Here is a 57,671-nt window from a genome sequence, read left to right on the forward strand (position 1 = left end):
TTACATGATGTTAAACTATGTTACAGTTTCTCGGAAGCGCGGAATTCATCAGGCGGACGCCATGGGCTAGCGAGTCGATCTTTCACTCGGCGATTGACTGAGTGCCGCCCGAGCGCACCGGGCCGGCCCCTGGTGGGCCGACGGCAGACGCACGCGAGAATCGGATGCACTGGTCTCGCCAAAGACGGTCGCCAAATCGGATCCCCAGACCGAAAATCTCTCTCGCGGCGGGGCGACCCGATGACCGCCGGACGGGCCTCGGCGGCCACTCACGGGGCGGGGTTTTCGGTTCTCCCTGCGACCTCGCCGCCATCGGGCCACCGTGCGGCCAAAGATCTCCGACGAGGGCCTACGGTCCTGGCCTCGGCGAGAGAGGTCCGCGGTGGCGCATAGGAACAGGCGCGCGAATCGCGGCCTACCGCTATAGGTAAACGGTTACCGAACGCACGACGTCGGGTGGTCAGCGCGCCGACCGATGCATACCTTCAGAAGGGTGGCATACAGCGTCAGGGATCTGCATCCCAGGCCCTCCGTGACACCGAACTTTCAGATCTGTAGACACTGTGAACAACTGGTCAAGTACCAATCAGTCCACATTGTGGACAGAAGGCACCTAAAGTGTGTGCACATTGACGGACCTTCTACACTAGGATATGCGGAAGCCGCATCCTGGAGTCTCCAAGGCTGCCATGTCGGTGAGAATGGCGACGGGTACTTCCATGATGAATGATCTAGATGCAAAGGAGCTCCAATGCTGCTTCGCGTCCTCGGTCCAGTGGAAGTCGTCGCACATGGGCGAGCGCTCAAGGTAGGGGGCCCACGGCGGCAGGCCATGCTCGCCATGCTGGGGCTGAACGCCAATCAGGTGACAACCTCCGAACAATTGATAGACGCTTTCTGGGCGGATGATCCGCCGCCGTCGGCGCGGGGGCAGGTCCAGGTGTGCGTCTACCAATTGCGCAAGCTCTTCGCCGAGGGGGGCCACCCGGAGGTGATCACGACCCAGAGCGTCGGCTACGTCCTGCGGCTGCCGGAGGACGGCATGGACAGCCAGTTGTTCGCCGCCGCGATGAAGCTCGCCAAGAAGCAGGCCGACGCGGGGCAGCACGAGGAGGCCGTCCAGAGCCTGCGGGGCGGGCTGGAGCTGTGGCGCGGCCCCGCGCTGGCCGGGCTGGAGAGCGCGGTGCTGCGGCGGGCCGCGGCGGCGCTGGACGAGCAGCGCATGGTGGCCATCGGCGAGCGGACGCGGCTCCAGTTGCTGCTGGGCCAGCACGAAGAGCTCATCGCCGAGCTGGTGATGCTCGTGGACGAGCACCCGCTGCGCGAGCAACTGTACGGCTACCTGATGCAGGCGCTCTACCGGTCGGGCAGGCAGGCCGAGGCGCTGGAGGTCTACCAGCGGGCCAGGACCACGCTGGTGGAGGAGATCGGGGTCGAGCCCGGCCAGGAGTTGCAGGATCTCCATCAGTCGATCCTGAACCGCGACGCCGCGCACGAGCGCCTGGCCGTCCCGCCGCGCGTGGACCCGGCGACGGCGGCCCGGCCGCACCGCACGGAACCCAGCGAGGCTCCCCGATGGTCGCCGCCCCGGCAGCTCCCCGCCAGCACTCCCGACTTCACCGGTCGCACGGCGGAGGTGCCCGAGATCAAGGCGCTGCTCGTGGAGGGAACCGAGTCCGGCTACGCCATGCCGATCGTGGGGATCTCCGGCAGGGGCGGGGTGGGCAAGTCCGCCCTGGCGGTCCGGGCGGCGCACGAGCTGCACGACGCGTTCTGCGACGGCGCGCTCTACGCCGAGTTCCAGGGCCCGCCGGACGACGCGCGGACCGCCTCGCAACTGGCCAGGTTCCTGCGCGCGCTCGGCGTGCCCGGGAACGTGATCCCCGACACCCTGGACGAGCGGGTCGATCTCTACCGCACCAGCCTGGCCACCAGGCGCATACTCGTGGTCCTCGACGACGTCAGCGACGAGTCGCAGGTACGGCCGCTGCTGCCGGGCAGCCCGACCTGCGGGGTGATCGTGACCAGCAGGCGCGAGCTGAACGGCCTGCCGGGGGTCCATCACATCAATCTGGAGACCTTCGCGCCGGAGGACTCGCGGGAGATGCTCAGCAGGATCCTCGGCGCCAACCGGGTCACGGCCGAGAACGAGGCGGTCGTGGAGCTCAACCGGCTGTGCGACGGGCTGCCGCTGGCCCTGCGCATCGCCGCCGCGCGGCTGTCGTCGCGCAAGCGGTGGCCGATCAGCCACCTGGTGGAGCGGCTGCGGGACGAGGTGGGCCGGCTCGACGAGCTGGAGCATCGCGGCTGGGAGTTGCGCTCCAGCTTCGACCTGACGTACAAGAGCCTCGATGAGCCCGCGCAGCGGCTCTTCCGGCTGTTGTCGATCGTCCAGGCCCCCGACGTCCCCTCCTGGACGGCCGCCGCGCTGCTGAACACGGGCCTCGCGGAGGCGGAGGGAGTGCTGGAACAGCTCGTAGACGCCAGGGTGCTCGAAGAGGTCGAGTACTCCGGCACGCTCAACCCGCGCTACCGCCTGCACGCGCTGCTCAGGGTCTACGCGCACGAGCAGGTCATGGCGGACGAGTCCGAGCAGGCACGGGACGACGCGCTGCGGCGCGTGTTCGGCATGTGGCTCTCGCTCGCGAGGACCGCCCACCACATGGAGTACGGCGGCGACTTCACGGTGATCCACGGCGTCGCCCCGCACTGGCAGCCTCCCGCCGTGGACCTGAACGCCATCGTCGTGCGCGCGATGGACTGGTGGGAGGGCGAGCGGGCGAGTCTGGTGGCCGCGGTCCAGCAGGCGGCCGACAACGGCCTCGACGAGTACAGCTGGGATCTGGCCCTCACCTGCGTCACCCTGTTCGAGGCCAAGGCGTACTTCGACGACTGGCGGCTGGTCTCGCGGGCCGCGTACGACGCCGCGGAGAAGGCGGGGAACCGGATCGGCCTCGCGGCCATGCACTACTCGCTTGGCACGCTCCTGATGTTCCAGGGACGGCTCGGCCCGGCAGAGGAGCACTACCGGTCCGCGATGGAGCTGTTCGCGGAGGCGGGCAACGAGCACGGGTACGCGCTGGTGCTGCGCAACCACGCCAACATCGACGGCCTCCGCGGCGACCACGACGAGATGATCGCCAAGTACGAGAGAGCGCTCACTCTCCTGGAACGCGTCGGCGACAAGGTCGGCACGGCGCACATCATGCGCTCCCAGGCCAAGCACTGGCTCCCCCTCGGTGAGACGGCCCGCGCCTACGACCTGCTGAACCGGGCGCTGGACATCTGCGGCACGGTGCGTTGCGTCCGGGTCGAGGCGCAGATCCGGCACACGTTCGCCGAGTTGCAGATCCTCCTTGGCGACCTGGACGAGGCGCGGCAGGAGCTGCACAGGGTGCTGCGGATCGTCCGCGACAGGGGCGACCGGCTCGGTGAGGTGCACGCGCTGTACAGCCTGAGCGTGGTCCAGCAGCGTGAGGGACGGCTGGACAACGCGGGGAGCACCATGGCCTACGTGATCGAGCTGGCCCGTACGACGGGCGAGCGGATGATCGAGGGCAGGGCCGTCTTCGCGCTGAGCGAGATCGCCCTCATGCGGGGCAACGTGGCGCTGGCCGTCAAGCACGCCGGCAAGGCGAGCGAGATCTTCCGGGAGCTGGGCTCCTCGGTGTGGGTGGCCAAGGCGGCGGCGCTGCTGTCCGACATCCAGGCCGCCAAGGGCGACTCGGCCCTGCCTTCCGCCGAGCCGCACGAAACGCCGCATGAAACGCCGCATGAAACAAGGTCCGTGCTCCGCGCCGAAGCGGCGAGGAGCACGGACCTCGTGGAGTAGCGCTCGGCTTACCAGTGAGTGTCGTCGGCCGCGACCCGGGTGCCCGACCAGTGAGTGTCATCGGCCACGACCTGACCGCCCGACCAGTGAGTGTCGTCAGCCACGACCTGGCCACCGGACCAGTGAGTGTCTCCGGCCACGACCTGGCCGCCGGACCAGTGGGTGTCGGCCTGGGCGGCCGTACCGAGGGCGAGCATTCCGCTGAGGCAGAGGCCGGTGAGAATCGTCAGGTCAAAGGCGCGGGATGCGGTCATTTGAGTCACCCTCTGTGAGCCGATCGCTTTCTGATGACTTGATAAAACCAACGGCGGCTTCTCGTTCCTCTTGTCCTCGCTTCGTGCTCGCCGCCGACCGCGGAAAGCGACGCAGAAGCGAAGGAGAAGCGGTCTGAGCCGCGCCGACGGCTCGGCTCACCGGAAAAGGGGCGTGAGCAGCGCGGTCACCTCGTCGAATGTGCCGGCGATCCACGTCGGGCCGGCCGCCCGTAGCTCCGGCAGGCTGTGGACACCGTAGGTGACGGCGATCGAGCGCATCCCGCACGCCTTCGCCATCAGCAGGTCGTGCGTCGTGTCGCCGACCATCACCGCCCGCTCGGCGGGCAGCGCGCACGCCGTAAGGACGGCGTGGCCGGACTCCGGGTGCGGCTTGGGATGGGTCACCTGGTCGGCGCCGACGACCACGCGGAAGAGGTCCCGGATGCCCGCCGCCGAGAGCAGCGCGTCCGCGCTCGCGTAGTGCTTGCTCGTGGCGACGGCGAGGGCCGCCCCCCGCTCGCTCAGGGCGGTGAGCCCGTCTCTGGCGCCGGGGAACAGCAACTCCGCCGCGCGGGGCAGGATGTGCTCGCGGAAGTGCGCCTGATAGCGGCGCACCCCCTCCCCCGTCCTCGGGTCGTCGGCGGCCACGCCCAGCAGTTTGCCGACGGCCTGTTCCAGCGGGAGCCCGATGGTCGCCCGGATCTCCGCGGGGGCGGGAAGTTCGGTGCCGAAGGCGGCCAACGCGGCGGTGAAGCTCTCCACGATGGCGCGTGGCGTGTCGACGATGGTGCCGTCCAGATCGAAGACCGCGACACCGGGGGTCGGTAAGGTCGTCATGCCCGTTTCCTCAGGTCCGTGTCCTCATGTGGGTGTCCTCCGTCAGGGCCGGTTGCGGGCGTGGGCGGCGGCCAGGCGTCCGCCGACCTCGGCGGTGGAGATGAGGACCGCCATGTTGGCCTCGGCGGTACGGCCGCCGGTGGCCTTGTCGACGGCGCGCATCAGGTACTTCGTGAGGCCCTGGCCGGCGACGCCGTCCCGCTTCGCCTGCGCGATCGCCTCGTCGATGGCGGTTTCGGCGGTGGCCGCGTCGACGGCGTCCTCCGCGCGCGGGGGTACGGCGATGACCACGCCGCCGGGCTGCCCGGTGGCCCGGTGAGCGGCGACGATCCGCGCGATCAGGTCCTCGTCGTCCACGCGATGGGGGGATCTGATGCCACTGGAGGCGCAGTAGAACGCGGGGAAGTCATCCGAGCCGTAGGAGATGACCGGCACGCACTGGGTCTCCAGGTACTCCATGGTCAGTTTGAGGTCGAGGATCATCTTCGCCCCCGCGCACACCACGGCGACCTTCGAGCGGGTGAGCTGAATGAGGTCGGAGGAAATGTCCATCGATGTTTCCGCGCCCCGGTGAACGCCGCCGAGCCCGGCGGAACAGAAGAAGGGAATGCCCGCCAGTTCGGCCGCGACCAGGGAGGAGGCGACGGTGGTGGCGCCTGATCCGCCTTGCGCGAGCACCACGGGCAGGTCGCGGCTGGACACCTTCGGAATGCCGGGCATGGATGCGAATCGCTCGATGTCGCGCTCGCTCATGCCCACCCGTATCGTGCCGTTCTCGACACAGATCGTGGCGGGTACTGAACCACCTTTCCGGACGGCCGCTTCGACCTTCAGTGCAGTTTCCACATTGTGCGGATATTTCAGGCCGTGGGTAATGACGTTTGACTCCAGCGCGACGACGGGACCGCCCTCGCGAAGGGTTTCCAGAACCTCGTCCTCATACGCGATCGGGATCGTGTGCATGTCAGCCCTCACAGTCCTCGTGTCGCTTCCATCCGAGACCGGATCCTCGCCGCGAGCTCGCCGACCCCAGCCGTCCTGAGCACGGTGTAATGGTCGCCCTCCAGCTCGACGACCTCTGGCGGAAGCCGGTAATACCCCGTACTTTCCTCGATAAACGAGTAATCATCGCCGCGCGCCTTGAATATGGTTATCGGCGCCTCGATCGTGCGTTCCCTGAGTTCGACGAAGCTGTACTCGAAGTCGTAGCTCGCGGCGACCACCCTGGCGATTCTGGAAATCGTCTCGGAATCGAGGGCGGGCATCAGATCGTGGATGAATCCGACGAACGACCGCTCGTCCCGCGTCTTTTCCAGACATTCGCCGAGCGCTGCGCCTTCGAGGGTCCCGGCGAACACGGAGAAAAGAATGGCGACATACTCGGGATTGGCGTACGACGCCACCCGTCCCCATTCGCCCTTGTACTCGATCGGCACCGTCGGGTTGCCCGGGCAGACGAGAAGCAGATTCGCGACCTTCTCACCGAGTTGTTCGAGTCGCCAGGCGACCTCGAACGCCACTCGCGCGCCGAACGAATATCCCAGCAGCGTGTACGGGCCGGACGGCTGAATCCTGCGGATTTCCGTCAGATCGGCCATGGCCATGTCGCGGATCAGCTCGAACGGGGTCTCACCGGCGTTGACGCCGTGCGCCTGGATCCCGTACACGGGCCGGTCCACGCCCATGGTCTGGGCCAGCAGCCGCAGGTTGAGCGGATATCCGCCCAGGCCCGGCCAGCAGAGGACGGGCGTGCCGGGGCCGTCCGCGCTCAGTGGGACGAGACGCGAGGTGTCCGTGACGACGTCGCCGTCGATCCGGGCGGCCAGGTCCGCGAAGACGGGCGACTCGAAGATCGCCTGTTGCGGCAGCACCACGCCGAACTCACGGTTGATCTCGTTGACGAGGGCCAGGGCGTGCATGGAGTTGCCGCCGAAGGTGAAGAAGTCGTCCTGGACCGACACGTCGGCCCGGCTGAGCAGCCGGCCCATGAACTCGGTCAGCCACCGCTCCGTGGGCGTCGCGGGGGCCACGTATGGCGCCGCCTCCTGCGCCTTGACGACCTCGGGCAGCTCCGCCGTGGCCGGCAGGTCGATCTTCCCGTTCGCGGTCAGCGGCAGCCGGCCCACCACGAGGACCTGGGTGGGGATCATGTAGTCCGGCAGCGCCCGCACGAGGTCCTTCCTGATCATCTCCGCCGGGCCCTGGGCGTGCACGGCGTCCTCGTTCATGCCTCGGTGCGCGGCCTGCTCCGCGCTGATGGCGCCGCCGACGAAGTAGTACGACGCCGGTGCCGCAGGAAGGCCCGCTGCGCCGAGGAGGTCGTCCAGGCGCCGGGACGCCGGGAGCGGATCGCCGCTCTCCGACGAGTAGCCCGCGGACATGAAGCCCATGCCGGGCACGCTCTGCAGGTGATGCAGCTTCGCGCCCATCACGATGTAGCGCAGCCACTCCTCCGGCGCGCGGGAGACCGCGGACACGCCGAACGAGGCGCCCTCGTAGGTGCTCTGGTTGATGGCGATGACGTGCCGCTTCTCCACGATGTCGGCGCCGACCCGCACAAGGCGGCCGTCGCGGTACCGGTACAGCCCCGCCTCCAGGCCGGCCACGCGCTCGCCGTGCGCGTGCACGAACAGCTCGACCCGGTCCAGCCACGCCTGGCCGAGATTCTCGACGACGGCGAACGCGCCCAGGTACAGGTCGTCGCCGGCCGCGTCCAACAGGTCCTTGGCCTGCGGCCGGAACCCGGCGGGGATGACGGCCAGGCCGTACTCGGGCAGCAGCTCCTCGAAGGCGCCGATCATGTGGCCGGTCTCCAGCGCGAGGACCTCGGCGATGTTGTTCTTGTAGACCGGCTCGACCGCCCGCTTCTTGCCGAGGAAGTGCAGCCGGAGCCCCGGCCCGCCGAAGTCGCGGGACGCCTCGCCGACCCGGACGAGCGTGTGGTCGACCGGGTGATGGTAGTAGCAGCCCGACAGCCCGAACAGGCCGTCGATCTCGATGTACATCTGGGTCGCGTAGAGGGCCCCGGGCGAGGCGTACAGATACTTGGGGAGCAGCCGCTCGGTGCTGTGGTGGGGCCCGAACCAGCGCAGGATCTCGCCGAACTCGGCGAACGACAGCTCGGTGAGCGTCCGCGAGAGCGCGGGCCTGGCGGGTGCGGCCAGCGCGCCGAGCACGTCGGCCGCCGTGACGGGGCCGCCGCCGAAGGTCCGGTAGGTCTTGCGGGCGAAGGCCGCGCGTTCCTGCCGGTCGGCGGCCGTACCGCCGGGTAACGGGACGACCTGCCGGCCGCGCAGCTCCTCCGGGTCGCGCAGCCCGGGGTTGGAGAGCTGCGCCCGGACCTGGAGCTTGGACGCCTTCGACAGGTGGTGCGCGGCGTCAGAGCGTCCCTGGTCCATCACGGCCGCCGTGCGCTCGTCCAGCTCCACGACCGCGGTGAGGGCCTTGGCGCCGGTGTGCGGGTGGTCGTAGGCGACGACGGCGGCGCGGCGCACCCAGAGGTGCTCCTCGACCCTGCGGGCCACCTCCTCCAGCTCGACCCGGTAGCCGCGGAGCTTGATCTGGTGGTCGGTACGGCCGACGAACTGGATCGTGCCGTCGGAGTTCCACTCGCACAGGTCGCCCGTGCGGTACAGGCGCTCCGTCGGGTTGAACGGGGAGGTGATGAACCTCTTCCGGGTCTCCTCCGGGTCGCCGATGTAGCCGCGGGCGACCTGGACGCCTCCGATGAACAGCTCCCCCGTCTCGCCGATGTCGACGGGCCGCCCGGCGCCGTCGAGGATGTAGCAGGTGACGTTGTCGACCGGAACTCCGATGGGGACCGTGGGAGACAGGCTCTGGGCAGAGGATTCGCCGAGCGTGTCCGGGTCGATCCAGTGCGCGGTAGCGTTGATCGTGGTCTCCGTCGGGCCGTACAGGTTGACGACCGACGCCTCGGGCAGGGCCGCGTGCAGGTCACGCGCGAGGGCCCGGGCGAGCGCCTCCCCGCCGGAGAAGATCTGCCGCAGCGACCGGCAGGTCTCCAGCCGCTCCGTGGCGACCAGCGCCTGCAGCAGGGTCGGCACCGCCTGCAGCGCGGTGACCCGGTGCTCGCGTACGGCGTCGATGATCCCCTCGGGATCGCAGTAGAGCCCCGGCGCGCCCGTCACGACCCTGGCCCCCATGGCGGGCGCCAGGATCTCCCACTGGGCGGCGTCGAAGCTCATGGGCGTCTTCTGCAGGATCGAGACCTGCCGGCCGAGATGCCCGCAACTGGCCAGCCAGCGCAGTTGCGCGACGATGGCGCGGTGCTCGATCATCACGCCCTTCGGCCGGCCGGTGCTGCCCGAGGTGTAGATGACGTACGCGAGGCGGTCACCGCGGATCTCCGGAAGGCGCTCGCCCGGGATTCCCGACATGTCGGCGTCCGTGATGACCGTGACATCGCGCGGCGCGAGCCGCATGGCGCGACCGCGCAGGTGCTCCTGGGTGATGACCACCTTGGTCCCGGAGTTCTCCAGCATGTACGCGAGCCGGTCCTCCGGGTAGTCGGGAGACAGCGGGAGATAGGCCGCTCCGGCGGTGAGGATGCCCCATACGGCGGTCATCAGCTCGGCCGACGGCTCCGCGAACACCCCGACGCAGGTGTCCGGGGCCACGCCGAGCCTGACGAGATGGCCGCCCACCCGATGCGCCGCGTCGCTGAGCTGCGCGAACGTGAGGTCGCCCGTCTGGTGGGTGACCGCCGTGGCGTCGGGCCTGTGCAGGGTCTGGTAGATGAGTTGATCGCGTAGCGACATCCCCTTGAGGAACGCCCCCGCGGTTGACAGTGAAGTGAGCATGCTGAACGCCACCCAATGCAGAATCCGGTGGGGATTTACCGATCACGAGGTTCGGACGGAAGCGGCCGGCGCCCGCGCCTCCGCCCGGCGCCGGGGTTGAGTGAGGATCACGGCGGCGATGACGGCGCCCGCCCCGACCAGTTGGAACGGGCCCAGCGACTGGCCGAGGAAGACGTAACCGAGGACGGTCGCGCACAGCGGTGAGATGAGCGACAGGAACGAGGCGGCGAGCGCCGGAAGCCGGGAGAGCCCGCGGAACCAGAGCACGTAGGCGATCAGCGCGCCGATCAGGCACAGGTAGCCGTACCCGGCGATGTTCCCCCACGTCAACTGGTCGGGCAGCGGCTCGCTGAGCAGGGTGATCGGCAGCAGCACGACACCGCCCACGGTGAGCTGCCAGCCGGTGAAGGTGAGCAGTGAGACGCCTTCCGGACGGCCCCACCGCTTGGTCAGCACGATGCCCGAGGCCATGCACAGCGCGCCGAGGAGCCCCGCCGCGACGCCCACGCCGTCCAGCGCGGCCTGTGGCCGCAGCACGAGCAGGGCGACTCCGCCGGCGCCGAGCACGCAGGCGAGGATGTGCGCGGGCAGGATTCGGTCACCGAGCAGCATCGCCCCGAGCAGCAGCACGATCACCGGCTGGATGGACCCGACCAGCGCGGCCACCCCGCCGGGAAGGTGGTAGGCGGCCACGAACAGGAAGTAGAAGAACGCGCCGATGTTCAGCACGCCGAGTACGGCGGCCCGCCACCACCACGTACCCGTGGGCAGGACCCGGGTGAACATCAGCAGGATCAGGCCGGCGGGGAGCGCCCGGAGCGTGGCCGCCAGCAGCGGGCGGTCCGGAGGCAGGAACTCGGTGGTGACCAGATAGGTCGAGCCCCAGACCGTGGGGGCCAGCGCGGTGAGCGCCGAGGCCGTCGCGACGCGCCGGCCGCTCACCGGCGTGCCCCCGCGTCGGCGGTGCCGAAGAACCGGTCGCCGAAGTCGCCGATGCCGGGAAGCAGGAAGGCGTGCTCGTTGAGCCCCTCCTCGATGGAGCTCGTCACGATCCGCACCCCCGGCCGCTCGGCGTGGACGCGGCGCAGGCCCTCCGGCGACGAAAGGAAATTGATCATGATGACGGCCTCCTCCGGCACGCCGGCCTCGACCAGGACGCCGATGGCCGCGAGCGCGGACCCGGCGGTGGCGAGCATCGGCTCCAGCAGCAGGACGTGCCGGTCGGCGATGTCCGGGGGCAGGTGGGAGTAGTACAGCCGGGGCAGTTTGGTCTGCTTGTCGCGCTGAATGAGGATCTTCCCGATGGGCGCGGCGGGGCAGAGTTCCCGGAACTCCAGCTCCATGGAGTCGCCGGCGCGGATGACGCTCACCGCGCACAACTCAGCGGTGATCTCCAGCCCCTCGTACGTGGCCCCGACGGGCGTGACGACGTCCTTCTTCCCGACCGGCAGAAGGTTCATCGCCGCCTCCATGAGGAGCCGGATCACGCGCCGGGAGTGGAACACGAAGCTCCCGTGGGTGCACGCGCGATCGCGGATGATCGTATGCAGCGCGCGAAGCATGTCGTTTTGCGGCAGAAGATGAACATTGCCATCCATGACGATCCTCGATTTGTTGGCAAATGGATGATCGTGTTCTAATTCTGCCCATTCGAGCAAGCGCCGCTTCTCACCGGCTTCTCACCGCCGGAAAGCGAGCGGAAAGGCGGGAGAAAGCCCTCCGGCCGACAGTGAGATGGTTCGACCACGAAGTCCGACTCGATCTCCAGGTGCGGGAAGACGATGACCTCAACGTTGTGGCTCGACCGTGACGACGTCCAGCGCGCCTACGAGACGTTCGATCCGGTGATGCTGATCGTCGCCGATCTACGGGCACCGAACGGGGGAGAGACACAGCCCGGATCAGCCACCGGGGACGACGTGCTGATCGTTGAGGACGGGGGCGTGAGCTACGCGCTTCCCCTGCACGCCCTCCGCACCGTGTACCGCGCCTGCCTCGCGGCGGCGGTCGTGCGGCGGCTTTCGGCTCCGCGCATCGCCACGGTGGGCTTGGTGGTGCTCAGGAGCTGGGACGCCTCGGCCTACCTGAACGTGTTCGTCAGACGGGTCCCGGAGGTGACACACGTCGCGGTGTGCGCCGGCGAGGGCCAGGCCGACGTGCCGGAACGGATCAGGGACGAGTTGTTCATGGCGGGGGCGACGCTCGCCGCCGAGGAGGACGCCAGGGAGGCGCTGTTCGGCGCGAACCTCGTCGTGGTCGACGGCTTCGAGGACGCGTCGTGGCTGGACCAGGTTTCCGCGGGCACCGTCATCGTCAACGTCAGCGACGACGCCCTGCCCGCCAACGTGGTGAAGGCGCTGACCATGATCTACGGAGTGGCCGGCGCCAACCGGCCCCCCGTCTACCGGCGACACTACGGTCGCGAGATGCCGCGTTTCGGCGACCTCTTCGAGATCCTGCGGTCGGACGAACCGATCGCCAACCGCTCGACCGACGTCTGCGTGATCGACCTCAACGGCGTGGACGCCATCAGCCGCGAGCTGACGCTCCAGATCGGAAAGACGGCCAGAGGCCTCGGACTGGGCCGCTGGACCCACGATGTCTCGCCACCGCGAAACGGGGAGTGACCACCATGCACTGTGACCTCGCACCCTGCGACCGCCCGGTCGCACCGGGATTCCGACTCTGCCTGGCCTGCCGGAACGCGCTGCGCGTCAGTCTGCGCTCCCTGCCGGGGCTCTTCCGTGAGTGCGAGCGGAGGCTGGTCCCCGGCCCCCGCGGCCTGACGCAGCGGCTGAGCCGCCTAAGCAGGCCCTCCGGAATCGTGCTCAACGAGGCGGCCGTGCACGCCCGCGCCGAGATGGAGAGCGTGCTGGCCTCCTGGTGCGCGCTGGTCGCCGAGGAGCGGCGGACCCACGGCCCGGCCGGGCTCGGGGTGCCCGAGCTGACCTCCTACCTGGAACTGCACCTGACCTGGCTGGCCGCCCACCCGGCGGTCGGCGACCTGGTGAGTGAGGTCGCGAACCTGGTGACGCTCGCCAACACGGTGCTGGAGCCCGCCGCCAGCCCGGTGGCGCTCGGCACGTGCAGCCGGCCGGGATGCCCGCGCACCGTCCACCTGCGGCACGACGAGGGGGACCTCGTGCGCTGCACCGCCGGGCACGTGTTCGCGCCGCACGAGTGGCTCGCGCTCAGCCTGCGCACGCGCCGCGCCGAGCCGGAGCCCGCCGTATGAGCACCCGGCGCATGGTCCCCACGGAACTGGCGGCCCTCGCGCTGGGCGTGAAGGAGGCCACCATCAGGAAATGGGTGAGCCGCGGGAAAATCCAAAGGTACGGCTCTCCCGGACGCGCGGAATATGACTTGGATGAGATCCTCCGCCTGGCGGAGAAGAGGAATCAGATCGATTGATCAGGAACCGTTTGATAGGCCCGCTCGACACTGAGTCGAGCGGGCTTCCTGCGTTTACCAGGGCATACGAATATTTCCCGGAAAAATGTGGCGAAAGGGTTGACCCTCGCACCGGGAAAGTGTCACTCTTTTCCGTGTGGAACTCGTGTGCCCGAAACGAGATATGGCCCTCTGGCCTTTCCCCCGCTGAATGCCTTGAATTTCCCGCGCGAAGGAGCGCAGATGGACTCATGGCTGCCCACGTTACGTGACACTCTCGCCGGCATGGCGGCGCATCGGGCGGGGCCGGTCGCGGTCGCGCCGTCCGGGACCCCGATCCTGCTGGCCAACAACGAGTCGCCGCTCGAACCGCTGCCGTCCGTGGCGGCGGTCATCGCCGAGGCGGCCACCCAGATCAACCGATATCCGGACGCCGGCTGCGTAGAGCTCACCGCCGACATCGCCGCGTGGCTCGAAGTGGACCCCGAGCGGGTCGTCGCGGGCTGCGGCTCGGTCGGAGTGCTCCAGATGCTGTTCGAGGCCGTGGGCGAGCCGGGCGCCGACGCCGTCTACGCCTGGCGCTCCTTCGACGCCTATCCGTCGCTGGCCCGGCTCTCCGGCATGCGGCCGGTCACCGTCCCGCTCGCCGACGACCATCACGACCTGGCCGCGATGGCCGCCGCGCTGACGCCGGCCACCCGCGTCGTGATCGTCTGCAACCCCAACAACCCCACGGGCACGACGGTGCGGGGCGAGGAGTTGCGGGACTTCCTCGACCGGGTGCCGCGCGACTGCCTGGTCGTGCTCGACGAGGCCTACCGCGAGTACGTCCGCGACCCCGGCGTGCCGGACGGTCTCGACCTCGCGCGTGACCGGCCCAACGTGGCCGTCGTCCGCACCTTCAGCAAGGCCTTCGGGCTGGCGGGCCTGCGGGTCGGCTATCTCGTGGCGCACCGGGACGTGGCGCGGGAGGTGCGCAAGACCCGCCTGCCGTACTCGGTGAACCACCTGGCACAGGTGGCGGCGCGCGCGTCCCTGCGCGCACAGGACGAGCTGATGGATCGCGTCGAGCGCACCGTCAAGGAGCGCGAACGGGTCAGGACCGCGCTGACCGACCTGGACGTCCCGGTGGCGCCGAGCCAGGCCAACTTCGTCTGGCTGCCGCTGCACGACCGGACGGCGGACTTCGCCGCCGCGTGCGCCGCGGCCGGAGTCAACGTGCGTGCCTATCCCGGCGACGGGGTACGGGTCACGATCGGTCTCCCCGAGGACAACGACGCCTTCCTCGGGGCTGTCTCCCATTGGCGTACTCACGGTGAGGTTGGCGCTGCATGCCCAAGGTGACGTTCTACTTCGACCCGGTCTGCCCCTTCGCGTGGGTCACCTCGCGCTGGATCCTCGAGGTCGAGAAGGTACGCGAGATCGATCTGAGCTTCCGGGTGATGAGCCTGTCGGTGCTCAACGAGGGCCGCGAGATCGACGCGTGGTACCGGGAGTTCTGCGACAACGCCTGGGGCCCGGTACGGGTCTGCGTCGCCGCCGCCCAGAGCGAGGGCAACGCCGTCCTGCGCGACCTGTACACGGCGCTGGGCACCCGGATCCACAACCAGGACAACAACGACTATCCATCGGTCATCGCCGAGGCGCTGGCCGAGCTGGGGCTGCCCGCCGAGCTGGCCTCCGCCGCCGGCTCCGGCGACCACGACGACGCCCTGCGCAAGAGCCACCACCAGGGCATGGAGCCGGTGGGTTACGAGGTCGGCACGCCGACCATCCACTTCGAGGACGGCGACCGCCCGGTGGCCTACTTCGGCCCGGTGCTGACCGCGATTCCCCGAGGTGAGCAGGCCGGCCGTATGTGGGACGCGGTCAAGGAGCTCGCCTCATACGAACGGTTCTTCGAGCTGAAGCGCTCGCGTACCAGCGGGTTCGACTTCAGCTGACCTCTCATCGCCAACCGTGAACAGTGAGGATCGTCATGCCAGCGTCCGAGACTCTCCACGTCTTCCAGTCCACCGTCCAACCCGCTGAGCTGAGCGCGTGGCAGTCGCTGCTGTCCGCGCGCCAGGCCACGTCGGAACTCCTGTGGCTCGGCACCACTCCGGTGATCGTGACCTCGGAGATGGCGGCGATCAACGTGCCGCGGAACCTGCCACGGCCGGTCGCGTCAGTCGTGTGCGACGGCAACGTGCGCCTGAGCAGGCGCGAACTGCGGCCCGAGGGGACCATCGTCACCATCGGGCCCGCCAAGATCGGTGACGGTGGCGTGGCGGTCTTCGCCGGGCCGTGCGCCGTCGAGAGCGGCCCGCAGTTGGAGGCCGTGGCCAGGGCCGTCGCCGAGCACGGCGTGGCCGGGCTGCGCGGCGGCGCCTTCAAGCCGCGGACCTCGCCGTACGCCTTCCAGGGCCTGCGCTGGACGGGGCTGGAGCTGCTTGAGGAGACCAGGCGGGTGACCGGCCTGCCCATCCTCACCGAGGTCGTCGACCCCCGGCACGTCGAGGGGGTCGCCGAGGTGGCCGACGCGCTGCAGATCGGCACCCGCAACATGCAGAACTTCGAGCTGCTGCGCGAGGTCGGCGCGGCCGGCCGTCCGGTCGTGCTCAAGCGCGGCTTCGGCTGCACGGTCGAGGAGACACTGGCCGCCGCCGAGTACATCCTCGCGGCGGGCAACGACCAGGTGATCCTCTGCGAGCGCGGCATCCGCACCTTCGAGCGCGCCACCCGCTTCACGCTGGACATCTCCGCGGTGGCGCTGCTCAAGCAGCGTTCACACCTGCCGGTGATGGTGGACCCGAGCCACTCCACGGGACTGCCGAAGCTGGTGGAGCCGGTGGCGCTGGCGGCCGTGGCCGCGGGCGCCGACGCGCTGCTCATCGACGTGCACACGCAGCCGGGCGAGGCCTTGTGCGACGGCGCGCAGGCACTGCGGGTCTCGCAGTTCCGCGAGGTGATGGGCAGCCTGGAGATGCTCAGCCTCGGGCTCGGCCGCAACGTCAGCGTCGTGATGAACGTGGACGTCAGGGACGCCCCGGTCGCGCAGTCCGCCTGATCCGACCCCGTCATGGGAGGACGTCCATGGGCACGTCCACGCACTGCCCCTACTGCGCCCTCCAATGCGGGATGACGATCAGCGCCACGGCGTCGATCGACGCCGCCGAGGGCGGGGCGCTGTGCCTGAAAGGCTGGACCTCGGCCGACCTGCTCACCTCACCGGCGCGACTGACCACGCCACTGGTTCGCGGCCCCACCGGACTGCGACCGGCGACGTGGGACGAAGCGCTCGACCATGTCGCCACCGGACTCCGGCGGCTGTCGGACAGGCACGGCGCGCAGGCCCTCGGAATCATGGGCGGCGGCGGCCTGACCAACGAGACCGGCTACCTGCTCGGGAAGTTCGCGCGGATCGCGCTCGGCACGCCGATGATCGACTACAACGGTCGCTTCTGCATGTCGTCGGCCGCCGCCGCGATGAACCGCGCGTTCGGAATGGACCGGGGACTGCCGTTCCCGGTCACCGACCTGCGGGACGCCGACGCCATCGTCCTGGTCGGGTCCAACCCGGCGGAGACCATGCCGCCGTTCATGCGCCACGTGGCGGCCTGCGCCGAGTCGGGCGGGCTGATCGTGGCGGACCCGCGCGTCACCCCGACGGCGCGGGCCGCCGCGCTGCACCTGCAGCCCGCGCCGGGCACGGATCTCGCCCTGGCCCTCGGGGTGCTGCACGCCGTGGTGGAGGGCGGCCGTCTGGATCGCGCCTACGTCGAGTCGCGGACGACGGGGTTCGACGCGGTCTGGCGGGTCGCCTCCGCCTGGTGGCCGGAGCGGGTCGAGCGGGTCACGGGCGTGGCCGCCGCCGATCAGCGGCAGGTCGCCGAACGGCTGGCCCGGGCCGGCAACGCCTACATCCTCACCGGCCGGGGCGCCGAGCAGCACAGCAAGGGCGTCGACACGGTCAGCGCCTGGATCCATGTGGCGCTCGCGCTCGGCCTGCCCGGCCGGCCCGGCTCCGGCTTCGGCTGTCTCACCGGGCAGGCCAACGGCCAGGGCGGGCGGGAACACGGCCAGAAGGCCGACCAGTTGCCCGGCTACCGCTCGATCGCCGATCCCCTGGCCCGTGCCCACGTGGCCGCCGTCTGGGGTGTGGACCCGGCTTCCCTACCCGGGCCGGGTCCTTCCGCGTACGAGCTGCTGGACGGTCTGGGCACGCCCGACGGGGTTCGCGCGCTGCTGGTGTTCGGCACCAACCCCGCCGTGTCGGCCCCGAACGCGGCGCACGTCGCCGAACGGCTGGCGGCCACCGACCTCCTCGCCGTCGCCGACGTCGTGCTCTCCGAGACGGCCGCGCTGGCCGACGTCGTGTTCCCGGTGACGCAGTGGGCCGAGGGGACGGGCACCGTGACGAACCTGGAGGGAAGAGTGCTGCTGCGCGGGCATGCGGTCCGGCCCCCTGAGGGGGTTCGCACCGACCTGGACGTGCTCCACGGGCTCGCCACCCGGCTCGGCCAGCCCGGCGAGCGCTTCCCCCGATCTCCGGAGGCGGTGTTCGACGAGCTGCGCCGGGCGAGCCGGGGCGGCAAGGCCGACTACCACGGTGTCACCTACGCGCGGCTGCGCGCCGGGGAACGGCTGCACTGGCCGGTCCCCGAGCCGGATCACCCGGGCACGCCACGGGTGTTCCTGGACGGGTTCGCCCATCCCGACGGCCGCGCCCGCTTCGTACCAGTACGGCACCAGCCCCCCGACGAGCGGGCCGACGCCGAGTATCCGCTGTTCGCCACCACCGGCAGGGTCCTCGCCCAGTACCAGTCGGGCGCGCAGACCCGCCAGGTGGCGCGGCTGATGGCGGTGGCTGGCGAGATGTTCGCCGAGATCCACCCGGCCGTCGCCGCCCGGCACGGGCTGGCCGAGGGCGACCCGGTCCGCGTCGTCTCCAGGCGCGGCGGGGTACTGGCCAAGGTACGGCTCACCCCCGGCATCCGGCCCGACACGGTCTTCCTGCCGTTCCACTTCCCCGGCTCGCACCGGGCCAACCTGGTGACCAATCCGGCGCTGGACCCGCTGAGCCGGATGCCCGAGTTCAAGGTCTGCGCCGTGCGCCTGGAGCGTGTGCCGTGAACCCGCCACGCGAGGTCGTGATCGTCGGCGGCGGGATGGCCGGCATGCGCCTGGCCGAGGAGATCACCGATCGGGACCCGGACGGCTCGCGCTGCCGGGTCACCGTCGTCAGTGAGGAGACCGGCCCCGCCTACAACCGGGTCCTGCTGTCCGGGCTGCTCGCCGGCACCCTGAGCGCGGAATCGCTGATGCTCTACCCGCCCGGCTGGGCCGAGTCGCGCGGCGTCCGCCTGCACGAGGGCGTGGTGGTCACCTCCATCGACACCCGTGGCCGCGCCGTGCACACCTCGCGCCTGCGCGTGCCCTACGACGTGCTCGTCCTCGCGACCGGTGCCGAGCCCCGGCTCCCGCCTGTTGAGGGGCTGACCGGTGAGGACGGCGTACCGGCCGACGGGGTCGTGCCGTTCCGCACGCTCGGCGACTGCCGGCGGATCGCGCACGAGGCGACCCGGCGCGGGGCGCGCGTGGCGATCCTCGGCGGCGGGCTGCTCGGCCTGGAGGCGGCATGCGCCCTGGCCGGGCGCGGCTGCGCCGTCACGGTCGTGCACCCGTCGGCGCACCTGATGGAACGCCACCTCGACCACGAGTCGGGGACCCTGCTGGTCCGGCGGCTCGAAGCGCACGGCATCGGGTTCAGGCTGGGGCGATACGCCTCCCGGTACCTGCCCGACGACGGTCTGAAGCTGGACGACGGCGGTCATGTCGAGGCCACGCTCGTGGTGGTGGCCGCCGGTGTGCGGCCCAGGACGGAGCTCGCGGTCGCGGCGGGGCTGGCCGTCGAGGCCGGGATCGTCGTGGACGACCTGCTGCGCACGAGTGCGCCGGCCGTCCACGCGATCGGCGACGTGGCGCAGCATCCCGGGGCGGTCTCGGGTCTGGTGCAGTCGGCGTGGGAACAGGCCGAGGCACTGGCCGAGCTGCTGACGGGCGGCGACGCGCGCTACGTCGGCACCCCGACGGTGACCCGGCTCAAGGCCCGCGACATCGAACTCGCCGTCGTAGGGGCCTCCACCGCGACCGGTGCCGAGGAACTGCGCTTCTCCGACTCGGCTCGCGGACGGTACGCCAAGCTGCTGGTCGACGGGGACCGCGTCCGTGGCGCGATCATGCTCGGCTTCCCCGACGCCGCCGCCTCCGTCGCCTATCACCACGTGCAGAGCGTGCCCGTCCCGGACGACCGGCTCGCGCTGCTGCTGGGACGGGCGCTTCCCGCCGACGCACCCGCGTCCGGCCCGGCCGTCATGGCCGCGACCGCCACGGTGTGCAGATGCAACCACATCACCAAGGCCGATCTGGTCGACGCCTGGCACGCGGGGGCGGACGACGCGGACGCGCTGATCGAAAGGACGCGGGCCGGTACCGGCTGCGGCTCCTGCCGGCCGGTCGTGCGGAGCTTCGCCGACTGGCTCTCCGATGAGACTTTGGAGTGAGAAATGACCGATCACACCCGGCGGCCCGGCCGCTGGATATCCCACTGGGAGCCCGACGACCCGCACTTCTGGCAGACGACCGGGCGGCGCGTCGCCACCAGGAACCTGCTGTTATCGATCTTCGCGGAAAACCTGGGGTTCTCGGTCTGGGTGCTGATGAGCATCGTCGTGGCCTTCCTCGACGACGCGGGATTCTCCTTCTCCCTCACCCAGATCTTCTGGCTGCTCATCGTGCCCAACCTGGTCGGCGCCGCGCTGCGGGTGCCGTACACCTTCGCCGTGTCGAGGTTCGGCGGGCGGGCCTTCACCGCCTTCAGCGCCGGGGTGCTGCTGATCCCCACCGGGATGCTGGCCGTCGCGGTCACCGACACCGGCACCCCCTACTGGTTCTTCCTGCTCACCGCGGCGGCGATGGGCCTGGGCGGCGGCAACTTCTCCTCCTCCATGGCCAACATCTCCTTCTTCTTCCCCGAGGGCAGGAAGGGCGTCGCCCTGGGGATCAACGCCGCCGCGGGCAACCTCGGCGTCGCGTCCACCCAGCTCATCGTGGTGCTGGTGATCCATCTGGGCACCGGGCTTAACCTGGCGTACGCGGCGCTGATGTGGATGCCGCTGCTGTGCGTGGCCGCGGTGGCCGCGTGGGCGCGGATGGACAGCCTGACCTCGGCCACGCCGGACGGCGTCTCCTACCGCCGCGCCATGCGCAACCGGCAGACGTGGGTGATGTCCTTCCTGTACGTCGGCACGTTCGGCTCGTTCATCGGGTTCTCGTTCGCCTTCCCCGCACTGATCCAATACCAGTTCGGCGGGCAGGTCGCCGTGGCCTTCCTGGGACCGCTGATCGGCTCGCTGTCCCGCCCCGCCGGAGGCTGGTTCGCCGACCGGATCGGTGGGGCCCGCGTCACGCTGTGGACCTTCGCCGGTCTGGCGGTCGGCGTCGGCGGCGTGCTGACCAGCCTGCGCCTGAACGCCTTCTGGCTGTTCTTCGCCTCGTTCGTCGGGCTCTTCGTGCTGTCCGGGGTGGGGAACGGCGCGACGTACCGGATGATCCCCCTGATCTTCTCCGCCCAGGCCCGCGCGAGCGCCCTGGCGGACGGAACCGATCCCGCCCCGCTGCTGACGACCGCCAGGCGCCAGGCCGCGGCGGCGGTGGGGGTCGTGGGCGCGGTCGGGGCCGCCGGCGGCGTCCTGATCAACCTCGCGTTCACCCTGTCCCGTGAGGCCACCGGGACGCTGGACGCCGCGTTCACCGCCTTCCTCGCGATCTACGTCGCCTGCGCCGTCGTCACCTGGTGGTACTACCTGCGGACCGGGTTCGCCGTCCGCAGGTCGCCCAGCCTGGCGCACGCCGACGTCTAGCTCCCCGGGGCCTCCGGTGCCGGTCAGCACTACCGAACGATGGTGATCCGAATGATCAGTACTACGCAGTCCCTCGCCACGCCCCCCGCACCGCCCCCGGCCCTGTCCTACGGCGTCGAGACGGTCGAGGACCTCATCGGCGGGACCCCGCTGCTCCGCCTCAAGCTCGACGGCGTGCCCGCGGACGCCACCGTGCTCGCCAAGCTGGAGGCGGCCAACCCGCTGTCCAGCGTCAAGGACCGCGCCGCGGCGTACATGATCCGGGCCGCCGAGGAGTCCGGCGTACTGGCGCCCGGCGCCACCGTGGTCGAGTCCACCTCGGGCAACACCGGCATCGCGCTGGCGTCGCTGGCCGCCGCCCGGGGTCATCCGTGCGTGATCGTGCTGCCGGAGAACGCGTCGCAGGAGCGGATGCTCACCCTGCGCATGCTGGGCGCCAGGATCGAGCTGACCGATCCCGCCCTGGGCTTCCTGGGCTGCGTGGAACGGGCGGAGGAACTGCACGCCGCCATCCCCGGCTCGTGGTACGCCCGCCAGCACGAGAACCCGGACAACGTACGGGCGCACTACGCGACCACCGGCCCGGAGATCTGGACGGGCACCGGCGGCACCGTGGACGTGCTGATCTGCGGGGTCGGCACCGGTGGCACCCTCACCGGCACGGGCCACTACCTTCGTGAGCGCAACCCTGACCTGCGGATCGTGGCGGTGGAGCCCGCGGGCTCCCCGCTGCTGTCCGGCGGCTCCCCCGGGCCGCACCGCATCCCCGGCCTGAACGGCGGCTTCACCAGCCCCGTCACCGACATCACCTGCATCGACGAGGTGATCACGGTGCCGGACGAGGGCGCGGCGCGGATGACCCGGGCCATCGCCGCCCGCACCGGGCTGCTGGTGGGCATCTCCTCGGGAGCCGCCGCGTACGGCTGCGCCGAACTCGCCCGCCGCCACGACCTGTCCGGCCGGACCATCGTGACGATCTTCCCGGACAGCGGCGAGCGGTATCTGAGCTGGTGGCCGGTCTGATGGGCTACCGGGAGCTGCACCGCACCGTCAAGCTGCGCCTCGGCGTGGGCTTCTGCCAGCGCTTCATGGACATCATGCTGGTCCCGCTGATGGTCATCCACTTCTCCGGGCTGTACGGGCCGGCCCTGGCCGGCCTGATGACCCTGGGGACCGCGGTCGTCGCGATCGGCGGCACCCTGGCCGGCGGGCACCTGGCGGACGTCCACGGCCGCCGCCCGATCCTGCTGCTCGGGGAGCTCGGCGGCGTGCTCTGCTTCGCCGGGCTGGCCCTGGTGAACTCGCCGCTGGGCGGCTCGGGCGTGCTCACGTACGTGCTTTACCTGGGCGCGGCCGGCTGCGCGGCGATCGCCCTGCCGGCCGGCGAGGCGATGATCGCGGACGTCTCCACGCCGGAGAACCGCACCACGGTGTACACGCTCAAGTACTGGTCGATCAACGTGGCCTTCATGCTCGGCTCGCTGACCGGCGGTTTCCTCTACACCGGCTTCTTCTTCCACCTGCTGCTGGCCGGTGTGGCGGTCAACCTCGGCATCTTCCTGGTGACCTGGCTCGCCGTCGGCGAGACCGCGCCCAGCGGCACCGCCGGTGGGCTGGGCGCCATGCTGACCGGCTACGTCTCGGTGGCCCGCGACCAGATCTTCCTCCGGCTGGTGCTGGCCGCGCTGCTGGTCCGGGCGATCGAGGTGCAGATCTCCACCTACATCGCGGTACGGCTGAGCAGCGACTTCACCCCGCAACCGCTGCTGGACGCCGGCCCGTGGCACCTCACCGTGGACGGCGTCAACACGCTGGGCATCCTGCGTGCCGTCAACACCGCCCTGGTCGTCTGCCTCGGCCTGTTCGCGGCCCGCCTGTTCGGCCGGCTGACCGAGGAACGGCGGCTGGTGGTCGGCATCGCGCTGTTCACCGCCGGATACGTGGTCTGGGCGGTCAGCGGGGACGTCTGGGTCCTGATCGGGGCGGCCGTGGTCGTCACCGTGGGAGAGCTGATGAACGCGCCGGTCAAGCAGACCCTGCTGGCCAACCTGGTGCCCGCGTCGGATCGCACCAAGTACATGGCCGCGTACGGCCTGGCCATCCGGCTCGGCCTGGTGGTCGGCTCGGTGTGCGTGTCGCTCGGCTCGGTGCTGCCCTCCTGGGGGATGGCCGCGCTCTACGTGGTGTTCGGGGCCACCGCCGTCCAGTTGTACCGATCGCTCTTCCGGGAGCTGCGCCACCGCACACCAGAGCTGGAAGGAGCGCGGTCCGGTGACTGACAACGCCCGGCTGCTGATGGTGCAGCCGTACAGCCAGTTGGTGGAGAAGGCGGTCGCCGCCGGCTTCACCGTGTACTCCATCTGGGATCCCGCGCTGCAGACGCCCGAGTACCTGCGGGACGTGGCCGCGCACTCCGCCGAGCTGCTGCTGACCGACTTCTCCGACGTGGCGGAGCTGCGGCGGCTGGTCCGAGAGACGGCCGTCGCCCGCGACGTGGCCCACGTGCTGCACCTGGGCAAGGAGCAGACCATGCTGCCGGTCGCCGAGGAGGCGCACACCCTCGGCCTCGCGCCCAACACCCCGGCGGCGATCCGCGCGCTCAACGACAAGGGCGCGACCCGCGAGCTGCTGGCCCGGCACGGTCTGTCGCCGGTTCGGTCCGTCCGGGCCGACACACCCGGCCAGCTGGCCTCCTCGCCGACCGGGTTCGACCTGCCGGTGATCGTCAAGCCCTGCGGCCTGCAGGGCAGCGCCGGCGTACGGCTGCTCCACGCGATGGACGAGCTGGACGGCTGGGCCGCCGAACTTGCGGCCTTCGGCTACCAGGGCCCGGTGCTGGCCGAGGAGTACCTGCGCGGCCCGGAGTTCAGCGTGGAGACGCTGTCCTCCGGCGGACGCCACCAGGTGATCGGCATCACCGCCAAGGAGACGATGCCGCCACCGCTGTTCGTGGAGACCGGGCACGTGTTCCCCGCGCCGCTGCCGGACGCGGACGCGACGGCCGTCGCCGGCCTGGTGACCGCCTTCCTGGACGCGGCCGGGTTCACGTTCGGCCCCGCGCACACCGAGGTCATCCTCACCGGCGACGGTCCCCGGATCGTCGAGTCGCAGGCCCGCCTTGGCGGCGACCGCATCCCGTCGCTGATCAGGGTCGCCACCGGGTTCGACGTCGAGGCGGCGGTCTTCGAGGCCCTGGCCGGACGGCCTGTCGTACCCGGACCGGCGCACGCGACGAGCTGCGTGTCCTTCTTCCAGTTGCCGCCCGGCCCGATCGCGGCGGCCGGCGGGGTGGACCGGATCGCCGGGCTGCCCTTCGTGCACGAGGTGAAGTTCCGCTTCGGGCCCGGTGACGTGCTCCCGGTCACCCGGCACTCGGGCAGCCGGCACGGCTACGTCCTCACCGAGGGGCCGACCCCCGAGGCGGCGCGCGAGCGGGCGGCCGAGGCCAAGGCGCTGCTGTGGGTGGAACCCGAGGGCACGCCGGTGAACGCTGTGCAGCGGGTCGCGCCCGTGGCGCTGGACCCGGCCCGCACCCTGCTGCTGATCGGCCATCTCACCGAGCCGATCCGGCTGGCCAAGTCGCTCGGCCTGAACGTGATCCTCGTCCAGCACAAGGACAAGTTCCAGCCCGAGCAGGCCCAACTCGCCGACGTCACGCTGATCGCCGACTACACCGACTGGGCGGTGCTCCGGCCGCTGGCCGAGGCGGCGCACCAGATCTGGAACTTCTCCGCCGCGCTGTCGCTGACCGAGCCCGGTCTGGAACCCGCCGGCCGGATCAACGACCTGTTCGGACTCGGCGGCACCGGCCACCGGGCCGCCCACCTGCTGCGCGACAAGCTGGCCATGCGGCGGCACCTGGCCGCGTCCGGCGCGCCCACGGTCGCCGCCGAGCCGCTGCACGCCCTGGACGACCTGCGCGCGTTCGGCGACCGGCACGGCTACCCCTTCGTGGTCAAGCCCACCGACCTGACGGCCGGCTTCGGCATCTCGCTGGTCGGCGGGCCGCAGGACGCCGGACCGGTGTGGGAACGGGTGCGGGCGACACGCGCGGACGGGGTGGACCGGGGCACCACGCTGTACGAGGTCCAGGACTACCTGATGGAGGAGTACATCTCCGGCCCCGAGTACAGCGTGGAGAGCTTCAGCTTCGCCGGGCGGCACGTGGTCGTGGCGATCACCGAGAAGCTGGTCGGCTCGGCGCACTTCGCCGAACTCGGCCACGCCATGCCCGCCCGGGTGGACGCCGGCACCGCCGCCGCGCTCACCGCCGCGACGGCCGAGTTCCTCGACGTGATCGGGGTCGCGGACGGCCCTGCGCACACCGAGCTGCGGGTCTCGCCGCGCGGCCCGCTGGTCATCGAGTCCCACAACCGGATCGGCGGAGGCCGCATCGGCGCACTGGTGCGGGCGGCCTACGGCATCGACCTGACGCGTTACACGCTCGCCTGGCCGTTCGGCCTGGTCGAAGCGCTGCCGGACCGGCCGGAGCCGATCGCCGCCGCGTGCGCGCGCGGACTGGTCGGCAGGCCCGGCCGGATCGCCGCCGTCGAGGGCGTCGAGGAGCTGCGGGCGCACCCGGACGTGCTCGCCGTCGAGGTGAGCGCCCGGCCGGGGGCGGTGGTGCGCCGGATGCGCGACAACTGGGACCGGCTGGGCCTGGTCGCGGTCGTCGCGCCCGACACCGACAAGGCCGTGCGGCTCTGCGACGAACTGATCGAGACGGTGACCGTCAGGATGGAGGGCGACCCGTGAGCATCGTCATCCTGGACCGGCCCGGCCGGCCGCTGCTCCCCTACCCGCAGTGGCTGGACGCCGCGCCGCTACTGCTGACCGGCCGGCCGAGGCCGGCCGTGAACCGTACGGGTTACGGCGGCCTGCGGTTCCTGACCGGGCTCGGATTCACCGCCGAGACGGAGACCGCGGTGCGCGACCTCGCCGCACGCGGCCAGGTCACGGCCATCGTCGCGGTCGATCCCGCCGACCAGGTCAGGGCGGGCGGCCTGCGCGACCTGCTCGGCCTGCCCGGTCAGCCCAAGGACGCGGCGCTGCCGCTGTCGGACCCGGTGGCGGCGCGGGCGCTGCTGCGCCGGGCCGGCATTCCCGTTGTACGGCGGGCGGGGGTGCGCCGGGTGTGCGACCTGTACTGGTACGCGCACCGCTGGGGCTACCCCCTCCTCGTCCGGCGGCGCCGGGCGCCGGACCGGCCGGTCGTCGCCGAACTGCGCGACGAGAAGGAGCTGCGCGCCTTCGCCACCGGACGGCTGCCGGTGGACGCCGCCCTGGTGCCTGACCTGACCGTCGAGTCCCCCGTGCGCGGGGTGCGGCACCGCGGCCCCGGCATCGCCGTGACCGACGCCGCCCTCGCGCTGCTGCCGGACACCCCGGGCCACCCGTGCGCCGTCGAGGCGGTGCGCGCGGTGGCCGGCGACTGGCTGATCGACACCATCCACTACGATCCCCGCGGCGCGTCCACCCGCGCCGCGGTACGCGCCCAGGCGGCCCTGCCCGCCGCCGCGCGGGAGGCCGCACCATGAGCGTCCTGGTCCTGCACTACCGCGGCTCGATCGCCGCGACCCCCTACGACCGGTGGGTCGCCGGGTACGGCGGCGACGTCCTGCTGCTCACCGCCGAGGAGGGCAACCTCGCCCCGGCGACCGACGGCTACCTGCACGCGGCTGCGGTGCCCGGCTACGAGACCGGCGGCCAGGTCGAGCCGCTCTGCCTCGACCTGGCCCGCGAGCACGGCGTCCGGCACATCGTGGCCTGCCAGGAACGGGACCTGGAGCGGGCCGCCCAGCTTCGGGAGATCCTCGGGCTGCCCGGCCAGCGGATGGACAGCGTGCTGCCCTTCCGCGACAAGGTCCTCATGAAGGAGCGGTTCATCGCGGCGGGCCTGCGGGTGGCTCCGTACCGGGTCGTCGAGTGCGCCGCGGACCTGCTCGCCTTCGCCGGGGAGCACGGCTTCCCGGTGGTGGTGAAGCCCCGCGACAGCGCCGGCTCGGTGGGGCTGCGGATCCTGCGCTCCGCCGACGAGCTGGAGGCGTACCTGGCCGACGAGCCGGACCTGTACGGCGAGCACCCGCCCAACCTGATCGTCGAGGGGTTCGTGCCGGGGCCGATGTGCCATGTGGACGGGCTCGTGGTGGGCGGCCGGGTGGTGCTGGCCTGGCCGTCGCAGTACCTCTACTCGCTGTCGTCCTTCCGTGAGGACCGGGGCGGCCGGATGGACGTCACGCTCGACGTGGACGACCCGCTGACCGGCCGCCTGATCGAGCTCACCGAGCGGGCGCTCCAGGCGCTGCCCGGCCCCCGGGACTTCGCCTTCCACGCCGAGATCTTCCACACGCCCGGCGACGAGCTGGTGCTGTGCGAGATCGCCTGCCGAACCGGCGGCGCCTCGGTCCGCGACGTCATCCGGATCCTGTTCGGCGTCGATCCGACCGAGTCGTGGGTACGGGCCCAGCTCGGCCTTCCGCTACCGGCCGTACTCACCGAGGCCGGTCCGGAGCGGCCGCTGCCCGGCCGGATGACCGGCCAACTGGTGCTGATGAAACGGCCAGGCAGGGTGGTCTCGGTGCCCGAAGGCCCGCCGCCGTTCCCGTGGATCGAGAAGTACCAGGTCTTCGTCCAGCCGGGACAGACCATGCGGGCGGCCACCTTCTCGGCGGACTTCCTGCTCACCACGCTGGTGTCGGGACCCGACCGGGCGACCTGCGTCGCCCGGCTGCGCCAGGTCGAAGCGTGGTTCATGGACGGGCTGGTGCTGGACGATCCGGCGCTCCCCCGCCCCCACCACGCCAACGCATGAGTCCCAGGAGGCCTCCGATGCCGCACATCTCCATCAAGCACTTTCCCGCCGAACTCACCCAGGAGCAGGAGAACGCCCTGCTCGCGACGGTCACCGACGCGGTGACCAGCGCCTTCGGAGTCGACGAAGGAGTCGTCTCCATATCCCTTGAGCCGGTGCGGCCGGAGTCATGGCACGAGCTGGTCTACCAGCCGGAGATCATCGACCACCGCCACCTGCTTCGCAAGGAACCTTCTTACTGATGAGAAGAGAGTGGCAGTGAAACCCGAGGCCTTCATACTCACCGGGTCGTTCTACGTCATCAGCCGCGCGCCGCGTTTCCTCGCCGCGCTGGCCGCGCGCGGCCTGAAGATCCTGGTGATCACCCCGTCCGACTGGCGCGAGGCGGCGCTGACCGCCGCGGCCGAGCCGGGCAACGCCGCCGCCGCGATCAGCGACTTCGCCTTCACCGACGGCGACCTGCGGATGGAGAACTCCTACCTGCCCGGTGTCATCGCGGGAGCGCGGCACTGGCTCGCGGAGTACACGATCGTCGGCATCTGCGCCGTGGGCGAGACGCTGGTCGAGCCGACCAGCGTGGTGGCCGACGCGCTCGGGCTCCGCTCCCCTGGCCTGCGGGCCGGCCGCGCCTGCCGGAGCAAGTACCTTCAGCGCCTCTACGCGCCCGAGTTCAGCCCCGAGTCGCAGATCATCCCCGCCACCGAGCGGGAGAGTTTCACCAGCCGCGTTGGGTTCCCCGCCGTGCTCAAGCCCGCCACCCGGCACTCCAGCTCGGGCGTGTGGACCGTGCACGACGAGGAGGAGCTGCGCGAGCGCGTCGTGGACTATCCCGACTACGAGACGCTCCTCGTCGAGGAGAAGGTCATCGGCCCGGAGTACTCGGTGGAGAGCCTGGTACAGGACGGCAAGCTGATCTTCGCCGGGATGCTGCGCAAGCGCACCACCGACCAGCACAGCGACACGTTCGTCGAGCTGTGCCACACCCTCGCCAACGAGCCCTCCCGTGAACAGGACATCCTGCTGGAGGCCAACCGGCGGCTGATGGAGCTGCTGGACTTCCAGGACGGGATCGCGCACTCCGAGTGGCGGCTGACCGCCGACGGCACGCCGTACCTGATGGAGGTGGCGGCGCGTCCCCCCGGTGACGGGATCACCATCCTGTACGGCCTGGCCACCGGCAGCCTCATCGAGCCGGAGCTCGTCAGGATCGCGCTCGGCGAGCCCGCCTCCTACCCGACGCCCCAGCGGCAGGCCAGGGAGGTCTACCTCGAACACGGGCCCGGCGTGCTCGCCGACGTGACGCTCGACTGGCCGGGCGTCACCCCGCAGTGGGTGAGCGGCGCGCCGGCCTGGCCGGAGGTGGCGCCGGGCGGGCCCGACGACCCGCCGACGCTGCGGGCGGTGCTCGTGCTGAAGGAGCGCGGCCACCGGCTGGAACCGCTGTGCAGCTCCGACGACCGCGCGGTCAGCTTCCTCATCGACGCGCCGACCGTCGCCGAACTGGACGAGCTGGAACGCCGGGTCCGGGCCGCCCTCACCATCCGGCTGGAGGGCTGACATGGAGGCGCGCGTCCTCAGCACCTGGCGGGAGTCGCCCGCCGCCGTCAAGACGGTGCTGGTCGGCATCTTCGTCAACCGGCTCAGCGGCTTCCTCAACATCTTCCTGGTGCTGTACCTGGCCGCCCAGGGATACTCACCGGACGCCGCGGCCTTCGGGCTCGGCGCGTACGGCGCGGGCGCCATGATCGGCGTCCTGATCGGCGGCTCGCTGGCCGCCCGGTTCGGCACCCGCGCCACCACGGTCATCGGCATGGGCGGATCGAGCGTGCTCATCGCCTCGCTGCTGTACCTGCCGAGCTACCCCCTCCTGCTGACGGCCGTGGCCCTGGTCGGTCTGACCGGCCAGATGTTCCGGCCCGCGTCCGCCACCCTGCTGTCGCAGCTCACCCCGGACGACCGCCAGGTGATGGTGTTCGCCATGTCCAGGTTCGCGGTGAACCTGGGCGCGATGGCCGCGCCGATCCTGGGGTTCGGGCTGTACAACCTGATGCACCAGCAGTACGGGCTGCTGTTCTGGGGTGAGGCGCTGATCGCGATGGCCTTCGCGGTGGCGGCCTTCTACACGCTCCCCGGGCGTGAGGAGCAGGTGCCCGACGACCCGGCGAACGACCGCGGCGGATACCGGGAGGTGCTGCGGGACCGGCGCTACCTGGCCTACCTCGTCTCGACGCTGGTGCACACGGCCGTCTACGGGCAGTACCTGTCCACGCTCCCGCTCGACGTCAAGGCCGCCGGCATCGACCTCATCTGGTACACGGCCGCGGTCTCGCTGAACGGCTTCCTGGTCATCGCCTTCGAGCTGCTCGCCACCAAGGTCACCCAGAGCTGGCCGGCGCGGGTGACCATCGGGCTCGGCTTCGGGCTGATGGGCGCCGGGATCGCGGTCTACGCGCTGCCCATGAGCGCCGCCGTGATCATCATCGGCACGCTGATCTGGTCGATCGGGGAGATCGTCGGTGGGCCCGCCATGTTCGCCCACCCGGCGGTCATCTCCCCGCTCCGGCTCCGCGCTTACTACCTCGGCAGCTTCCACTTCGTCTTCGGCCTGGGCGGCACGATCGGCCCGGTGCTCGGCGGCTGGCTGCTGGTACGGCTCGGCCACGGGGTCTGGATCCCGCTCGCCGCCGTTTCCCTGCTGGCGACGCTGGTCGTGATCGCCGTCGTCCGCCCGCCCGCGCGGGACGAGGAGACGACGGCGGCCACCCCGGCCGCCGACCGGCCAGAGCGCAACCCGAGCCCGGCCTAACGGCCTGATCTCGGTTCACTTTCACACCACATCGTCGGAGGGACGACCTCGCCATGTCCGAAACCGTTGGCGGCCACGACATCGCGGTGATCGGCATCGCCTGCCGATTCCCCGGAGCCGCGAACACCACCGAGTTCTGGCGGCTGCTCAGGTCCGGGACCGAGGCGATCACCCGGTTCTCGCCGGAGGAGCTGGCGGCGGCCGGCGCCTCCCGCGAACTGATCGAGGACGAGCACTACGTGCCGGCCGCCGGTGTGGTGGCCGACTCCGGCGACTTCGACGCCGGACTGTTCGGAATCAACCCCAAGGAAGCCACGCTCATCGATCCGCAGCACCGCGTCATGCTGGAATGCGCGTGGGAGGCGCTGGAGGACGCGGGCCACGACCCGGTCAACCCCACCGGCCGGGTCGGCGTGTTCGCCGGAGCGTACAAGAACGCCTACCGCCGCCTGCTCGGGCAGATGGACGACCCGACGGAGCAGTTCCTGGCCGGGGTGTCCACCGACGACGACTACCTCGCCACCCGCATCTCCTACAAGCTCAACCTGAACGGCCCGGCGATGTCGGTGCAGACCGCCTGCTCCACCGCGCTCGTCGCGGTGCACTCGGCGTGCGAGTCGCTCACCACCGGCTCCTGCGACCTGGCGCTGGCGGGCGGGGTCACCATCAGATCCGGCGAGGTGCCCGGCTACCACTACCACAAGGGCGGGATCTTCTCGCCGGACGCGCGCTGCCGGGCCTTCGACGCCGCCGCCGAGGGCACCGTCATCGGCGAGGGCGCGGGCATCGTGGTGCTCAAGCGGCTGGCCGACGCACTGGCCGACGGCGACCGGATCCGTGCCGTGATCAGGGGCTCGGCGATGGGGAACGACGGAGCCGACCGGGTCGGCTTCTCCGCCCCCGGCGTGGCGGGCCAGTCACGGATCATCGAGGCCGCCCTGCGCCGCTCCGGCGTGGACCCCGGCACGATCGGCTACGTCGAGACGCACGGCTCGGGGACCCCGCTGGGCGACCGGATCGAGATCGACGCCATCACCCGCGCCTACCGGGCGGTGGGCTGGCGGTCGGGCACCCGTCCGATCGGCTCGGTCAAGACCAACATCGGCCACACCCACGCGGCGGCCGGCATCGCGGGCCTGGTCAAGGCCATCCTCTGCGTGGAGAACGCGGAGATCCCGCCGAGCCTGCACATCACCCGGCCCAATCCGCGCATCGCCTGGGACCGTTCGCCGCTCCGCGTCTCCACCGAGCTGACCGAGTGGCGGGCCGAAGGGCCGCGCCGCGCCGGGGTCAGTTCCTTCGGCCTCGGCGGCACGGGCGTGCACCTCGTCCTGGAGCAGGCCCCGGCGGCGGGCGACCGTACCGCCGGGGACGACGGCTGGCAGGTGCTGCCCCTCTCCGCCGCCGACCCCGAGGCGCTGGACGCCGCCACCGACCGGCTCGCCGACTGGCTGGCGGAAGGGCATGAGGTGCCGCTCGGTCAGGTGGCCCGCACGCTCCAGTCCGGCCGGCACGCCTTCGCGCACCGCCGCGCGCTGGCCGTCGCCGACCGCGACGACGCCGCCGCGGCGCTGCGCGGCCGCACCCCGGGGCGGGTGGTGACGTTCAGCGTCCCGCAGCAGCCCAGAAAGGTCGCGTTCCTGTTGCCCGGCCTCGGCGAGCAGTACCAGCACATGGGCCGGGCTCTGTACGAGACCGAGCCGGTCTTCCGGGAGCACCTGGACCGCTGCTTCGCGATCCTGCTCGACAGGTCGGGGCTCGACCTGCGTCCCGTCCTGTTCCCCGCGGGTGACCGGGCCGCGGGCGGCCTGCGGGCGATGCTCGGCAGGTCCGGCGGTGGCGGCGAGCTGGACAAGACCCAGCACGCGCAGCCGGTGATGTTCGCCGTCGAGTACGCGCTGGCGCAGGTCTGGCTGGCGCGCGGGGTCCGGCCGGAGGCGCTGATCGGCTACAGCCTCGGCGAGTACGTGGCCGCGACGCTGGCCGGGGTCTTCTCCCTTCCGGACGCGCTGCACCTGGTGGCCGAGCGGGCCAAGCTGATCGGCGAGCTGCCCGGCGGGGCGATGCTCGCCGTCCAGGCGCCCGAGGCCGAACTGCCCCTGGGCGAGGGGCTGTCCGTGGCCGCCGTCAACGGGCCCGACCTGTGCGTGGTCGCGGGCCCGCAGGAGGAGATCGCGGCCCTGCGGGAGCGGCTGGCCGGCGAGAAGATCGCGGCCCGGCTGCTGCGCACCACGCACGCCTTCCACTCCTCGATGATGGAGCCGATCGTCGACCGGTTCGTCCGGCTCGTCTCCGAGGTCCCCCGCAACGCGCCGAACGTCCCGTACCTGTCCAACGTCACCGGTGACTGGATCACCGCGGACGAGGCCCGCGATCCCCGCTACTACGCACGGCACCTGCGGCACACGGTCCGGTTCTGGGACGGCATCCGCAGGCTGTGGGAGGAGCCGGGACGGGTCCTGCTGGAGGTCGGTCCCGGCCAGGGGCTCGGCTCGCTGGCGCTCCAGTCACGGCCGCGCACGGCCGACGCGGGTTGCCTGGTCCTCGGCTCGCTGCCGGGCTCGGGCGACCGCACCACCGATCCGGCGTTCCTGGCCGCCACCATGGCCAAGCTCTGGGTGTGCGGCGTCGATCTCGACTGGGACGGTGTGACGCCCGAGCGACGCAAGGCCGACCTGCCGACCTACCCCTTCCAGCGGCGCCGCTACTGGCCGAGCGGCGGCGTGGCCGTATCGGACAAGCCGGCGGCGGCGAAGCCCGCCGCCGGGCGCCTGGAGCTCGGGGACTGGTTCAACGTCCCGCACTGGGAGTCGCTCGCGCCCACTGCGGCGGGCACTGCGGCGGGCACTGCGGCGGGGGACGCGGACGGCGGGCGCTGGCTGCTGTTCGCCGACTCCGAGGGCGTCGCCACGGGCCTGTCGCGCGCGCTCGCCGAACGCGGCGACGAGGCGGTCCTGGTACGGCCCGGCCCCGGCTTCGCCGCGTGCCCCGACGGCACCTACCAGGTGAACCCCGAGGACGCCGCGGACTACGCGACCCTGCTGAGCAGGCTGCGCGACCGGCCGCCCACGAGGATCGTCCACCTCTGGCTGGTCTCCGAGAGGCCCGCGGACCCGCTGGACGAGCAGGCCGTGGCCACGGCGACCAGGGACGGCTTCACCAGCCTGATCGCGCTCGCCAAGGCCCTGGGCGGGGAGACGCTGGCCGAGCCGGTGACCCTCGCCGTGGTCTCCAGCGAGATGCACGCCGTCGTCGGGACCGACGCGGCGCAGCCCGCCAAGGCGCTGGCGCTCGGCCCGGTGGGTGTGCTGCCGCTGGAGGACCCGCGGATCACCTGCCGCGCCGTGGACCTGCCCCAGCCGGGCAAGGACGCCGTGGACGTCGCCCACCGGCTGCTGGCCGAGCTGGACCGGGAGGTGGACACCCCCACCGGCGCGGACGTCGTGGCCATCAGAGGACGGCTGCACCTGCGCCGGACGTTCCACCAGGCCCGGCTGCGGCCCGACGGCGTCCAGCGCCTGCGGCCCGGCGGGACCTACCTCATCACCGGCGGGCTCGGCGGCATCGGGCTGTCGGTGGCCGGGTACCTGGCCGAGAACTTCCAGGCCAACCTGGTGCTGCTCGGCCGTACCCCGCTGCCCCCCAGGGCGGAGTGGGACGCCTGCACCGGGGAGACCGCCGAGCGGGTCAGGGCCGTGCGCCGGCTGGAGGAGCACGGCGCGAGCGTCATGGTCGCCGCCGCGGACGTCACCGACGCCGCACAGGTCGGCCTGGTCGTCCGGCAGGCCGTCGAGCGGTTCGGCGAACTGAACGGCGTCGTTCACTCGGCCGGGGTGCCCGGCGGCGGGCTGATCCAGCTCAAGGACGCCGCCAAGGCGGCCCAAGTGCTGGCCCCCAAGGTCGCCGGGACGCTGGCGCTGCGGCGCGCCTGCCTGGGACTGCCGCTGGACTTCGTCCTGCTCTGCTCGTCCGGCATCGCGGTCACCGGCGGCGTCGGCCAGGTGGACTACGCCTCGGCCAACGCCTTCCTCGACGCGGTCGGCCACCACGAGCCCGGCGTCGTCTCGGTCAACTGGGACGCCTGGCGGGACGTCGGCATGGCGGCCAAGACCATCGACCAGGGCGGCAGGAAGGTCACCCACCCGTTCCTGGAGCGCCGCCTGGTCGGCGGTGCCTCCTCCGTCTACGTGGCGCACTTCGATGCCACCCGGTCCTGGCTGGTGGACGAGCACCGGATGCTCGGGCGTCCCGTGGTGCCGGGCGTCGGCCACTTCGAGCTGGTCAGGGCCGCGTACTGCGACGACCGCGAGCGCGGCGACGCGGGCGTGGAGCTGACCGAGGTCACCTTCTACACGCCGATCGTCATCCCCGAAGGCGGGCGCAGAGAGGTCCGCGTGCTGCTGGAGCGGGAACCGGGCGGCACCACGTTCGCGGTCGTCAGCGCGCACGACGACCGGTGGCAGTTGCACTCCACCGGCCGGGTCGGCGAGCTGTCCGTCCGCCGTCCCGACCGGCTGGACGTCGACGGTGTCTCGGCCGGGCTGCGCGACCTCGGCGAGCTGGGCGACACCGGGCCGATGGGCTTCGGCGCCAGGTCCCAGTGCCTGAGCCGGATGTACGTCGGCGACGGCCGGTTCCTGGCCAGGCTCGACCTGGCCGAGCCGTACCGGGACGAGGTCGCCGGGCTGCCACTGCACCCCGCCCTCCTCGACATCGCGTCGGCCTTCGTCGGCGTGCATCACGCCGCGGAGTTCCGCATTCCCATCTCCTACGGCGCGCTGCGCGTGTTCGCGCCGCTTGCGGCGTCCGTCCTCAGCTACCAGGAGTACCGCGACGGCGACCGGGCCGGAAAGGAGACCGTCACCTCCGACTTCACGATCACCGATCTGAACGGCGACGTCCTGGTGAAAGCGGAGGACTTCGTCCTCAAGCGGGTCCACGACCTGGGCGAGCGGCTGCGGATCGCGCACGACGCCGCCCCCGACAAGGTCCGCTTCCACGACGCGCCGATGCCGGACGAGGCCGAGTCCTCGGGATTCCTGCAGAGCGCCCTGGAGAGCGGCATGACCTCGGCGGAGGGCAACGAGGTGTTCGCGCGCGTGCTGGCCTCGGGGTCCGACACACAGGTCCTGATCAGCACGCGGTCCATGGACGCGGTGACCGAGCAGATCGCGCGGGCTCGTGCCGTCCCGGCCGCGGGCGGCCCGGCGACCCCCGCCGAGCTGCATCCGCGACCCGCTCTGCTCACCCCGTACGAGGCGCCGCGCGACGGGCTGGAGGAGAGCCTCGTCACGATCTGGCAGGACCTGCTCGGCGTGGACAAGATCGGCGTCCACGACGACTTCTTCGACCTGGGCGGGCACTCGCTGCTGGGGCTGCAGCTCGTGCCGAAGCTGCGCGACGGCTTCGGCGTGGACCTGCCCATCGGCACGATCTTCGACGATCTGACCGTCGCCGGACTGGCGGCCGCGCTGCGTGCGGACGGTGCGGGCGGTGCGGACGGTGCCGGCAAACCGCAATCACAACTCATGGAGAGTCATGTCTGACATCACAATCCAGACGATCGGGGTCATCGGCGCAGGCGTGATGGGCAGCGAGGTGGCCCAGGTCTTCGCGCAGGCCGGCTTCGACGTCGTCCTGGTGGACACCACCGACGAGGTGCTGGACAAGGCCAGGCAGTCCGTGGATCGGAGCCTGCGCTTCCAGCGGATGCTCGGTGCCCGGCGCGGCCTGGCTCCGCCGCCCGCCGCCGCCCGGGCCGAGGTCCTGTCACGCATCCGTTTCACCACAGAGCTCGCCGACGTGGCGGAGGCGGACTTCGTGGTGGAGAACGTCACCGAGGACTGGGACGTCAAGCGCCCGATCTACGTGGAACTCGACCAGCTCTGCAAGCCGCACACGGTCTTCGCGGTGAACACCTCGTGCATCCCCATCACCCGGGTCGGCGGAGTGACCCAGCGCCCCGACAAGATCGTCGGGGCGCACTTCATGAACCCCGTTTCGCTCAAGCCGATGGTCGAGGTCATCAGGGGTTACCACACCTCCGACGAGACCGTGCAGACGATGCTCGACATGCTCGCCGCCATCGGCAAGGAGGGCGTGGTCGTCGCCGACTCGCCGGGGTTCGTCTCCAACCGGGTGCTCATGCTCACCGTCAACGAGGCCGCCTATCTGGTGCACGAGGGGGTGGCCGACGCCACCCAGGTGGACCGGATCTTCAAGGGCTGCTTCGGGCACACCATGGGCCCGCTGGAGACGGCGGACCTCATCGGACTCGACACCATCCTGCTGTCGATCCAGGGGCTCTTCGAGTCCTTCGCCGACAGCAAGTACCGCCCGTGCCCGCTGCTGGCGCGGCTCGTCGACGCCGGTCGGCTGGGTCGCAAGAGCGGCCACGGCTTCCACGACTACGAGTAGGAGATCGATCCATGGAAACGGTCAAGAACACGGTCAGGGACTTCCTGCGCAGCCACATCAGCGGCACGGGCTTCGACGACGACGAGGACATCTTCGCCTCCGGCTACGCGAACTCGCTGTTCGTGATGCAGCTCATCTACATGGTGGAGCGCGAGTTCGGCATCGCCGTCGCCGACGAGGACCTGGAGTTCGAGAACTTTCAGTCGATCAATTCGATCACCTCCTTCGTGCTGTCCAAGACAGCCGTCTCGGTGGGATGAGGTCGATGATCGCCGGCGTGCACTCACTGACCGACGTACAGGACAAGCTGCTGCGCGAGTACCGCCGCTTCGTCCAGAGCGAGATCGAACCCCACGTCAACGTCTGGGACCAGGAGGGCCGGGTGCCCAGGGAGGTCATCACCTCGATGGCCGACCAGGGCTTCATGGGCGCGCTCATCCCGGCCGAGTACGGCGGGTCCAAACTGAACATGATCGAATTCGGCCTGCTCAACGAGGCCATCGGGTACGGCTGCTCCTCGATCCGCAGCGTGCTGACCGTGCACAGCATGGTCAGCCAGGCCGTCACCCGGTGGGGCACCCAGGAACAGCGCGCGGCCTGGCTGCCCCGGCTGGCCCGGGGCGAGTGGATCGGGGCCTTCGCCCTGAGTGAGGCCGGGGCGGGCAGCGACGTCGCGCAGATCGGCACGGTCGCCACCGCCGACGGTGACGACTACGTGCTCGACGGCGTCAAGCGGTGGATCACCTACGGCCAGGGAGCCGACGTCTTCCTGGTCTTCGCCAGGTCCAAGGGCCGCTACAGCGCCTTCGTGGTCGAGCGGGACACGCCCGGGCTGACGGTGTCGCCGATCGACGGCATGCTCGGCACCCGCGCGTCCATGATCGCCGAGCTGCGGTTCGAGAACTGCCGGGTGCCGCGTTCCGCGCTGCTCGGACGGGCCGGCTTCGGGCTCGCGCCGGTGGCGAGCGCGGCGCTGGACATCGGCCGCTACAGCGTGGGCTGGGGCTCGATCGGCCTGGCCCAGTCCTGCCTGGAGCTGTCGCTCGGTCACGCGCGGGAACGGCGGGCCTTCGGCGTGCCGATCCTCGACCACCAACTGGTGCAGCGGCTGGTCACCGACATGGCGACCGGTGTGTCCGCGGCCCGGCTGCTCGGCCTCCAGGCCGGGGAACTGGTGCAGGCCGGCGACTCCAAGGCGGTGGCCGCCGTGTGGATGGCCAAGTACTTCGCCTCCACCACGGCCATGCGCAGCGCGTCGGACACCGTGCAGATCTTCGGGGCGCACGGCTGCGACCCCGCCGGGTCGCCGCAGCGGCTGTTCCGGGACGCGAAGGTCATGGAGATCATCGAGGGCAGCACCCAGATCCAGCAGACCATGATCGCGCGCCTCATTCCCAGCGGGGAGTCCTGATCATGGCCAAGACCGTCAAGTGCCTGGTCTGGGACCTGGACAACACGCTGTGGGACGGCATCCTGCTCGAAGGCGACGACGTGCGGCCCTTCCCGGAGGCCGTGGCCGCGCTCAAGGAGCTGGACGGGCGCGGCGTCCTGCACTCCATCGCCAGCCGCAACGACCCCGAGGCGGCGCTGGCCAAGCTGGCGGAGTTCGGCCTGGCCGACTACTTCCTCTACCCCCAGATCGGCTGGCACGCGAAGTCCGCGTCGGTGAAGGCCATCGCCGCCGACATCAACATCGGCCTCGACACGTTCGCGTTCGTGGACGACCAGCCGTTCGAGCGGGACGAGGTGGCCGCCGCGCTGCCGCAGGTCCGCTGCTACGACGCGGTCGAGGTCGGGAGCCTGCCGGACAGGCCGGAGTTCACCCCGGCGTTCGTCACCGAGGACTCCCGGCGCCGGCGCGAGATGTACCGCGCCGACGAGCGCCGGAAGACCGTCGAAGCCGAGTTCGACGGCGCGCAGCAGGACTTCCTCAGCGGTCTCGGCATGCGCTTCACGATCAAGCACGCCGTACGGGACGACCTGCGGCGCGCCGAGGAGCTGACGCTCCGCACCAACCAGCTCAACACCACCGGATACACCTACTCACTCGCGGAGCTGGAGGGGTTCCTCGAATCCGACCGGCACATCCTGCTCACCGCCGCGCTTGAGGACCGATACGGGCCCTACGGCACGATCGGCCTGGCGCTGCTGGAGAAGGACGACACCGTCTGGACGATGAAGCTGCTGCTCATGTCGTGCCGGGTCATGTCCAGAGGCGTCGGCACCATCCTCATCAACCACATCAAGCGCCTGGCCCGCGACGCCGGGGCCCTCCTGTACGGCGAGTACGTGGCCACCGGCAAGAACCGCCAGATGCTCATCACCTACAAGTTCAACCGCTTCGCGGAACTGACGCGGCGCGGCGAGCTCGTCATCCTGCGGGCCGACCTGGCCGACATCCCGAACGACCCCTGCTACGTGCGGGTCATCACCGATCAAGGAGTGCCGTTCCATGACGCAGACCCCTGTCGAACCGTTGGCCAGCGCACGCCTGCTTGAGGCCACCCGTGCCGTCATCGCCGGTGGTGGCAGCAGCAACATGCGCAATCTGGGTGTCACCACTCCCCTGGTGCTCGATCGCTCGGAGGGGTGCCGCATCTGGAACGTCGAGGGCGATGAGCTGATCGACGTGAACATGGGGTACGGCCCCCACCTGTTCGGCTACGCCGACCCCGACGTGCTCGGCGCGGTCGCCAGGCAGTTGAGCAAGGGCGCGATCACCGGCATCCCGCACCGCCTGGACCACCAGGCGGCCGAGCTGATCAGGGACCTGGTCCCGTCGATCGAGCAGGTCAGGTTCGCCAACTCGGGCACCGAGGCGATCACCTCGGCACTGCGCCTGGCCCGCTACCTCACCAAGCGGGACATCGTCGTCACCTTCGAGGGCCATTACCACGGGTGGAGCGAGACCATGCTCCGCAAGTCGGCCATCACCAACAACGGCAACGACCCGCGTGGCGCCGAGCCGGGCGCGCCCGGCATGATCCCCTCCGCGCTCACCTACACGCTCCAGCTCCCCTGGAACGACGAGGAGGCGCTTGAGCGGGTCTTCGCCGAGTACGGCACCTCGATCGCCGCGGTGATCCTGGAGCCGATCTGCGGCAACGCCGGGATGGTCTGGGCCAGGCCCGGCTTCGTCGAGAGGATCGCCGAGCTGACCGCCAAGCACGGCGGCCTGCTGGTCTTCGACGAGGTCATCACCGGTTTCCGGATGGCCCCCGGCGGGGCGCAGGAACTGCTGGGCGTGCGGCCCGACCTGACCATCGTGTCCAAGGTGATGGGCGGCGGCTTCCCCGTGGCGGCCTTCGGCGGCAGCAGGGAGCTGATGGCCCCGCTGGCCCGCAACGAGGCGTTCCACGCGGGCGTGTTCTCGGGGAACCACGCGGCCGTGTCGGCCGTGGTCGCCATGCTGACCAAGATCAGCGGCAACCCGTCCGTGTACGGCACGCTCGACGTCGCGACCTCCTACCTGGAGCAGCGCCTGACCGCCGCGTTCGCCGACGCGGGCCGGCCGGCCCGCGTCACCAGGGCCGGATCCGTCATGTCCGTCGCGCTGCTGAAGCGCCCGCAGGAGACCGAGTCCGACTACGACGCGGCCGTCGAACTGATCGACTTCGAGGAGCACCGCCGCTTCCAGATCCGGAGTCAGGCCGCCGGGCTCTACTTCCACCCCAACCCGCTGGAGCCCTGGTTCCTGAGCACCGCGCACACGCCCGACGTGCTGGACGCGGTGGTCGGCATCGTCGAGGAGTCCCTGGCGCAGGACTGACGCCACATCTGGGAGGAACCGAAAATGCGTCTATCCCACCTCACCGGCGTCCTGACATCCCTCGGCGTATCCGCGGACGAGCTCACCCCCGAGGTCCGGCTCCGCGCGGACCTCGAACTCAGCTCGGTCGAGACGACCGAGCTGGAGCTCGAACTGGAGCGCCGATTCGGCGTGTACGTCGATCTGTGGGACGCCAAGGACTACACCCTGGGCGAACTGGCCGCGCTGGCCACCGCGCCCGCGTCGCAGGCACCGGCGGACGAGCCGCAGGCCCCCGCGGACGACGTGCCGCGGGTACCCGACGCCCCCCAATATCGCCGGCTCGGGCTCTGGCTGCCGGAGACCATCGACGCCGTCATCTTCGCGCAGGCGGCCCGCAGGCCCGATTCGGTGGCCGTCGTCCACGACGACCGCCGGATCACCTACGGTGAGCTGGCCGCCCGCGTCGAGGGCTGCGCCGGGCGGCTGCGCGCGCTCGGCGTCGCCGGGCACGGCCCGGTGATCGTGCAGTTGCCCAACAGCGTCGAGTACCTGGTGCTCGTGCTGGCGCTGATGAGGATCGGCGTCCCGCCGGTCCTGACCCTGCCGACCCTGCGCGAGTACGAGCTCGACCGGATTCTGGAGATCACCAAGGCGACCGCGATCGCGGTCGACGGCAGGCAGCGCCGCTCCGGCCATCGGCAGCTCGTCGCGGCACTGCGCGACCGGCACCCGCGACTGGCCACCGTGCTGGTCGCGGGCGACGACGATCCCGACCACGACCTGGTACGGCTCTGCGCCCCCGGCCCGGCCGTCCCGGTCACGGCCGCCGACGCCACCAGGGCGGCGCTGATGCTGCTGTCCAGCGGCACCACCGGCCCGCCGAAGGTGATCGCCAGGACGCACGAGGACTACGGCCATGTCATCCGCGGCACGTCGCAGGTGGCCGGAGTCGACGAGCGTACGGTCTACCTCGCCGTGCTGCCTGGTACGCACACCTTCGTCCTGGCCTACCCCGGCATCCTCGGCACCCTGTCGTCCGGTGGCACGGTCGTGCTGGCCACACCCGAGGATCCGCGCCGGGTCCTGGAACTGGTCCAGCGCGAGCGGGTCACCCACGCGGCGGCCGTCCCCGGCCTGGTCACCCAGTGGCTGGGCGTGCTGCGCGAGGAGCGGTTCGACCTGTCCAGCCTGAAGGTCCTCCAGGTCGGCGGCGCCCGTCTGGACGCCGACCTCGCCGTCCGGGCCGACGAGGCGCTGCCGTGCACGCTTCAGCAGGTGTACGGCATGAGCGAGGGGCTGGCCAACTTCACCCGGCTGCACGACCCGCTCGAAACCGTGCGCACGACGCAGGGCAGGCCCGCGTCGCCGCACGACGAGATCCGGATCGTCGACGACGAGGGGCGGACCGTGCCCCCCGGAGAGGTCGGCCAGTTGCTCACCCGCGGCCCCTCCACGATCGCCGGATACTACGGCGATCCGGAGGCCACGGCCAGGGCCTTCACCGCCGAGGGCTTCTACCGCACCGGTGACCTGGTACGGCAGCGCCCAGACGGCAACCTGCAGGTCGTCGGCCGGATCAAGAACCTCGTCAACCGCGGCGGGGAGAAGATCTGCGCCGAGGAACTGGAGGCGCTCGTCGGCCAGATGCCGCAGGTGTCGGCCGCCGGGGTGGCGCCGATGCCGCACCCGGTGTACGGCGAGGCCGTCTGCCTGTTCGTGGTCCCTTCCCAGGCGCTCACGCTCGTGGACGTGCGGCGGTATCTGACCGGGCGGGGGCTGGCCTCGTACAAGTTGCCGGAACGGCTGGTCCCGCTGGACGCGCTGCCGACGATCGGCGTCGGCAAGCTCGACAGAACCGCGCTCCAGTCACTTACCCATTCTTCGAAAGGCTAATGATCATGACATTGTCCGCACGAGCGCTGCTGACGATGGACCAGCGCCAGGCATTCGCCAAGCGCCAGGGGATCGGCGGGGGCAACCTGCTCACGTCCGCGATCGAGTCCAGCCCGGCGCCCGACGCGCGCTTCATCCGCTCGGCCCGCCCGCTCACCCGTACCGACGGGTCGCCACAGAGCGACTTCAGCCTGCTGGAACTCGACCAGCTCGCGCAGAGCTGGGCCGTCTGGTACCTCAACAAGGGCGTCGCGCCGCGCGACCGCGTCGCGGTCTACACGAAGGACTCCTTCGCCTACGCGATCCACTACTTCGCGCTGTCCTCCATCGGCGCGGTGGCCTTACTGATCAACAGCAACTCCCCGTGTGAGATCGCCGCGTCGCTGCTCGGCAAGACCAGCCCGGTCGGCCTCTACACCGACCGCGAGCACCTGGCCCGGCTCGGGGACGAGATCGACCGGCAGCCCAGCCTGGGCTGGATCCAGTTGGAGGAGGAGCTGCCCGCCCCGCCGCCGGCCGTGCTGCCCGCCGAGGCGCGCTGGAAGCACAACCCCGAGGACCCGGTCTCGATCATGCACTCCTCGGGCACCACCGGGCTGCCCAAGCCGGTCACCCAGACCCACCGGTCCAGCGTCGCCGGCCCGCTCTTCCGGCTCACCATCGACGACCCGACGCTGACGTCGGGCGGCGGCGCCATGCTGACCGCGATGCCGCAGTCGCACCTCGGCAACATCCACTACTCGACCTACGCCATCTTCGGCGGCACCCCGGTGATCCCGGCCTTCGACCCGAGCCCCCGGGAGCTGGTCGAGCTGATCAAGGAGCACCGGCCCACCTCGGTCATGGGCTTCGGCCACACCTGTGTGGACCTGGCCACCTTCGACCTGGAGCCGGGGGTGCTCGACTCGGTCGGGCACTGGGTCACCACCGCGGACGCCGTCCACTACGACCACATCCTCAAGGTGCTCGGGCACCGCAGCCCCGACCTGCCCCCCTCGGCCTGGCTGGACCGGCTCGGCACCACCGAACTTGGCTGGGCCGTGCTGCTCAAGGTCACCACCCTTGCGTCGGAGCGGAACGACCGCTGCGTGGGCAAGCCCGTCGGCGTCTCGGAGGTGGCCGTCCTGCGCAAGGACGGCACGCCCTGCGAGGTCGGCGAGGTCGGGCTGCTCGGGGCCAGGGGCCCGGCGATCACCGCGGGCTACTGGAACGACTCCGACACCAGCTACCGCAGCCGGCTGGGCGGCTACTGGTGCCCCGGCGACATGGTCTACCGCGACGCGGACGACAACTTCTACCACGTCGACCGCGCCGTGGACACCATCGAGACGGCGGAAGGGACCGGCTACTCGGTGCTGATGGAGGAGACGATCCTCTCCGACGTCGCCGACATCAAGGACGTCGCCGTCGTCGCGGCGACGCTCGACGGCAAGACGGTCGCCGTGGGCGCGACGACCGCCGAGAACGCCGACCCGCGGCGGCTGCTGGCCGAGGCCAACACGGTCCTGGCCGCCGCCGGCCACCCGCCCCTGACCGTGCTGGAGATCGTCGACGCGCTGCCCGTCGGCGTGACGGGCAAGGTGCTGAAGCGACGGCTCAGAGAGCGCTACGCCGAACTGGACGAGGTGATCAGGACCGCCGGCTCCGACGCGGTGGCGGTCAGCGACGCGGTCGAGGGCGTCCTCGTCGCGTGACCCGCTGCTAAGGAGGCCACCATGACAACCTCCGCGCTCGAACCCTCCCTGCTGCGCAGGCCGCTCGCGGGCGAAGTGTGGGTGTGGTGGGTCCGGGCGGGACCCTACGACGCCATGCGGCCTGCCGCGTTCATGAACGAGGAGGAGCTCGCGCGCTACGCCGCGATCCGGCGGCCCGGCGCCCGCGCCGGGTTCGCGTACGGATGCGCGCTGCTGCGCGTCGCCACGGCCCATCACCTGGGCACCGCGCCCGGCGAGATCGTGATCGAACGGCACTGCTCCTCGTGCGACCGGCCGCATGGCAAGCCCCGGATCAGCGGCACCGACCTGGAGGTCTCGCTGTCGCACACCGACAAGCACATCGTCTGCGCCGTCGCCCGGCACACCCCGATCGGCATCGATGTGGAGGACGGCGCCACGCTGATCGACAACGACCTCCTCGCCGAGAACATCCTCGCCCCATCGGAACTGTCCGCCTACCGGCTACTGCCCGACGAGCGCCGCCGTACGGCGCTGCTCACCTGGTGGACGAGAAAGGAGGCCGTACTCAAGGCCACCGGTGACGGGCTGCGCATCCCCATGCGCCATCTGGAGACGTCGGGCCCCTTCGAGGCTCCGCGCCTGCTCAACTGGACCGGCCGTCCGCTGGTGCCGGATGACGTCACCCTGTTCGCCCTCGACGGCGCGGGAGCCGCGGCAGCGGCGCTGGCCGTCATCGGCGAGCCGCCGGGAGGACTCATCGAAATCGACAGCGAACCCGCACTCTGGAGCGACCTCTATGGCTGAAAGCTTCCTGACCGGACTGATCGGATCCGGCATCGGCGCGTCCAAGAGCCCGTCGCTGCACGAGCGCGAAGGAGAGCGGAACGGGCTCAGGGTCGTCTATCGGCTCATCGACATCGACGATCTCGGCCTCGACGCCACCAGAACGCCGGAGCTGCTGAACGAGGCCCTGCGGATGGGATACGCGGGGCTCAACATCACCCATCCCTGTAAACAGGTCGTCTTCCAAGGTCTTGAGGAGGTGTCCCCCGAGGCCGCGACCATCGGCGCGGTCAACACCGTGGTGTTCGACGGGACCAGGGCCATCGGCCACAACACCGACTGGATCGGTGTCGGCCGGGCCCTGGACCACGACCTGCCGGACGTCGCCGTCGGCGAGGTCGTCCTGGTGGGCGCGGGCGGGGCCGGTTCGGCCGTCGCGTACGCGCTGCTGCGCCGTGGCGTGCGGCGGCTGACCATCGTGGACGCCGACCGGACGCGCGCGGCCGTCCTGGCGGCCCGGATGAACCGGCGGTTCGCCGGCCCACGCGCGGTCGCGTCGGACGATCTGGAGTCCGCCCTGCGGCACGCGGACGGGGTGATCAACGCGACCCCCGTCGGCATGCCGCTCCATCCCGGGCTGCCGTTCCCACCGGAGCTGCTCGCCCCCCACCAGTGGGTGCTCGATCTCATCTACGTCCCTGCCGAGACCGAACTGCTCCGGACGGCCCGCGCCATCGGCTGCCGGACCATGAGCGGCGGCGCCATGCTCGTCTTCCAGGCGGCCGAGGCGTTCCGCCTGTTCACCGGAACCCGCCCCGACGCCGGGAGGATGCTGCGCCACTATCAGTCACTGTCCACCTGCCAACCCGACCCCGTAGCCGCCTGATCTCCCCTGGGCCACGCCACCGCTCCCGAGCGGTCGGCGTGGCCCCTTTTCTCATTTCGGGTTCTCTCATTTCCGGGTGGCGCGCTCCGCGCGCAGGCTGGTCAGCGTCACCGTGACCAGCACCACGACGATCACGCCGAGCGAGGCGAGGGTGGGGATTTCCGGGATCTGGGTCCAGACGCCGTGCGCCCAGTGCAGCACCAGCTTGACCCCGATGAACGCCAGGATGATGGCCAGGCCGTAGTCGAGGTGCCGCAGCCTGCTCAGCGCGCCCCGCAGCACGAAGTACAGCGCCCGCAGCCCCAGCAGGGCGAAGGCGTTGGTGGCGAAGACGAGGAAGGGGTCTTCGGTCACGCCGTACACGGCGGGCACCGAGTCGACGGCGAAGACGATGTCGGTGGCGAACACCGCCACGGTGGCCAGGGCCAGTGGCGTGACCGCCAGCCGTCCCTTCTCTCGCACCAGCATGCGGAAGCCGTGGTACTCACCGGTGACGGGGACCATCCGCCGCAGCAGGCGGACGCTGCGCATGGAGTCGATGTCGACCCGTTGGCCGCCCTCTTCCCTGGCCTGCTTGAAGACCTTCGCCGCCGTCACGATCAGGATGGCACCGAAGATCACGAAGACCCACGTGCCCATCTGCAGGGCCGCCGCGCCCAGCGCGATGAAGATCCCCCGGAGCACCAGTGCGCCGATGATGCCGTACAGGAGTACCCGCTGGGTGAGTTCCGGTGGCACCGCGAAGGCCGTCAACAGCAGCATGAACACGAACAGGTTGTCCACGGACAGTGACTTCTCCACCACGTACCCGGTGAAGAACTCGACCGCGACCGTGCCGCCGAAGCCGCCCCACAGGTAAAAGCCGAACGCCACCGGGAGCACCAGGTAGAACACCGACCAGCCCACGGCCTCGCGCATGTGGACCTCGTGCGGGCGCCGGGTCAGCACGATGTCCACTGTGAGCAACGCCACCAGGGCGAGACCGGTGATCAGCCACAACTGCCCCGATGCGATGGACCCCTGCGCGGGCGCAGCCAGAAGCGTCCCTGCGGACATTCGACCTCCTCGAACGCGTCAAGAATCGTTCGAGGTCTCCTTCGCCCGTGGCATACGGGCGGCCGCCCGGGGGCGTTCGGACGCCCGTACTGACCGGTGCGGCGCTTGGGAAGTACTCCCCTCGTTACCGCCCAAGGATAGGCGACGGCGGACGGCGATGTCAGAGGGCCCCGCTAAGATCACGTGCCGTGCTTCCGGATGGTTTATGGCGAGTTGTCAGAATCAGCGTGGTAGGTCTGGCCGTTGCGGCGGCGGTAGCGGGCCTGATACTCGGCGACCCCTGGCTATGGGTGGCCGCCGAATGGTCGTCCCCCGCTTTCGCCCGCTTCTCCACCGGCGAAGGCGGGTTCAGCACCACGACGACCGTGGCGCTGATCCTGGCCGCCCTGGTCAAGGCCGCGCTGATATGGCTGATCCTGCGCACCCCCATGCGGGGACCGCTGGACCGCCGGGAGAAGGCGCTGCGCCTGCTGCTCTACCTGGCGGTGGCGTACGACCTCGTGCTGTGGATCCCGATCGACCTGCTCCCCGGTCCGGCCGAGGCGGCGCTCCCGTTCGCGCTGTGGACCGCGATCTACGTCCTCTTCCTGCTCGTCATCCGATGGCGGTCCCGCGTGCTGCGCGCCGCCGCCGGGGCGATGTGCACGGTCGAGCTCGCCGCCATGGCCAACGACCTGCTCGACGAACTCGACCTCCTGGAGTTCGGCTCGGGCCCCGTCTACGCGACGGGCCTGACCCTGATCACGGCGGCGGCGACCGCCCTCACGGTCGCGGGGCAGCGGCGCGATGGCCGCTGGAGCTTTGGTACGCAGACCGCGGGGTGGGCGGCGGCCGGCGTCTACGCGCTGTGGATCCCGGTCGACCTTCTCCCCCAGGAGATCTACAGTACCCAGTTGCTGATGCCGATCCTGATGGACGCGCTGGGGTTCGTCGCCACCGTGTGGATCGCGGCGACCGCCCGTGAACTGCCCACCAGGAGCGAGAGCCGTCAGGCGGAGCTCTCGGCCGGACGGCGGCGCGTGATCCGCGTCGCGGCGGCCGCCGTGGTCATGGTGCCGATCATCGCGGCGATCCCCCCGCACGAGACCCCGCGGCTCACCTACACCGGCTGGTCGATGGACTGCTACGACCGGCCCGCCTTCGGCGACCTGAAGCCCGCTGAACGCGACGGCGCGTTCCTGTGCCGGGCGCGGAGCAGGGAGAGCGGAGTCCCGCCCATGTTCCCCGACACCCTGCCGGACCAGGCGGTCCTGGCGTACGGGCGGGAGCTGTGCCGGGCGAAGGACCGCGAGGAGCAGGAGGCTCTCCTGACGCGGGCCGGCAGCGAGCGCGCCGCCTGGGGCGCGGACTCGTGGGACCTCGTCTACGTGTGCCCGGAGATCATCGGCAGGACCGATCCCAGCCTGCTGCGGTCCACCGCGCAGGCGAAGGCGGCGGAATCCGCCTTCCTCGCCGAGAAGAACGCGGCCTGCCGCGACCCGTGGCCGCGCACCAAGGGCGTCGTCCAGGCCACGGCCAACTACTTCCTGTTCGCCGACGGCGATCCCGGCTACCTGGTCCACGACCCCAAGGACGAAACGAACGAGGAGGGGACGGAAGAGGCGATGGACCAGATCTACGAGGACGACTCCCTCATCGGGGGGAGCGGCAGCTCGATGCTCGTCGGGCACGTCGAGGACGTCATCGATCTGTGTCTCACGGTGAAGGCCTTCCGCACCGCGCCACCCCGCCGGACGGCCGGGTGGGACCAGGTCCACGAGGTGCCGATCCTCAGCCGCACCGGCGGGCTCACCGTGCCGGAGATGGGCGAGGGCGGCGACGTGGGCGCGGGCGCTCCGATGCCGAACCTGGCGATCGCGGGGAAGGGCCACTACCGGCTTCGCGTCTACGTGCGGCTCTCCGATGGAGGGGAAGAGCACTTGGTCGTCGTGTTCCCTGGCCGGTCGAAGCAGCGGCTCAAGCTGAAGACGTGATCGCCGACAGGGCCTGACCTGCGCATCCGGTGGGGTCCGGCGATGTGCCGCCGGAAGCGGTCGGCCTGGTGGCGGGCATGGCCCGCCGGATGCCCGGCAGGGCCGGGCATCCGGCCGAGGTGCTCGCCACCGGCCCTGATCGGTCAGAGGTCGGCCGGGAGGGTGACCGTCTTGCCCGACTGGATTGACTCGTAGGCGACCGCCGCATCCCCGACACCCGCATCGAAGAACTCGGCGAATACCTGGTCACCTGCCTGTCGGCGCTCTGACCGCCCCGGCTCCCCTCGGGCGACCTCACATTTCGTCGTGCTGCCCAGTCGGACAGATGACACCCGTCACTGGACGAAGGACAGACGATGACACACTCACTGGAACTGCCGCTGCAGATGCGGCGGAACGGTTTCGATCCCGTCGAGGAAGTGATCCGGGCACGTGAGGAGGAGGGCGTCGTGCCGGTGCGGACGCCGTTCGGGCAGCCGGCGTACCTGGTCTGCAGGTACGAGGACGTCCGTCAGGTGCTGTCGGACGCGGCGACGTTCAGCAGTGCGCTGACGCCGTTGCCGGGCGTGGAGCGGATGAGCGCGGAGGAGGCGGCCCAGGTACAGGCCGGGCTGCTCTTCGCGTTGGACCCGCCGGAGCACACGCGGCTGCGGCGGATGCTCACCCCGGAGTTCACGGTGCGCCGGATGCACAGGCTCGAACCGCGGATCAGGGAGATCGTCGAGGGCGCGCTGGACGATCTGGAGCGGGCCGGGCGACCGGCCGATCTGGTGGCGCACTTCGCGTTGCCGGTGCCGTCGCTGGTGATCTGTGAGTTGCTGGGGGTCCCGTACGCCGACCGGGCCGCCTTCCATCACCGTGCCGTGCGGCTGCTGGACGCCTCCGGGCCGATGGAGGGGCGCGTCGCGGCGCAGCGCGAAGGCCGCGCCTACATGGCCGGACTCGTGGGCCGCGCGCGGGCGGAGCCGGGCGAGGACATGCTCGGCACGCTGGTGCGCGCGCACGGCGACGAGCTCAGCACCGACGAACTGACCGGCATCGCGGAACTGCTGCTGCTGGCCGGGCACGAGACCACCTCGAACATGCTCGGCCTGGGCACCCTGGCCCTGCTGCGGCATCCGGACCAGCTCGCGCTGGTCCGCGACGACCCGGCGATGATCGAGCCCGCCGTCGAGGAGCTGCTGCGCTGGCTGTCCATCGTGCAGTCGCCGCCGCCGCGCACGGCCACCAGGGATGTGGAGATCGCCGGACGGACCATTCCGGCGGGCTCCCTGGTGATCGCTTCGATCCCGGCCGCCGACCGCGACGCCGCCCTCGTCGAGAATCCTGGCGACCTCGACGTCACCCGGGGAGCCGCCGGTCACGTCGCCTTCGGTCACGGGGTGCACCACTGCCTCGGGGCTCCGCTGGCGCGGATGGAGATGCGCCTCGCCTTTCCCGCGTTGCTGCGGCGCCTCCCGGACCTGGCCCTGGCCGAACCGGAGCGGGAGCCGGACTTCCGGATGTCCACCCTCGTGTACGGCCTGCGCTCCCTGCGCGTGACCTGGTGAGCGACAACTCCGCCGGGACGGCGTCAGGGCGCGTCGGCGGTTTCCTTCCGTTCGGCGGGCTCCGTGACCTTGTCACGGACGATCCACAGGTAGACCAGCGCGCCCGCGAACAGCGCGATCGAGGTCCACTGGTTGACCCGCAGGTCCAGGAAGGTGGCGGCGTGGTCGACTCCGCCCACCGGGTCGATCCGCAGGCCCTCGATCCAGAAGCGCCCGAGCGTGTACCCGGCGACGTAGACGGCGAACAGCCGTCCGTGGCCCAGCGCCAGCCGCCGGCCGATCAGGATCAGCGCGAAACCGAGGGCCAGGTCCCACAGCGATTCGTACAGGAACGCCGGGTGGTAGAGCACGCCGGGCTCGCCGCCGTGGGCCACGTCGATCTCCAGGCCCCAGGGCAACGTGGTCGGGCTGCCGTACAGCTCCTGGTTGAACCAGTTGCCCCAGCGGGCGATGGCCTGGCCGAACGCGATGCCGGGTGCGACCGCGTCGGCGATCGGCCCGAGCGGCATGCCCCGCCGCCGGCACGCCAGCCATACGCCCACACCCCCCAGCGCCACCGCGCCCCAGATGCCGAGCCCGCCCTCCCAGATGAACAGGACCTGGTAGGGCTCCTTGACCGCACGCGGCCCGAAGTAGAGCTGCCAGTCGACGATCACATGGTAGAGACGGCCGCCGATCAGGCCGAAGATCACCGCCGGGATGGCGACGTCGCCGATCGTGCCCCTCTCACCGCCCTGGGCACGCCATCGGCGTTCGCTCAGCCAGATGCCGAAGCCGATCGCGACGATGAAGCAGAGCGCGTAAGCCCGGATCGGAATGAATCCGAGATGCCAGACCCCCTGGGCAGGGCTGGGAATCGACGCAGCGAGGGACATACCGCTGAGGCTAGCCAACCCGGGGCCGCTCAGATGCTCTCGTAACACGATCGCGAACTACTGGGCGAGGGCCTGGTGGATGAGGGTGCGGAGCCAGGTGTGGGCGCGGTCGTTGTCGTAGCGCTGGTGCCAGGCGAGGATGATCGGCATTGCGGACAGGGCGAAGGGCAGGGGTCTGGTGCGCAGGTCGAGGGCCCGCAGGGTGGGGGCGCACATGTGCTCGGGGACGACGACCAGGAGTTCGGTGCGGGCGGCCATGTAGAGGGCGGCGGTGCTCGACGGGGCGGAGGCGACGACGCGCCGGCGCAGGCCGAGGTCGTCGAGGATGTCGTCGAGGGGGTCGCGGAGGCGGCCGCGCCTGGAGACGATGACGTGGTCCGCCGAGGCGAAGCGGGTGGCGGTGAGGTCGCCGGTCGCGCAGGGGTGGCCGGGGGCGACGGCGGCGACGAGGCGGTCGTGGGCGACCGTGATGTGGGTGATCTCCGGCAGGTCGGGCTCGGTGGAGCCGATCTCCAGGTCTACCCGGCCGTGCCGTAGTTCGTTGGTGTCGGTGGTCGCCTCGGCCAGCAGGCGGATGGCCACGCCGGGAGCCTGTTCGCGGACGGTGGCCAGCAGGCGGGGGCCGATGGCGGCGGTGACCGCGTCGTGGGCGCGCACGGAGAAGACCCGGTTGAGGTTGGCGAGGTCCAGCTCGTGTTCGCGTTCGAGCACGTCGCGGGCGCGTTGCACCAGGTCGTGGACCTCGCCGCGGATCGCCAGGGCGTGCGGGGTGGGGATCATCGTACGGCCGGTCCGCACCAGGATCTGGTCTCCCGTCAGGCGTCTGATGCGCCCCAGGGTGCGGCTCATGGCCGGGGCCGAGAGGTTCAGCCGCTCGGCGGCGCCCGCGACGCTGTTCTCTTCGAGCAGGGCGTCGAGCGCGGTCAGCAGGTTCAGATCCAAGTGCACCACGGTAAATCTAGCCCTACCAAAGATGCACTGGCCATAGCCATAGGGCGCTCCTAGGCTCCGAAACATGGAGATCTGGCAGATGTCGGCCACGAGCGTCGCGCACGGGGTTCGCACCGGCGCCTTCTCGTCGGTCGAGGCGACCCGGTCGATGCTCGCGCGGATCGCCGAGGTCAACCCGGAGGCGAACGCGATCGTCGAGGTGCGCGCGGACGACGCGCTCAGCGCGGCGCGCGAGGCGGACGTCCGGCTTCGGCACTACGGCCCGGACGGCCCGCTGCACGGGGTCCCGGTGACCTTCAAGGTGAGCACCGGCATGGCCGGGCTCGCCACCACCGAGGGGGTCGCGGCGTACGCCGGCCACATCGCGACCGAGACCGATCCGCAGGCGACGAGCTGGCAGTCCGCCGGGGCGATCTTCGTCGGGCGCACCAACTGCCCGCCGTTCGCCACCCGGTGGACCACCGAGAACGACCTGTACGGCACGACGCTCAACCCGTGGAACCCGGCGGTGACGCCGGGCGGTTCCAGCGGCGGCGCGTCCGCCGCCGTCGCGCTCGGCATGGGCGCGCTGGCACACGGCAGCGACATCGGCGGCTCGATCCGGTATCCGGCGGCGTGCTGCGGGGTCGTGGGCATCCGGCCTACCAGCGGGAGGGTGCCGGGCTGGGCGGGCCCGCCGTCCCATGATCCGCCGATGGCGGTTCAGGCGTTCGTCGAGCAGGGGCCGCTCGCGCGGACCGTGGCCGATCTGCGCCTGGGGCTTCGGGCCATGGAGACCTACGATCCGAGGGATCCCAGGGCCGTCGCGCTGACCAGCCGGGTCCCGGCCGCCAGGGAGCCCGGCAGGGTCGCGGTGGTCACCGGGACCGGCGGCGCGGGGCTGCGGGGATCCACGACGAAGGAGAGCGCCGAGGCCACCAGGACGGCCGCCGCCTGGCTGGCCGACGCCGGTTACCAGGTCGAGGAGGTCGAGCTGCCGCTGCTCGGCGAGGCCGCGCGGCTGTGGTGGCTGCTCGCGCTCACCGAGTTCCAGATCGGCATGGTCGCCGAGGTGGAACGCGTCGGCGATCCGGATTTCCGCAGGTTCTTCGACCTGATGTTCGCCGCCTACCGCGAGGAGTTCGGCGTGGTCGACCTGCCGGCCTTCGTCGCCGGATGGGCGCGGCGCGGCATGCTCCGCCGCGAGATGTCCATGTTCATGGACCAGTACCCGCTCGTCCTGACACCGGTGTCCGGCGAGCCGCCGTTCGCGATGGGCGCCGACGCCGAGTCCGCGGAGCGGACGGCGGAGCTGATGGGACGGCAGTGGCCGTCCATGTCGGTCCCGGTGCTCGGCCTGCCCGCGCTCGGCCAACCGGCGGTGCTCGGCTCGGCGGGCGCGCCCGTCGGCGTCCAGGTGATCGGGCGGGCCTTCGAGGAGGAAGCCGTGTTCGCCGCCGCAGAGGTCATCGAAGCGCGGTCGGGGATCGTCACGCCGATCGAGCCCGCCCGTTCTCAGCACAGGGAGTCCGTATGACGTTGGATCACGCCGTGGCGGAGGATCGGGCGCTGGTGGAGAAGGTCGCCTCGGCGGTGCGGTCCGCCGGGGCGCGCATGCTCGAACGTTTCGACACCGCCCCGCGCCTCGCCGGGCGCGACGAGGTCGTGGCCGGCATCTACGCGAACGACGCGGCCTCGCTCGCCGTCCTCCGTCCGGAGCTGACCGGGCTGCGCCCGCAGGCCGGGTGGGTCGATGACGAGCTGGAGAGCGGGCCGCTGCCCCCTGGCGAGTGGTGGGTGACCGACCCGATCGAGGGCAACATCAACCACGTGCACGGCATGCCGGAGTGGGGGGTCACGGCCACGCTGGTGCGCGACAACGTGCCGATCGTGACCGTGGTCCATCTGCCGCTGACCGGTGAGACCTACACGGGGGTCCGGTCGGGCGGCGCGTTCCTGGACGGCGTCCCGCTGCGCCACTCCCCCAAGACGGGCATCGAGGGCGCGCTGGTCGGCACCGGCCAGGCCAAGCCCGGCGAGTCGGCGGAGACCTTCGCGCGCATCGGCGCGTCCGTCACCGCGATGCTCAACCGCGCGATGGTGATCCGGGTGTCGGTCCCGGCCACGCTGCAACTGATCCAGGTCGCGGCGGGCCGGATGGAAGCGTTCTGGCAGTTCAGCCAGGTGCGTTCGGGGCTGCTCGCGGGCTCCCTGCTCGTCGCGGAGGCGGGCGGCGTCGTCACCGACACGCACGGCAGGCCGTGGAGCCTGGACAGCGACGACTTCCTCGCGACCACTCCGGCGATGCATCCGGCCGCCGTCGAGATCCTTTCGGCGATCGCCTGACGGCGGCCCGGGAACACACAACAGGCGACAGGAAGGAACAGCATGCGTAAGGTCCCCCTCGGCGCTTCGGGCATCGAGGTCAGTGAGTTCGTCTTCGGCGCCGGTTCCATCGGGGGCGTCGGCGCGTCGGTGAAGACACGCGCCTTCGGCCTGAGCGCCGAGCAGGGATTCGAGCGGCTCGACGAGGCCGTCGCGCTCGGGCTCAACCTCATCGACACGGCCGACTCCTACGGCGGCGGCGAGAGCGAGAAGGTGGTCGGGCGCTGGCTGCGCGACCGGCGGCCGGAGAACCTGCTGGTGGCCTCGAAGGTGGGCCTGGTCAGCAGGCCGGACGGCTCGCGCGGCATCGACCTGTCCGGGGAGCACATCGCCCGGCAACTGGCGCAGAGCGTGGAGCGCCTGGGGCGCGTCGATCTCTACCTGTCGCACGCGCCCGACCCGGTCACGCCGATCGAGGAGACCATCGAGGCGTTCGCCGCCGCCCAGGAGGCGGGGACGATCGGCGCGTACGGCGTCAGCAACGTCAGCCGTCAGCGGCTGGAGTCCATCCTGCACGCGGCGGACGCGCGGGGGCTGCCCCGGCCCGTGTCGGTCGAGAACCGGCTGAACCTGCTCGACCGGGCGGACGAGGCGGAGCTGCTGCCCCTGGTGATGCGGGAGGGGATCGGGTACACGCCGTTCTCGCCGCTCGCCGGCGGGGTACTGTCCGAGCGGTATCTCGACGGGGCGCCCCCGCAGGCGGGCAGCCGGATCGCGGTGGCCGGGGACATGTACTACAAGGGGTTCCACTCGCCGGAGAACCTGGAGCGGGTGGCCGCGCTGCGGGAGATCGCCCGCGAACGGCTGACCAGCGTGTCCGGGCTGGCCCTGGCCTGGCTGCGCGATCACCCTGGGGTGACCGCGCCGATCGTCGCGCCGAGCACCTCCGCGCAGTGGGACGCCGTCACGGACGCCATGCGGATCCGGCTCGACGAGAAGGAGTTCGACCGGATTTCGGAGATCTTCGCCTAGCGCCACCGTCACCCCCCATCCCCCGAACGGGAAGGCAGCCGATGACCACCGCGAGCCTGGAGCCCATCGAGACGGCGACCGTCGACGAACTGCGCGCCCTGCAACTCGGGCGGCTGCGCTGGTCGGTACGGCACGCCTACGAGAACGTCCCCCACTACCGCCGCGTACTCGACGCGGCCGGCGTGCACCCCGACGACATCCGCGAGCTGTCGGATCTGTCCGCCCTGCCGTTCACCACCAAGGACGACCTGCGGGCGAACTACCCGTTCGGCATGTTCGCCGTCCCCCGGGAGACGGTCGTACGCGTCCACGCGTCATCGGGCACCACGGGACGGCCCGCCGTCGTCGGCTACACCCGCGACGACCTGGACCTCTGGGCCGCGGTGGTGGCCAGGAGCATCCGGGCGGCGGGCGGACGTCCCGGCGACCTGCTGCACAACGCCTACGGCTACGGCCTGTTCACCGGCGGCCTCGGGCTGCACGCGGGCGCGGAGAGGCTGGGCTGCACGGTGGTGCCGGTCTCCGGCGGGATGACCGAGCGCCAGGTGCTGCTGATCAGGGATCTCCGGCCGGACATCATCTCGGCCACCCCCTCCTATACGCTCGCGCTGATCGAGGAGATGGAACGCCAGGGGGTCGATCCCCGCTCGACGTCCCTGCGGGTCGGCATCTTCGGCGCCGAGCCGTGGACGGACGAGATGCGGCGGGAGATCGAGGAACGCCTCGGCATCGACGCCGTGGACATCTACGGGCTGTCGGAGGTCATCGGCCCCGGCGTCGCCCAGGAGTGCGTGGAGACCAAGGACGGCCCGCACGTGTGGGAGGACCACTTCTACCCCGAGGTGGTCGATCCGGTCACCGGCGCGGTCCTGCCGGACGGCGAGGAGGGCGAGCTGGTCTTCACCTCGCTGACCAAGCAGGCCATGCCGGTGATCCGCTACCGCACCCGCGACCTGACCCGGCTGCTGCCGGGGACGGCCAGGCCGATGCGCCGGATGGCGCGGATCACGGGCCGCACCGACGACATGATCATCCTTCGCGGAGTGAACCTCTTCCCCACCCAGATCGAGGAACTGCTGCTGGCCACGGCCGAGCTCGCGCCGCACTTCCAGTGCGTGCTGACCCGGGAAGGTCCCCTCGACGCGCTGACCGTCCGGGTGGAACGCCGTGAGGGCGTCCTCGCCCGCACGGCGGTGTCCGCCGCCGGCCGTCTACGCGCGTCGATCAAGAACAGCGTCGGGGTGACCGTCGCGGTCGAGGTCGTCTCCCCGGGCGAGATCGAGCGCTCGACGGGCAAGGTGCGCCGGATCGTCGACGAACGCCCGCGTCCGGCCGCGTCCGGCTGAGACGGCCACCCGGCCGGCGGTCACCGGTCGCTATCGCAGGAGGCTCCCATCAACACCAGATCCGGTTTCCCGGTCACCACGAAAGCCACCAGAACCGCCGTGCGCCTGAGCGGCGTGGGCAAACGCTTCGACAACGGGCTCGACGCCGTCCACGACCTCAGCCTCACCGTGGCGGCCGACGAGTTCGTCGCCATCGTCGGCGCCAGCGGCTGCGGGAAGTCCACGCTGCTGCGCATCATCGCCGGGCTGGTGCCCGGCACGTCCGGTTCGGTCGAGGTCCACGGCGAGAAGGTCACCGCGCCGCGCGCGGACGTCGGCATGATGTTCCAGCGTCCCGCCCTGCTGGAGTGGCGGACGGCCCTGGAGAACGTCCTGCTCCCGGTGCGGATGCACCGCGGGATCGGCGGCGACGACGTGGCGGAGGCCGCCCGGCTGCTGCGGCTCTTCCACCTTTCCGGCTTCGAGCACCACTTCCCCCGGCAGCTCTCCGGGGGCATGCAGCAGCGCGTGGCCCTGGCCCGGCT

Annotated in this window: 45 protein-coding genes (1 of these 45 only partly in view); 36 read left to right on the plus strand and 9 right to left on the minus strand. The window is 71.1% G+C overall.

Annotated features, from left to right (window positions below; translation table 11 throughout):
• Positions 1-751 precede the first annotated feature (751 nt).
• Positions 752-3,832 carry a BTAD domain-containing putative transcriptional regulator gene (locus tag P3X83_RS13050; protein WP_277305273.1) on the plus strand — a complete coding sequence of 1,027 codons (3,081 nt, stop codon included), beginning with the start codon at positions 752-754 and terminating at the stop codon, positions 3,830-3,832.
• 8 nt (positions 3,833-3,840) lie between these two features.
• On the opposite strand, the gene P3X83_RS13055 is transcribed toward P3X83_RS13050, so the two are convergent.
• From P3X83_RS13055 to upp, 6 genes are all read right to left on the minus strand, one after another.
• Positions 3,841-4,086, minus strand: coding sequence for a hypothetical protein (locus P3X83_RS13055; RefSeq protein ID WP_277305274.1), 246 nt, complete (start codon positions 4,084-4,086; stop codon positions 3,841-3,843).
• A gap of 156 nt (positions 4,087-4,242) precedes the next feature.
• Entirely contained in the window at positions 4,243-4,923 is a 681-nt protein-coding gene (locus P3X83_RS13060; RefSeq protein WP_277305275.1) for an HAD family hydrolase, read from the minus strand.
• Positions 4,924-4,965: 42 nt separating this feature from the next.
• A complete protein-coding gene (locus tag P3X83_RS13065) occupies positions 4,966-5,886 on the minus strand; it encodes a pseudouridine-5'-phosphate glycosidase (protein ID WP_277305276.1) in 921 nt (306 codons plus the stop codon).
• Positions 5,887-5,894: 8 nt separating this feature from the next.
• Positions 5,895-9,743: an amino acid adenylation domain-containing protein gene (locus P3X83_RS13070; RefSeq protein ID WP_277305277.1), complete on the minus strand. Its 3,849-nt coding sequence runs from the start codon at positions 9,741-9,743 to the stop codon at positions 5,895-5,897.
• Positions 9,744-9,785: 42 nt separating this feature from the next.
• Entirely contained in the window at positions 9,786-10,685 is a 900-nt protein-coding gene (locus P3X83_RS13075; RefSeq protein WP_277305278.1) for an EamA family transporter, read from the minus strand.
• Positions 10,682-11,341 carry a uracil phosphoribosyltransferase gene (gene upp / locus P3X83_RS13080; protein WP_346742707.1) on the minus strand — a complete coding sequence of 220 codons (660 nt, stop codon included), beginning with the start codon at positions 11,339-11,341 and terminating at the stop codon, positions 10,682-10,684. The genes P3X83_RS13075 and upp overlap by 4 nt, the downstream gene beginning before the upstream one ends.
• A 183-nt stretch (positions 11,342-11,524) precedes the next feature.
• Between upp and P3X83_RS13085 the strand changes: the two genes are divergently transcribed.
• From P3X83_RS13085 to P3X83_RS13215, 27 genes are all read left to right on the plus strand, one after another.
• Positions 11,525-12,370, plus strand: coding sequence for a hypothetical protein (locus P3X83_RS13085; protein ID WP_277305280.1), 846 nt, complete (start codon positions 11,525-11,527; stop codon positions 12,368-12,370).
• Between the two features lie 5 nt (positions 12,371-12,375).
• A complete protein-coding gene (locus P3X83_RS13090) occupies positions 12,376-12,978 on the plus strand; it encodes a hypothetical protein (RefSeq protein ID WP_277305281.1) in 603 nt (200 codons plus the stop codon).
• Positions 12,975-13,154, plus strand: a complete 180-nt coding sequence (locus P3X83_RS13095; RefSeq protein ID WP_277305282.1) for a helix-turn-helix domain-containing protein — start codon at positions 12,975-12,977, stop codon at positions 13,152-13,154. The genes P3X83_RS13090 and P3X83_RS13095 overlap by 4 nt, the downstream gene beginning before the upstream one ends.
• A 222-nt stretch (positions 13,155-13,376) precedes the next feature.
• A complete protein-coding gene (gene hisC, locus P3X83_RS13100) occupies positions 13,377-14,477 on the plus strand; it encodes a histidinol-phosphate transaminase (protein WP_277305283.1) in 1,101 nt (366 codons plus the stop codon).
• Positions 14,465-15,076: a disulfide bond formation protein DsbA gene (locus P3X83_RS13105; protein WP_277305284.1), complete on the plus strand. Its 612-nt coding sequence runs from the start codon at positions 14,465-14,467 to the stop codon at positions 15,074-15,076. Before hisC ends, P3X83_RS13105 begins: the two co-directional genes overlap by 13 nt.
• 35 nt (positions 15,077-15,111) lie before the next feature.
• The gene (aroF, locus tag P3X83_RS13110; protein ID WP_277305285.1) at positions 15,112-16,182 is read left to right on the plus strand and encodes a 3-deoxy-7-phosphoheptulonate synthase; all 1,071 of its coding nucleotides are present in this window, start codon (positions 15,112-15,114) and stop codon (positions 16,180-16,182) included.
• 26 nt (positions 16,183-16,208) lie between these two features.
• Positions 16,209-18,248 carry a molybdopterin oxidoreductase family protein gene (locus P3X83_RS13115; protein ID WP_277305286.1) on the plus strand — a complete coding sequence of 680 codons (2,040 nt, stop codon included), beginning with the start codon at positions 16,209-16,211 and terminating at the stop codon, positions 18,246-18,248.
• Entirely contained in the window at positions 18,245-19,678 is a 1,434-nt protein-coding gene (locus tag P3X83_RS13120) for an FAD-dependent oxidoreductase (protein WP_277305287.1), read from the plus strand. Before P3X83_RS13115 ends, P3X83_RS13120 begins: the two co-directional genes overlap by 4 nt.
• 3 nt (positions 19,679-19,681) lie before the next feature.
• Positions 19,682-21,037: a nitrate/nitrite transporter gene (locus P3X83_RS13125; protein WP_277305288.1), complete on the plus strand. Its 1,356-nt coding sequence runs from the start codon at positions 19,682-19,684 to the stop codon at positions 21,035-21,037.
• A 51-nt stretch (positions 21,038-21,088) separates the two neighbouring features.
• Positions 21,089-22,060, plus strand: a complete 972-nt coding sequence (locus tag P3X83_RS13130) for a cysteine synthase family protein (RefSeq protein ID WP_277305289.1) — start codon at positions 21,089-21,091, stop codon at positions 22,058-22,060.
• Entirely contained in the window at positions 22,048-23,316 is a 1,269-nt protein-coding gene (locus tag P3X83_RS13135) for an MFS transporter (RefSeq protein WP_277305290.1), read from the plus strand. The genes P3X83_RS13130 and P3X83_RS13135 overlap by 13 nt, the downstream gene beginning before the upstream one ends.
• Positions 23,309-25,792 (plus strand): ATP-grasp domain-containing protein, encoded by a 2,484-nt coding sequence (locus P3X83_RS13140; RefSeq protein ID WP_277305291.1) that lies wholly within the window; start codon positions 23,309-23,311, stop codon positions 25,790-25,792. Before P3X83_RS13135 ends, P3X83_RS13140 begins: the two co-directional genes overlap by 8 nt.
• Complete coding sequence (locus P3X83_RS13145) at positions 25,789-26,574, plus strand: hypothetical protein (protein WP_277305292.1); 786 nt, start codon at positions 25,789-25,791, stop codon at positions 26,572-26,574. Before P3X83_RS13140 ends, P3X83_RS13145 begins: the two co-directional genes overlap by 4 nt.
• On the plus strand, positions 26,571-27,848 hold the full coding sequence (locus P3X83_RS13150) for a hypothetical protein (RefSeq protein ID WP_277305293.1): 1,278 nt from the start codon (positions 26,571-26,573) through the stop codon (positions 27,846-27,848). The genes P3X83_RS13145 and P3X83_RS13150 overlap by 4 nt, the downstream gene beginning before the upstream one ends.
• Positions 27,849-27,865: 17 nt before the next feature.
• Complete coding sequence (locus P3X83_RS13155) at positions 27,866-28,090, plus strand: tautomerase family protein (protein WP_277305294.1); 225 nt, start codon at positions 27,866-27,868, stop codon at positions 28,088-28,090.
• Between the two features lie 10 nt (positions 28,091-28,100).
• Positions 28,101-29,405 (plus strand): ATP-grasp domain-containing protein, encoded by a 1,305-nt coding sequence (locus P3X83_RS13160; protein WP_277305295.1) that lies wholly within the window; start codon positions 28,101-28,103, stop codon positions 29,403-29,405.
• A 1-nt stretch (position 29,406) separates the two neighbouring features.
• The gene (locus P3X83_RS13165) at positions 29,407-30,654 is read left to right on the plus strand and encodes an MFS transporter (RefSeq protein ID WP_277305296.1); all 1,248 of its coding nucleotides are present in this window, start codon (positions 29,407-29,409) and stop codon (positions 30,652-30,654) included.
• Positions 30,655-30,707: 53 nt separating this feature from the next.
• Positions 30,708-36,200 (plus strand): type I polyketide synthase, encoded by a 5,493-nt coding sequence (locus tag P3X83_RS13170; RefSeq protein ID WP_277305297.1) that lies wholly within the window; start codon positions 30,708-30,710, stop codon positions 36,198-36,200.
• Positions 36,193-37,071 carry a 3-hydroxyacyl-CoA dehydrogenase family protein gene (locus P3X83_RS13175; protein ID WP_277305298.1) on the plus strand — a complete coding sequence of 293 codons (879 nt, stop codon included), beginning with the start codon at positions 36,193-36,195 and terminating at the stop codon, positions 37,069-37,071. The genes P3X83_RS13170 and P3X83_RS13175 overlap by 8 nt, the downstream gene beginning before the upstream one ends.
• Positions 37,072-37,082: 11 nt before the next feature.
• The gene (locus P3X83_RS13180) at positions 37,083-37,331 is read left to right on the plus strand and encodes a phosphopantetheine-binding protein (protein WP_277305299.1); all 249 of its coding nucleotides are present in this window, start codon (positions 37,083-37,085) and stop codon (positions 37,329-37,331) included.
• A 17-nt stretch (positions 37,332-37,348) separates the two neighbouring features.
• Complete coding sequence (locus P3X83_RS13185; RefSeq protein WP_277305300.1) at positions 37,349-38,482, plus strand: acyl-CoA dehydrogenase family protein; 1,134 nt, start codon at positions 37,349-37,351, stop codon at positions 38,480-38,482.
• 2 nt (positions 38,483-38,484) lie between these two features.
• Positions 38,485-39,570, plus strand: coding sequence for an HAD-IIIC family phosphatase (locus tag P3X83_RS13190; protein ID WP_277305301.1), 1,086 nt, complete (start codon positions 38,485-38,487; stop codon positions 39,568-39,570).
• Entirely contained in the window at positions 39,524-40,840 is a 1,317-nt protein-coding gene (locus P3X83_RS13195) for an aspartate aminotransferase family protein (protein ID WP_277305302.1), read from the plus strand. The genes P3X83_RS13190 and P3X83_RS13195 overlap by 47 nt, the downstream gene beginning before the upstream one ends.
• A 24-nt stretch (positions 40,841-40,864) precedes the next feature.
• Complete coding sequence (locus P3X83_RS13200) at positions 40,865-42,715, plus strand: AMP-binding protein (protein WP_277305303.1); 1,851 nt, start codon at positions 40,865-40,867, stop codon at positions 42,713-42,715.
• 5 nt (positions 42,716-42,720) lie between these two features.
• Positions 42,721-44,409: a class I adenylate-forming enzyme family protein gene (locus P3X83_RS13205; RefSeq protein WP_277305304.1), complete on the plus strand. Its 1,689-nt coding sequence runs from the start codon at positions 42,721-42,723 to the stop codon at positions 44,407-44,409.
• A 21-nt stretch (positions 44,410-44,430) separates the two neighbouring features.
• Positions 44,431-45,195 (plus strand): 4'-phosphopantetheinyl transferase superfamily protein, encoded by a 765-nt coding sequence (locus P3X83_RS13210; RefSeq protein WP_277305305.1) that lies wholly within the window; start codon positions 44,431-44,433, stop codon positions 45,193-45,195.
• Positions 45,188-46,060, plus strand: coding sequence for a shikimate dehydrogenase (locus P3X83_RS13215; protein WP_277305306.1), 873 nt, complete (start codon positions 45,188-45,190; stop codon positions 46,058-46,060). Before P3X83_RS13210 ends, P3X83_RS13215 begins: the two co-directional genes overlap by 8 nt.
• A 66-nt stretch (positions 46,061-46,126) precedes the next feature.
• Here P3X83_RS13215 and P3X83_RS13220 read toward each other — a convergent pair whose 3' ends face one another.
• Positions 46,127-47,116 carry a TerC/Alx family metal homeostasis membrane protein gene (locus tag P3X83_RS13220; RefSeq protein WP_277305307.1) on the minus strand — a complete coding sequence of 330 codons (990 nt, stop codon included), beginning with the start codon at positions 47,114-47,116 and terminating at the stop codon, positions 46,127-46,129.
• Between the two features lie 227 nt (positions 47,117-47,343).
• On the opposite strand from P3X83_RS13220, the gene P3X83_RS13225 reads away from it, so the two are divergent.
• The 3 genes from P3X83_RS13225 (at position 47,344) to P3X83_RS13235 (ending at position 50,639) form a co-directional block, all read left to right on the plus strand.
• Positions 47,344-49,089, plus strand: a complete 1,746-nt coding sequence (locus P3X83_RS13225) for a hypothetical protein (protein WP_277305308.1) — start codon at positions 47,344-47,346, stop codon at positions 49,087-49,089.
• A 44-nt stretch (positions 49,090-49,133) separates the two neighbouring features.
• Positions 49,134-49,277 (plus strand): hypothetical protein, encoded by a 144-nt coding sequence (locus tag P3X83_RS13230; protein ID WP_277305309.1) that lies wholly within the window; start codon positions 49,134-49,136, stop codon positions 49,275-49,277.
• 168 nt (positions 49,278-49,445) lie between these two features.
• Positions 49,446-50,639: a cytochrome P450 gene (locus P3X83_RS13235; protein WP_277305310.1), complete on the plus strand. Its 1,194-nt coding sequence runs from the start codon at positions 49,446-49,448 to the stop codon at positions 50,637-50,639.
• Positions 50,640-50,662: 23 nt separating this feature from the next.
• Here the strand turns inward: P3X83_RS13235 and lgt are convergent, their stop codons facing one another.
• Entirely contained in the window at positions 50,663-51,514 is an 852-nt protein-coding gene (lgt, locus tag P3X83_RS13240) for a prolipoprotein diacylglyceryl transferase (protein ID WP_277305311.1), read from the minus strand.
• Positions 51,515-51,571: 57 nt separating this feature from the next.
• Positions 51,572-52,462 (minus strand): LysR family transcriptional regulator, encoded by an 891-nt coding sequence (locus P3X83_RS13245; protein ID WP_277305313.1) that lies wholly within the window; start codon positions 52,460-52,462, stop codon positions 51,572-51,574.
• A gap of 67 nt (positions 52,463-52,529) precedes the next feature.
• On the opposite strand from P3X83_RS13245, the gene P3X83_RS13250 reads away from it, so the two are divergent.
• The 5 genes from P3X83_RS13250 to P3X83_RS13270 all read left to right on the plus strand — a co-directional run.
• Entirely contained in the window at positions 52,530-53,981 is a 1,452-nt protein-coding gene (locus P3X83_RS13250; RefSeq protein ID WP_277305315.1) for an amidase, read from the plus strand.
• On the plus strand, positions 53,978-54,790 hold the full coding sequence (locus P3X83_RS13255; RefSeq protein WP_277305316.1) for an inositol monophosphatase family protein: 813 nt from the start codon (positions 53,978-53,980) through the stop codon (positions 54,788-54,790). Before P3X83_RS13250 ends, P3X83_RS13255 begins: the two co-directional genes overlap by 4 nt.
• A 42-nt stretch (positions 54,791-54,832) precedes the next feature.
• Positions 54,833-55,801 carry an aldo/keto reductase gene (locus P3X83_RS13260; protein WP_277305317.1) on the plus strand — a complete coding sequence of 323 codons (969 nt, stop codon included), beginning with the start codon at positions 54,833-54,835 and terminating at the stop codon, positions 55,799-55,801.
• A gap of 41 nt (positions 55,802-55,842) precedes the next feature.
• A complete protein-coding gene (paaK, locus tag P3X83_RS13265) occupies positions 55,843-57,147 on the plus strand; it encodes a phenylacetate--CoA ligase PaaK (RefSeq protein ID WP_277305318.1) in 1,305 nt (434 codons plus the stop codon).
• Between the two features lie 99 nt (positions 57,148-57,246).
• Positions 57,247-57,671 carry the 5' portion of an ABC transporter ATP-binding protein gene (locus P3X83_RS13270; RefSeq protein ID WP_277305319.1) on the plus strand. The gene runs 337 nt beyond the window's last position, so only the first 425 of its 762 coding nucleotides appear in the window; it begins with the start codon at positions 57,247-57,249; the stop codon falls past the right edge of the window.

The sequence above is a fragment of the Spongiactinospora sp. TRM90649 genome (assembly GCF_029382225.1).
Classification (GTDB): Bacteria; Actinomycetota; Actinomycetes; order Streptosporangiales; family Streptosporangiaceae; genus Spongiactinospora.

Bases quoted from the DNA above. Each gene is read 5' to 3' on its own strand.
- P3X83_RS13050 (WP_277305273.1), top strand. From the start codon at position 752: ATGCTGCTTCGCGTCCTCGGTCCAGTGGAAGTCGTCGCACATGGGCGA.
- P3X83_RS13055 (WP_277305274.1), bottom strand. From the start codon at position 4,086: ATGACCGCATCCCGCGCCTTTGACCTGACGATTCTCACCGGCCTCTGC.
- P3X83_RS13060 (WP_277305275.1), bottom strand. From the start codon at position 4,923: ATGACGACCTTACCGACCCCCGGTGTCGCGGTCTTCGATCTGGACGGC.
- P3X83_RS13065 (WP_277305276.1), bottom strand. From the start codon at position 5,886: ATGCACACGATCCCGATCGCGTATGAGGACGAGGTTCTGGAAACCCTT.
- P3X83_RS13070 (WP_277305277.1), bottom strand. From the start codon at position 9,743: ATGCTCACTTCACTGTCAACCGCGGGGGCGTTCCTCAAGGGGATGTCG.
- upp (WP_346742707.1), bottom strand. From the start codon at position 11,341: ATGGATGGCAATGTTCATCTTCTGCCGCAAAACGACATGCTTCGCGCG.
- P3X83_RS13085 (WP_277305280.1), top strand. From the start codon at position 11,525: ATGACCTCAACGTTGTGGCTCGACCGTGACGACGTCCAGCGCGCCTAC.
- P3X83_RS13090 (WP_277305281.1), top strand. From the start codon at position 12,376: ATGCACTGTGACCTCGCACCCTGCGACCGCCCGGTCGCACCGGGATTC.
- P3X83_RS13095 (WP_277305282.1), top strand. From the start codon at position 12,975: ATGAGCACCCGGCGCATGGTCCCCACGGAACTGGCGGCCCTCGCGCTG.
- hisC (WP_277305283.1), top strand. From the start codon at position 13,377: ATGGACTCATGGCTGCCCACGTTACGTGACACTCTCGCCGGCATGGCG.
- P3X83_RS13105 (WP_277305284.1), top strand. From the start codon at position 14,465: ATGCCCAAGGTGACGTTCTACTTCGACCCGGTCTGCCCCTTCGCGTGG.
- aroF (WP_277305285.1), top strand. From the start codon at position 15,112: ATGCCAGCGTCCGAGACTCTCCACGTCTTCCAGTCCACCGTCCAACCC.
- P3X83_RS13115 (WP_277305286.1), top strand. From the start codon at position 16,209: ATGGGCACGTCCACGCACTGCCCCTACTGCGCCCTCCAATGCGGGATG.
- P3X83_RS13125 (WP_277305288.1), top strand. From the start codon at position 19,682: ATGACCGATCACACCCGGCGGCCCGGCCGCTGGATATCCCACTGGGAG.
- P3X83_RS13130 (WP_277305289.1), top strand. From the start codon at position 21,089: ATGATCAGTACTACGCAGTCCCTCGCCACGCCCCCCGCACCGCCCCCG.
- P3X83_RS13150 (WP_277305293.1), top strand. From the start codon at position 26,571: ATGAGCGTCCTGGTCCTGCACTACCGCGGCTCGATCGCCGCGACCCCC.
- P3X83_RS13155 (WP_277305294.1), top strand. From the start codon at position 27,866: ATGCCGCACATCTCCATCAAGCACTTTCCCGCCGAACTCACCCAGGAG.
- P3X83_RS13165 (WP_277305296.1), top strand. From the start codon at position 29,407: ATGGAGGCGCGCGTCCTCAGCACCTGGCGGGAGTCGCCCGCCGCCGTC.
- P3X83_RS13170 (WP_277305297.1), top strand. From the start codon at position 30,708: ATGTCCGAAACCGTTGGCGGCCACGACATCGCGGTGATCGGCATCGCC.
- P3X83_RS13175 (WP_277305298.1), top strand. From the start codon at position 36,193: ATGTCTGACATCACAATCCAGACGATCGGGGTCATCGGCGCAGGCGTG.
- P3X83_RS13180 (WP_277305299.1), top strand. From the start codon at position 37,083: ATGGAAACGGTCAAGAACACGGTCAGGGACTTCCTGCGCAGCCACATC.
- P3X83_RS13190 (WP_277305301.1), top strand. From the start codon at position 38,485: ATGGCCAAGACCGTCAAGTGCCTGGTCTGGGACCTGGACAACACGCTG.
- P3X83_RS13195 (WP_277305302.1), top strand. From the start codon at position 39,524: ATGACGCAGACCCCTGTCGAACCGTTGGCCAGCGCACGCCTGCTTGAG.
- P3X83_RS13200 (WP_277305303.1), top strand. From the start codon at position 40,865: ATGCGTCTATCCCACCTCACCGGCGTCCTGACATCCCTCGGCGTATCC.
- P3X83_RS13205 (WP_277305304.1), top strand. From the start codon at position 42,721: ATGACATTGTCCGCACGAGCGCTGCTGACGATGGACCAGCGCCAGGCA.
- P3X83_RS13210 (WP_277305305.1), top strand. From the start codon at position 44,431: ATGACAACCTCCGCGCTCGAACCCTCCCTGCTGCGCAGGCCGCTCGCG.
- P3X83_RS13215 (WP_277305306.1), top strand. From the start codon at position 45,188: ATGGCTGAAAGCTTCCTGACCGGACTGATCGGATCCGGCATCGGCGCG.
- P3X83_RS13220 (WP_277305307.1), bottom strand. From the start codon at position 47,116: ATGTCCGCAGGGACGCTTCTGGCTGCGCCCGCGCAGGGGTCCATCGCA.
- P3X83_RS13235 (WP_277305310.1), top strand. From the start codon at position 49,446: ATGACACACTCACTGGAACTGCCGCTGCAGATGCGGCGGAACGGTTTC.
- lgt (WP_277305311.1), bottom strand. From the start codon at position 51,514: ATGTCCCTCGCTGCGTCGATTCCCAGCCCTGCCCAGGGGGTCTGGCAT.
- P3X83_RS13250 (WP_277305315.1), top strand. From the start codon at position 52,530: ATGGAGATCTGGCAGATGTCGGCCACGAGCGTCGCGCACGGGGTTCGC.
- P3X83_RS13255 (WP_277305316.1), top strand. From the start codon at position 53,978: ATGACGTTGGATCACGCCGTGGCGGAGGATCGGGCGCTGGTGGAGAAG.
- P3X83_RS13260 (WP_277305317.1), top strand. From the start codon at position 54,833: ATGCGTAAGGTCCCCCTCGGCGCTTCGGGCATCGAGGTCAGTGAGTTC.
- paaK (WP_277305318.1), top strand. From the start codon at position 55,843: ATGACCACCGCGAGCCTGGAGCCCATCGAGACGGCGACCGTCGACGAA.